The 56,567-nt window shown below is 69.4% G+C and carries 49 protein-coding genes and 1 CRISPR repeat array; of the genes, 18 read left to right on the plus strand and 31 right to left on the minus strand.

From position 1 onward, the window contains the following. The first annotated feature begins 2 nt into the window (after positions 1–2). From ABZ717_RS19535 to ABZ717_RS19550, 4 genes are all read left to right on the plus strand, one after another. Positions 3–728 (plus strand): DUF5753 domain-containing protein, encoded by a 726-nt coding sequence (locus ABZ717_RS19535; RefSeq protein WP_358512458.1) that lies wholly within the window; start codon positions 3–5, stop codon positions 726–728. Further along, a complete protein-coding gene (locus ABZ717_RS19540) occupies positions 728–904 on the plus strand; it encodes a DUF397 domain-containing protein (RefSeq protein WP_358512461.1) in 177 nt (58 codons plus the stop codon). Before ABZ717_RS19535 ends, ABZ717_RS19540 begins: the two co-directional genes overlap by 1 nt. Positions 905–1,002: 98 nt before the next feature. Continuing rightward, positions 1,003–1,580: direct repeats of the CRISPR family, unit length 28 nt; unit sequence GGTCCATCCCCGCGTGCGCGGGGAGCAG. 278 nt (positions 1,581–1,858) lie between these two features. Further along, complete coding sequence (locus tag ABZ717_RS19545; RefSeq protein ID WP_087100571.1) at positions 1,859–2,329, plus strand: MarR family winged helix-turn-helix transcriptional regulator; 471 nt, start codon at positions 1,859–1,861, stop codon at positions 2,327–2,329. Positions 2,330–2,438: 109 nt separating this feature from the next. After that, complete coding sequence (locus ABZ717_RS19550; RefSeq protein WP_358512464.1) at positions 2,439–3,251, plus strand: SDR family oxidoreductase; 813 nt, start codon at positions 2,439–2,441, stop codon at positions 3,249–3,251. A gap of 317 nt (positions 3,252–3,568) precedes the next feature. On the opposite strand, the gene ABZ717_RS19555 is transcribed toward ABZ717_RS19550, so the two are convergent. Beyond that, complete coding sequence (locus tag ABZ717_RS19555; protein WP_358512467.1) at positions 3,569–4,066, minus strand: DUF4188 domain-containing protein; 498 nt, start codon at positions 4,064–4,066, stop codon at positions 3,569–3,571. A 75-nt stretch (positions 4,067–4,141) separates the two neighbouring features. Here ABZ717_RS19555 and ABZ717_RS19560 point away from each other — a divergent pair, with 75 nt between their 5' ends. Then, on the plus strand, positions 4,142–4,753 hold the full coding sequence (locus ABZ717_RS19560; RefSeq protein ID WP_358512470.1) for a MerR family transcriptional regulator: 612 nt from the start codon (positions 4,142–4,144) through the stop codon (positions 4,751–4,753). A gap of 97 nt (positions 4,754–4,850) precedes the next feature. Here the strand turns inward: ABZ717_RS19560 and ABZ717_RS19565 are convergent, their stop codons facing one another. From ABZ717_RS19565 to ABZ717_RS19605, 9 genes are all read right to left on the minus strand, one after another. Beyond that, positions 4,851–6,371, minus strand: coding sequence for an amidohydrolase family protein (locus ABZ717_RS19565; protein WP_358512473.1), 1,521 nt, complete (start codon positions 6,369–6,371; stop codon positions 4,851–4,853). Further along, positions 6,368–7,048: an FMN-binding negative transcriptional regulator gene (locus ABZ717_RS19570; RefSeq protein WP_358512476.1), complete on the minus strand. Its 681-nt coding sequence runs from the start codon at positions 7,046–7,048 to the stop codon at positions 6,368–6,370. The genes ABZ717_RS19565 and ABZ717_RS19570 overlap by 4 nt, the downstream gene beginning before the upstream one ends. Continuing rightward, entirely contained in the window at positions 7,045–8,343 is a 1,299-nt protein-coding gene (locus tag ABZ717_RS19575; RefSeq protein WP_358512479.1) for a M20 family metallopeptidase, read from the minus strand. The genes ABZ717_RS19570 and ABZ717_RS19575 overlap by 4 nt, the downstream gene beginning before the upstream one ends. Further along, on the minus strand, positions 8,340–9,125 hold the full coding sequence (locus tag ABZ717_RS19580; RefSeq protein WP_358512482.1) for an ATP-binding cassette domain-containing protein: 786 nt from the start codon (positions 9,123–9,125) through the stop codon (positions 8,340–8,342). The genes ABZ717_RS19575 and ABZ717_RS19580 overlap by 4 nt, the downstream gene beginning before the upstream one ends. After that, entirely contained in the window at positions 9,122–10,960 is a 1,839-nt protein-coding gene (locus ABZ717_RS19585; protein WP_358512485.1) for a dipeptide/oligopeptide/nickel ABC transporter permease/ATP-binding protein, read from the minus strand. The genes ABZ717_RS19580 and ABZ717_RS19585 overlap by 4 nt, the downstream gene beginning before the upstream one ends. Positions 10,961–10,962: 2 nt before the next feature. Then, complete coding sequence (locus tag ABZ717_RS19590) at positions 10,963–11,949, minus strand: ABC transporter permease (RefSeq protein ID WP_358512488.1); 987 nt, start codon at positions 11,947–11,949, stop codon at positions 10,963–10,965. A gap of 34 nt (positions 11,950–11,983) precedes the next feature. Then, on the minus strand, positions 11,984–13,573 hold the full coding sequence (locus tag ABZ717_RS19595; RefSeq protein WP_358512491.1) for an ABC transporter substrate-binding protein: 1,590 nt from the start codon (positions 13,571–13,573) through the stop codon (positions 11,984–11,986). Positions 13,574–13,653: 80 nt separating this feature from the next. Then, complete coding sequence (locus ABZ717_RS19600; protein WP_358512494.1) at positions 13,654–15,264, minus strand: hydantoinase/oxoprolinase family protein; 1,611 nt, start codon at positions 15,262–15,264, stop codon at positions 13,654–13,656. A gap of 11 nt (positions 15,265–15,275) precedes the next feature. Then, a complete protein-coding gene (locus ABZ717_RS19605; protein ID WP_358512497.1) occupies positions 15,276–16,397 on the minus strand; it encodes a DUF917 domain-containing protein in 1,122 nt (373 codons plus the stop codon). A gap of 117 nt (positions 16,398–16,514) precedes the next feature. Between ABZ717_RS19605 and ABZ717_RS19610 the strand changes: the two genes are divergently transcribed. Then, the gene (locus ABZ717_RS19610) at positions 16,515–17,978 is read left to right on the plus strand and encodes a helix-turn-helix domain-containing protein (RefSeq protein ID WP_358512500.1); all 1,464 of its coding nucleotides are present in this window, start codon (positions 16,515–16,517) and stop codon (positions 17,976–17,978) included. Between the two features lie 231 nt (positions 17,979–18,209). On the opposite strand, the gene ABZ717_RS19615 is transcribed toward ABZ717_RS19610, so the two are convergent. The 4 genes from ABZ717_RS19615 to ABZ717_RS19630 form a co-directional block, all read right to left on the minus strand. Beyond that, positions 18,210–19,028, minus strand: coding sequence for a MaoC family dehydratase N-terminal domain-containing protein (locus ABZ717_RS19615; RefSeq protein ID WP_358512503.1), 819 nt, complete (start codon positions 19,026–19,028; stop codon positions 18,210–18,212). Continuing rightward, the gene (locus ABZ717_RS19620) at positions 19,028–20,311 is read right to left on the minus strand and encodes a CoA transferase (protein ID WP_358512506.1); all 1,284 of its coding nucleotides are present in this window, start codon (positions 20,309–20,311) and stop codon (positions 19,028–19,030) included. The genes ABZ717_RS19615 and ABZ717_RS19620 overlap by 1 nt, the downstream gene beginning before the upstream one ends. A gap of 78 nt (positions 20,312–20,389) precedes the next feature. Beyond that, positions 20,390–21,655, minus strand: coding sequence for a hydroxymethylglutaryl-CoA reductase, degradative (locus tag ABZ717_RS19625; RefSeq protein ID WP_358512509.1), 1,266 nt, complete (start codon positions 21,653–21,655; stop codon positions 20,390–20,392). A gap of 148 nt (positions 21,656–21,803) precedes the next feature. Further along, complete coding sequence (locus ABZ717_RS19630) at positions 21,804–23,705, minus strand: GAF domain-containing protein (protein WP_358512512.1); 1,902 nt, start codon at positions 23,703–23,705, stop codon at positions 21,804–21,806. 235 nt (positions 23,706–23,940) lie between these two features. Between ABZ717_RS19630 and ABZ717_RS19635 the strand changes: the two genes are divergently transcribed. Next, positions 23,941–25,335 (plus strand): MFS transporter, encoded by a 1,395-nt coding sequence (locus tag ABZ717_RS19635; protein ID WP_358512515.1) that lies wholly within the window; start codon positions 23,941–23,943, stop codon positions 25,333–25,335. A gap of 13 nt (positions 25,336–25,348) precedes the next feature. On the opposite strand, the gene ABZ717_RS19640 is transcribed toward ABZ717_RS19635, so the two are convergent. Together ABZ717_RS19640 and ABZ717_RS19645 are read right to left on the minus strand one after the other, a co-directional pair. After that, complete coding sequence (locus ABZ717_RS19640) at positions 25,349–26,068, minus strand: IclR family transcriptional regulator C-terminal domain-containing protein (protein WP_358512518.1); 720 nt, start codon at positions 26,066–26,068, stop codon at positions 25,349–25,351. Next, positions 26,062–27,219, minus strand: a complete 1,158-nt coding sequence (locus ABZ717_RS19645; RefSeq protein ID WP_358512521.1) for a CoA transferase — start codon at positions 27,217–27,219, stop codon at positions 26,062–26,064. The genes ABZ717_RS19640 and ABZ717_RS19645 overlap by 7 nt, the downstream gene beginning before the upstream one ends. A 71-nt stretch (positions 27,220–27,290) precedes the next feature. Here ABZ717_RS19645 and ABZ717_RS19650 point away from each other — a divergent pair, with 71 nt between their 5' ends. After that, entirely contained in the window at positions 27,291–27,524 is a 234-nt protein-coding gene (locus tag ABZ717_RS19650; RefSeq protein ID WP_358512524.1) for a hypothetical protein, read from the plus strand. Here ABZ717_RS19650 and ABZ717_RS19655 read toward each other — a convergent pair. After that, on the minus strand, positions 27,505–27,936 hold the full coding sequence (locus tag ABZ717_RS19655; protein ID WP_358512527.1) for an Lrp/AsnC family transcriptional regulator: 432 nt from the start codon (positions 27,934–27,936) through the stop codon (positions 27,505–27,507). The genes ABZ717_RS19650 and ABZ717_RS19655 overlap by 20 nt on opposite strands. Before the next feature lie 150 nt (positions 27,937–28,086). Between ABZ717_RS19655 and ABZ717_RS19660 the strand changes: the two genes are divergently transcribed. Next, on the plus strand, positions 28,087–29,115 hold the full coding sequence (locus tag ABZ717_RS19660) for an ornithine cyclodeaminase (protein WP_358512530.1): 1,029 nt from the start codon (positions 28,087–28,089) through the stop codon (positions 29,113–29,115). Between the two features lie 169 nt (positions 29,116–29,284). Here the strand turns inward: ABZ717_RS19660 and ABZ717_RS19665 are convergent, their stop codons facing one another. From ABZ717_RS19665 to ABZ717_RS19680, 4 genes are all read right to left on the minus strand, one after another. Then, positions 29,285–30,343 carry a methyltransferase gene (locus ABZ717_RS19665; protein ID WP_358512533.1) on the minus strand — a complete coding sequence of 353 codons (1,059 nt, stop codon included), beginning with the start codon at positions 30,341–30,343 and terminating at the stop codon, positions 29,285–29,287. Continuing rightward, a complete protein-coding gene (locus tag ABZ717_RS19670) occupies positions 30,340–31,005 on the minus strand; it encodes an HAD family hydrolase (RefSeq protein WP_358512536.1) in 666 nt (221 codons plus the stop codon). The genes ABZ717_RS19665 and ABZ717_RS19670 overlap by 4 nt, the downstream gene beginning before the upstream one ends. Further along, positions 31,002–31,922 (minus strand): pseudouridine-5'-phosphate glycosidase, encoded by a 921-nt coding sequence (locus ABZ717_RS19675; RefSeq protein ID WP_358512539.1) that lies wholly within the window; start codon positions 31,920–31,922, stop codon positions 31,002–31,004. Before ABZ717_RS19675 ends, ABZ717_RS19670 begins: the two co-directional genes overlap by 4 nt. A gap of 123 nt (positions 31,923–32,045) precedes the next feature. Further along, positions 32,046–33,542, minus strand: a complete 1,497-nt coding sequence (locus ABZ717_RS19680) for an MFS transporter (protein WP_358512542.1) — start codon at positions 33,540–33,542, stop codon at positions 32,046–32,048. A gap of 95 nt (positions 33,543–33,637) precedes the next feature. Between ABZ717_RS19680 and ABZ717_RS19685 the strand changes: the two genes are divergently transcribed. Then, positions 33,638–34,114 carry a MarR family transcriptional regulator gene (locus ABZ717_RS19685; protein WP_358512545.1) on the plus strand — a complete coding sequence of 159 codons (477 nt, stop codon included), beginning with the start codon at positions 33,638–33,640 and terminating at the stop codon, positions 34,112–34,114. Here the strand turns inward: ABZ717_RS19685 and ABZ717_RS19690 are convergent. Next, complete coding sequence (locus ABZ717_RS19690; protein ID WP_358512548.1) at positions 34,065–35,525, minus strand: hypothetical protein; 1,461 nt, start codon at positions 35,523–35,525, stop codon at positions 34,065–34,067. The genes ABZ717_RS19685 and ABZ717_RS19690 overlap by 50 nt on opposite strands. 228 nt (positions 35,526–35,753) lie before the next feature. Here ABZ717_RS19690 and ABZ717_RS19695 point away from each other — a divergent pair, with 228 nt between their 5' ends. After that, positions 35,754–36,821, plus strand: a complete 1,068-nt coding sequence (locus ABZ717_RS19695; RefSeq protein WP_358512551.1) for an aldo/keto reductase — start codon at positions 35,754–35,756, stop codon at positions 36,819–36,821. Positions 36,822–36,838: 17 nt separating this feature from the next. Further along, positions 36,839–38,206 carry an FAD-binding oxidoreductase gene (locus ABZ717_RS19700; RefSeq protein ID WP_358512554.1) on the plus strand — a complete coding sequence of 456 codons (1,368 nt, stop codon included), beginning with the start codon at positions 36,839–36,841 and terminating at the stop codon, positions 38,204–38,206. Positions 38,207–38,285: 79 nt separating this feature from the next. On the opposite strand, the gene ABZ717_RS19705 is transcribed toward ABZ717_RS19700, so the two are convergent. From ABZ717_RS19705 to ABZ717_RS19745, 9 genes are read right to left on the minus strand one after another with little or no spacing between them, the layout of a single operon-like run. Continuing rightward, on the minus strand, positions 38,286–38,519 hold the full coding sequence (locus ABZ717_RS19705; protein ID WP_358512557.1) for a non-oxidative hydroxyarylic acid decarboxylases subunit D: 234 nt from the start codon (positions 38,517–38,519) through the stop codon (positions 38,286–38,288). A 5-nt stretch (positions 38,520–38,524) separates the two neighbouring features. Next, positions 38,525–39,952 (minus strand): non-oxidative hydroxyarylic acid decarboxylases subunit C, encoded by a 1,428-nt coding sequence (locus tag ABZ717_RS19710; protein ID WP_358512560.1) that lies wholly within the window; start codon positions 39,950–39,952, stop codon positions 38,525–38,527. Positions 39,953–39,969: 17 nt separating this feature from the next. Further along, a complete protein-coding gene (locus tag ABZ717_RS19715) occupies positions 39,970–40,599 on the minus strand; it encodes a UbiX family flavin prenyltransferase (RefSeq protein WP_358512563.1) in 630 nt (209 codons plus the stop codon). Further along, positions 40,596–41,270, minus strand: a complete 675-nt coding sequence (locus ABZ717_RS19720; RefSeq protein ID WP_358512566.1) for an isochorismatase family protein — start codon at positions 41,268–41,270, stop codon at positions 40,596–40,598. Before ABZ717_RS19720 ends, ABZ717_RS19715 begins: the two co-directional genes overlap by 4 nt. 30 nt (positions 41,271–41,300) lie before the next feature. Next, the gene (locus tag ABZ717_RS19725; protein ID WP_358512569.1) at positions 41,301–42,086 is read right to left on the minus strand and encodes a 2,3-dihydro-2,3-dihydroxybenzoate dehydrogenase; all 786 of its coding nucleotides are present in this window, start codon (positions 42,084–42,086) and stop codon (positions 41,301–41,303) included. A 36-nt stretch (positions 42,087–42,122) separates the two neighbouring features. Beyond that, positions 42,123–43,361 (minus strand): 3-deoxy-7-phosphoheptulonate synthase, encoded by a 1,239-nt coding sequence (locus tag ABZ717_RS19730; protein WP_358512572.1) that lies wholly within the window; start codon positions 43,359–43,361, stop codon positions 42,123–42,125. Then, positions 43,354–45,276, minus strand: coding sequence for an anthranilate synthase family protein (locus ABZ717_RS19735; protein ID WP_358512575.1), 1,923 nt, complete (start codon positions 45,274–45,276; stop codon positions 43,354–43,356). The genes ABZ717_RS19730 and ABZ717_RS19735 overlap by 8 nt, the downstream gene beginning before the upstream one ends. 35 nt (positions 45,277–45,311) lie before the next feature. Continuing rightward, positions 45,312–46,124 carry an amidohydrolase family protein gene (locus ABZ717_RS19740; RefSeq protein WP_358512578.1) on the minus strand — a complete coding sequence of 271 codons (813 nt, stop codon included), beginning with the start codon at positions 46,122–46,124 and terminating at the stop codon, positions 45,312–45,314. Continuing rightward, positions 46,121–47,749 (minus strand): FAD-dependent monooxygenase, encoded by a 1,629-nt coding sequence (locus ABZ717_RS19745; protein ID WP_358512581.1) that lies wholly within the window; start codon positions 47,747–47,749, stop codon positions 46,121–46,123. The genes ABZ717_RS19740 and ABZ717_RS19745 overlap by 4 nt, the downstream gene beginning before the upstream one ends. 344 nt (positions 47,750–48,093) lie before the next feature. On the opposite strand from ABZ717_RS19745, the gene ABZ717_RS19750 reads away from it, so the two are divergent. From ABZ717_RS19750 to ABZ717_RS19775, 6 genes are all read left to right on the plus strand, one after another. Next, a complete protein-coding gene (locus ABZ717_RS19750) occupies positions 48,094–48,669 on the plus strand; it encodes a hypothetical protein (protein ID WP_358512584.1) in 576 nt (191 codons plus the stop codon). 173 nt (positions 48,670–48,842) lie between these two features. Next, positions 48,843–51,512, plus strand: coding sequence for an AAA family ATPase (locus ABZ717_RS19755; RefSeq protein ID WP_358512587.1), 2,670 nt, complete (start codon positions 48,843–48,845; stop codon positions 51,510–51,512). Positions 51,513–51,671: 159 nt separating this feature from the next. After that, on the plus strand, positions 51,672–52,979 hold the full coding sequence (locus tag ABZ717_RS19760; RefSeq protein ID WP_358512590.1) for an AMP-binding protein: 1,308 nt from the start codon (positions 51,672–51,674) through the stop codon (positions 52,977–52,979). Between the two features lie 170 nt (positions 52,980–53,149). Next, positions 53,150–54,454, plus strand: coding sequence for an aspartate kinase (locus ABZ717_RS19765; protein WP_358512593.1), 1,305 nt, complete (start codon positions 53,150–53,152; stop codon positions 54,452–54,454). A 19-nt stretch (positions 54,455–54,473) separates the two neighbouring features. Then, positions 54,474–55,298: a 2-amino-3,7-dideoxy-D-threo-hept-6-ulosonate synthase gene (locus ABZ717_RS19770; RefSeq protein WP_358512596.1), complete on the plus strand. Its 825-nt coding sequence runs from the start codon at positions 54,474–54,476 to the stop codon at positions 55,296–55,298. An 83-nt stretch (positions 55,299–55,381) separates the two neighbouring features. Then, positions 55,382–56,567, plus strand: a 1,186-nt coding sequence (locus tag ABZ717_RS19775) for a 3-dehydroquinate synthase II family protein (RefSeq protein ID WP_358512598.1), incomplete at its 3' end; no start/stop codon positions are given.

Consider the following 56,567-nt stretch of genomic DNA (forward strand, 5'->3'; position numbering starts at 1 on the left):
AGCTGGCGAAGGCTGCCGTAATCGCGCAAAGCACCGTCAGCGAGCTTGAAGGAGGGAGAAAAGGGACACGGAGGGATCAAGTAGAGCGGATCGATAATGCGCTTATCGCTCACGGTGCGCTGCTCAGCGCCTGGGACGCAGCATTCTCCCCGACAGGCATGATCGGGTACTTCCGTGAAGTCGCCGAAGACGAACAGATCGCTGTCGAGATTCGCGAGTACGCCCTCGGGCTTGTGCCTGGTCTTGTGCAAGTCGAGCAATACGCTCGAACCATCAGTGAACTCGCATCTCCGTACATACCACCCGAACAGATCGAACAGATTGTACAAGCACGACTGTATCGACAGCAGGTTCTAGAGCGAGACCATCCGCCGATGCTGATCGTTCTCTTGGATGAGTCTGTGCTCCTCCGTCGATTCTCCAAGTCAGAAGTGATGCCCGCTCAGATCGACCATCTGCTGTCGTTGAGTTATCGCCCCCGTATCACCATCCAGATCGTCCCTGAGGAGACCGAGGATCATGCGGGCTTGGGAGGGTCGTTTAGGCTGAGCACTGCCCCCGACAGCAGCCCCTTCGCCTATGTCGAGGGCCATAAGACGGGCATGACCCTCAGGGAACCCGAGATCGTGGCCAGCTACGAGCGGATCTTCGCTGACCTGCGAAGTTTCGCTTTGCCAGTACCGGCATCGCGTTCACGGATGGAAGAGATTCGAGGCAAACTCTCATGATGACCGCAGGTTGGAAGAAGTCCAGCTACAGCAACGGTGAGGGTGGCAACTGCGTGGAGGCACGCGGCTGTGGCAGGGACACGGATGTCCGAGACACACAGAACCGTGAGGCTGGATACTTGGGTTTCAAGGCCCAGGAGTGGGCTGCGTTCGTGAGCAGTCTGCGCGCGAACTAAGCCGAACAGAATCGGTCCCCGCCAGTCGTAGTGGCGGGGACCGATCATGTTTCAGGCTACTGACCAGCATTCTCATAGCCAAGCCACATGCCGTTCAGGGTTCAATCCCCGCGCGTGCGGGGAGCGGCTGACCGACGGCGGCTGCCATGTGTCGAATTGGGGTCCATCCCCGCGTGCGCGGGGAGCAGTCCGATCTCCAAACCCGGGACCTCGTAGCCGTGGGTCCATCCCCGCGTGCGCGGGGAGCAGTTCCTCCTGGCTCTTGGCCTGCTGGCCGGGCTGGGTCCATCCCCGCGTGCGCGGGGAGCAGGGGCCGTGCGCCCGGGCCTCTTACGGCCTCTGGGGTCCATCCCCGCGTGCGCGGGGAGCAGACTCTGAGTACCGCGCTAGGACGGTTGCAGCGGGGTCCATCCCCGCGTGCGCGGGGAGCAGAGCACCCCAGTCGTCGCGGGGTTCGCCGGCGCGGGTCCATCCCCGCGTGCGCGGGGAGCAGGGCGACGATGCGCTTGAGGCACGCTGGTTCCCGGGTCCATCCCCGCGTGCGCGGGGAGCAGCAGGCCGTGCACGGCCGCCGAGACCGCCCCTTGGGTCCATCCCCGCGTGCGCGGGGAGCAGGTCGCGTCGGTGACGGGTCTTCCGGCGCATTTCGGTCCATCCCCGCGTGCGCGGGGAGCAGTCTCGCTGACCTGCAGCTTCACCCGGAGAACAGGCTCGAATCTGCAACTAGTTGAGAGTTGGACATTGATCCACTTTCCGGACAAAACTCACAAGCGAGCCACTCAAGCAAGTGCCCCTGCGGCCAGCGATCGACCAAAGGAAACACCTCCTACACCCGCTCAACGATAGCGAGGCAAAGGGATCCAGGCATCCACGAGCCTTCCGGAATTTTAGTTCAAAACTCGAAGCATCGCATGGTTTATTTCGAGGCTCAAACCGAACGCTAGAATTCCGGCCATGGACGACGGACTCCTCGCACGTGCGGTGCGGGCCAACCACGAGCTGTTCCTGCTGACCAGTGACCGCATGGCCGCCACCTTCGCGGACCTGGAAATCACCTCCTCGACGGCCTCGCTCCTGCTGGAGATCGACCCGAAACAGGAACCGCCGACCATGAAGGCTCTGGCGGGTCGGCTCTACTGCAACGCCCCCAACCTCACCTTCCTCATCGACCAACTCGTCGCCCGCGGCATGGTCGAGCGCGTGCGGGCCACAAAGGACCGGCGCCAACGCGCGGCCGTGCTCACCGAGAAGGGTGCGCGCACACGCGCGACCCTGATGGACGTCGCGCTCGCCACCTCCCCCTTGCGGCATCTGACCACCGAGGAGCGAACAGCGGTGTCGTCCATCCTGGAGGGCGCCCTCACACGCGCCAAGGCCTCTCCTGCCGAGGACGATCCCCTGACCACGGTCGACAGCACCCGGTGACCCACTCCCCGCGAGTCGGTGCCGCCATATCCACACCCGAAAAGTATTTCGAGTATCGAAGCATCATGCTAGCGTCAGTGCTTCGACACTCGAACCACTGGAGGATTCCGTGCGAGACGGCTATCGCGGCATCACCGCACTCGTCACCGGCGCGTCGAAGGGGCTGGGGCGGGAGCTCGCGCTGGAGCTGGCCCGGCGGGGCGCTCGACCGGTCCTGCTGGCCCGCTCGGCGGATCGGCTGCGGGAACTCGCCGCGCAGATCAGCGAACAGCACGGCGGAGCCGACACCGAGGTGATCGTCGCCGACCTCGCCGCACCGCAGGGGCCGAAACAGGTCCTACGAGAACTGCACCAACGCGGCCTGAGCGTGGACCTGCTGGTCAACAACGCCGGTATCGGCAGTGCGGGCCCGTTCCTGGACCGCCCGCTCGAACCGCAGCTGCGTTCCGTCGACGTCAATATCGGCGGCCTGCTCACCCTCACCCACGCGATCGGCGCCGAACTGGTCGCCCACGGCTCCGGCGGCATCATCAACGTGTCCTCCACCGCGGCCTTCCAACCCATGCCCTACCAGGCCGGATACGCCGCGAGCAAGGCGTTCGTGCTCTCCTTCAGCGAATCGCTGGCCGAGGAACTGCGCGGTACCGGTGTCCACGTCATGGCCGCGCATCCCGGCGCGATCGCGACCGGTTTCTTCGACGGCACCTCCATGACGATCCCCCCGACCGCCGACGCACCGGTCTCCGTCGCGGCCGGCATCCTCGACGACTACGCCCGGCGGCGCGCGGTGTCCTACCCGGGCCGGAGCGTCTTCAGGGCCATGACCTGGGCTTCACGCCTGCTGCCGCGCACCGTCGCCGTGCGGGTGGCCGGTGCGTTCAACCGGCGGCTGCACCTGCACGAGGTCGTCGACCTCGTCTAGGTCATCTCCGGGAAGGACCACCACGACCGACCTCGAAAAACGGTGTGCCTCGTCGACGGATGGTCGTGAGGGGAACCTCTGGTGGGGAGAGTCCCTGAGCCGAGAAGGCGGGTGCTTCCCTCGGGCCGGCCCGGTGGTTTCGACGGTCGGCCCAAGAGAGGGGCCGGGCTCGAATCAGCGGAGCCGAGACCATGACGCGCCTTCCTCACGTGGCGCGGCCGGTCTGAGGGGGTGTACCCGTCGGCGCCGGCCGCACCGGTGGGCCCACCCATGTTCCCCCACACGCGCCCCCTCCCCCACGCGTCCCCCGGCCCCTGCTATCCGTCCTCGGGCAGGGTGAGGGCACCGTCGACAAGGCGCGCGCGGGCACGGTGGTGTCGCTTCTCCACCGGCAGGATCGTCGTCGCCCCGGGCAGTCCCATGGCCGGCGTTCCGACGTACATGCTCTCGGCCCGTTCGACGATGAAGGTCTCGTGCCAGATCCCGACGGCGTCGGGGTGCTTCCTCACCATCGCGTTGAACCTCGTCCACGCCGGGCGGTGGCTCAGCGAACCCGCGGAGGCGTAGTCGTAGAGCCTGTCGATCGAGGACCAGTACTGCACGACGTACGGTCCCTTGCCGTTGAACAGCAGCTCGTAGCCGAGCAGGCCCGAATCCGGGTCCTCGGAGAGCTCGGCCAGCATCGGCCGCATGGCCCGCAGGACCGGGAACCAGAGGTCGGGGCGCCACCACCGGTTGAGCGTCATGCCGATGTGGAAGACCACCAGTTCCCCGTCATGCCGATGAGTCACGCGACCCGACACGATCTTCGCCATGATCCCCTCCGATCATTGGATAGTTTCACTATCTAAATTAGCTTGTGCGACTATCCAAGGCAAGGAGGTTTCAGCATGCGCATGGCAGAGTTGTCCGCCGAGGCCGGCGTGCCCGTCCCCACGATCAAGTACTACCTGCGGGAAGGGCTGCTGCCCCAGGGCGTGCGGACATCGGCGACCCAGGCCCGCTACGGGGACGCGCACATCCGTCGGCTCAGGGTGATCCGTGCGTTGGTCGACGCCGGGGTGAGCGTGGCCGGCGTACGCAAGGTGCTCGCCACCCTCGACGAGCCACCGCACGAGGTGGCCGACCTGCTCGGCGCCGCGCACGCGGCGGTCGCTCCGCGGGGGGACGATGGGATCCCGCTCGCCGATGCCCGACGACTCGCCGAACGTCTCGGCTTCCGACCCGGGGCCTGCGAACCCGAGCGCCTCACGGATGTCGCACGAGCGCTCGATTCCCTGGACAGGGCCGGCTTCGTGATCCCCCCGGACGTCATGACCGCCTACCTGGAGGGCGTGCGGACCATCGCGAGGGCCGAGATCGCCGGCGTTCCGGTCGACACCCCCGAGGAGGCGGTCCGGTACGTGGTACTGGGCACGACCCTGGCCGAACCGCTCCTTCTCGCGCTGCGCCGCATGGCCGAACAGATCGCCGCCGTCGAGCGCTTCCCCTCCGACACCTGACCGGTCCGGAGGCCCGGTGCCGCGCCAGAACGGCCCAGGGGCCCTACGCCGCGAGGGTCGCGCCGCGTAGGGCCCATGAGGTTCGGGCCCGGGGCCCTCAGTGCGTCAACGTCGACCAGGTGAACCCGCCCCCCAGCAGGGTCGCCGCCACCGGCATCGTCCGCAACTCCTCCGTGGAGCACGACAGGGGATCCCGCTCCACCACCACCAGGTCCGCGGGTTCGCCCGCCACGACGCCGGTCCGTCCCCTGGTGCTCGCGGCCAGAGCCGACTCGACGCTGATCCGCTGCTCCGGATGCCATGGCTCCCGGCCCTCGCGGCTGCGCGAGACGGCCGCGGAGATCGCGATCCAAGGGTCCAGCGGAGAAACGGGGGCGTCGGACCCCAGCCGGAGCGTCGCGCCCGCACGCTGCAACGACGCGATGGCGAAGGCGCGCGCGGTGCGGCCGGGCCAGTGCAGGTCGGCCACGTCCCTGTCGTCCATGGCGTGTTCGGGCTGCACGCTCGCGATCAGGCCCAACTCGCCGAAGCGGGCGAAGTCCTGCTCCCGGACCAGCTGGGCGTGTTCGACGGCCCCGGTCATCGCGAGCTCCTCGAAGGCGTCCAACACCCCCGTGTTCGCGCGGTCACCGATGGCGTGGATCGCCGCGGCGATACCCGCTCCCTTGGCCCTGGCCATCAGTTCGCGCAGGGTGTCCAACGGAACGCTCTCCATCCCGCAGGCGTGGGGGTGGGCGCCGTCCATGCCGGGGTAGGGGTCCCAACACCACGCGGTCCGGGTGTTCAGGGAACCGTCGACCACGACCTTGAGCGGGCCCATGGTGATGAGCCCTCGTGGGTCGAGGGGTTCCCCGGTCCGCACACCCCGGGTGATCGCGTCCTCCAACCGTTGGGGCCATACCGACACCTCCACCCGCAGTGAGTCGACGCCCCGTGCCACCCGTTCGGGCCAGAGCCTGAGGTTGTCCGTGTTCTCGAACTCCACGATCCCGACCACGCCGCGGCGGGCCGCGGCTCGGGCGGCTTCGCGGTAGTCGTCGGTGGACAGGTCGGCCGGGGACTGGAGCCGGTCCAGTGCCCCGAACCACTCACCCTCCCGGACCAGGCCGGTCGGCTCCTCCGGGGCCAGCGTGAGCAGCCGGGCCGCGGCGGTGTTCAGCCAGGCGCAGTGCAGATCCTTGCTGACCAACACGACGGGGATCTCGGGCGCGACCTCGTTCAACGCCTCCAACGAGGGATTGTCCGGCCACGTGCCGTCCTGGAACCCGTAGCCGACGATCGGCGCGGGGTCCGCCGAACGCGAGGCGCGAGCCGTCGCGACCGCCCGCCGCACACGGTCCAGGCACTGGGCGGCGCTGGCCGTTCCGGACAGGTCGAGACGGCGCCGTTGGACCGTCCACTGTGCGAAGTGCACGTGGTGGTCCCACATGCCGGGCATCACGAAACGGCCCTCCACGTCGGTGGTCTCCGTGCCGTGACGGACACCGGAGGTCGCCGGGAGGACCGCTTCGATCTCGCCGCGATTCAGCCGGATGTCATAGGTGCCCTCGTGTCCGGGGATGGACGCGTTGACCAACGTCCTGTGTTCGCCTCGTGTCATGTTCGCGCCCTTCGTCATCGCCGTGTCCTCGCGTCGTCGGACGCGCCCGCGGGCCGCCCCTGGGGATGTTCCATACCGTTGACCCGTGCCATCCGGGCGGCCAACGCCGGGTTGTTGTAGGGCCCCGGCTCGACCAGGTGGCCGATGATCTTGTTGATGGATTCCTCGGATTTGTCCTGGTTCATCTTCTCCTTCGCCTCGACGCGGTCCACCCGTAGGCGAAACCCCACCGTCCCGGTGACGATCCGGTGTGCGTACTCGCTGTTCTCGGCGGTGGCGTGCAGCAGGTGCGGGTCCGGCAGAACCTGTTCGAAATGGGCGACGAGGCGGTCCAGCACCCGCAGATTCTCCTCATCGCCGAGGATCTCCGGGACTCCGTGCAGGTGGGCGACGGCGAAGTTCCAGGTGGGGACGTTGGGGCGGTAGCCGTACCAGGACGGCGAGACGTACCCGTGCGGTCCCTGGACGATGGCGAGCATCTCGTGGTGTCCGAGCCGATGCTTGGTCTCGTCGGGCCGCCCCACGTGGCTGAGCAGGACGATGCCCTCGGCCTCCTCGTCCAGCAGCACCGGGTAGTGCGAGGCCACGATCCCGTGGTCGGGCACCGAGGACACGAAGGTGCACCAGGGGTTCTCCCGGATGAGGTCCTTGATCGTGTCCGTGTCGTCGAGCGCGTAGTCGCGGTTGTCCCTCATCGGCTCGCCCCCGCCTCGTTCGCCGGGCTCGGGGCCCAGGCCCTTTCGAGTCCGTTCCAGGCCAGGTCGGCGAGGGTGGCGGCCTGAAGACCGAGCACCCCGTCGTCGAACCGCGCCCCTTCCGAGTGCATCGGCGCGGCCTCCTGGGGCGGCACGTCCTCGGGCAGCGCTCCGAGGAAGACCAGCGCTCCGGGAACCCTCTGGAGCACGTAGGAGAAGTCCTCCGACGCCATGGCCGGTTCCGCCAACGTCACCACGCGCTCGGGTCCGTGGACCTCCGACAGCCTGGCGACGACGGCCTCGGTCTCGTGGGCGTCGTTCACCGTGGCCGGGTAGGACGGGACGAACTCGACCGTGGCCGCACAGCCGTGGGCCTTGGCCAGGCCTCGAAGGAGCTCCGGGAGTTCGTCGCGCAGCAGCGCGAGCGTCCCCTCGGAGAAGTGGCGCATGTTGGCCTCCATGCTCACCGATCGGGCCAGCACGTTGCCCGCGCTCGAATCGCTGGCGAGGGGGCCGATGGTGATCACCGCCGGGTCGCCGGCCGGGATACGGCGCGCGGCGAAGCTCTGGACCGCCAGGATCGCCTGGGCGGCGACCGGAACCGGGTCCACGGCCAGGTGGGGGACGGCCGCGTGGCCGCCGGTGCCCTCGATACGGACGCGCAGGGCGCTGACCCCGGCCATGATCGGTCCGCTCCTGGTGACGAAGCGCCCGTAGGGGGTCTTGGCGTCCACGTGGATCGCGTAGGCCGCGACCGGTCGTTCGCCGGCGGCGTCGAGGACTCCCTCGTCGATCATGATCCTGCCGCCGCCGAAGCCCTCCTCCCCGGGCTGGAACATGAAGATCACCGTTCCGGGCAGCTCGTCCCGGCGTTCGTGGAGCAGTTTGACCGCGCCGACCAGCCCGGCCACGTGCAGGTCGTGCCCGCAGGCGTGCATGGCCCCGTTGGTGGCGGCGAAGTCCAGTCCCGTCGCCTCCTCGACGGGGAGCGCGTCCATGTCGCCGCGTAGCAGCACCACCGGCCCCCCGGCGTCACCGGCGGCGCCTCCGCGCAGGACGGCGACGACCGAACTCAGGGACGTGCCGGTGACGATCTCCAGGTCCAGCCCTTCCAGGGCGTCGAGCACGGCCCTTTGTGTCTCGGGCAGGCGCAGGCCCACCTCCGGTCGGGAGTGCAGGCTCCGGCGCAGCATGCGCAGTTCGGGCAGGAGTGTCTCGGCGGCGGGGGCGAAGGGGTTCCTCGTCACCGCCGATTCGGGGCCGCCGGTGTTCTCCGGTGCGGGGTGATGGGTCATGGTGTCACGTGCTCCTCGAAGGTCATACGTTCGCCCAGTACCGGGACAGCGCTGAGGAGCTGCCGGGTGTAGGGGTCCTCGGGATCGTCCAGTAGCGGTTCGGTGGGGCCGGACTCGACGATGACCCCGCCGCGCATGACGTGGATCTCGTCGCTCATGTAGCGGACCACGGCCAGGTTGTGCGAGATGAAGAGGATCGACAGTCCCAGGTCCTGTTGGAGTTCGCGCAGGAGGTTCAACACGGTGCCCTGCACGGAGACGTCCAGGGCCGATGTCACCTCGTCCGCGATCAGCACCCGTGGTTCCCCCGCCAGGGCCCGTGCGATGGTGATGCGCTGGCGCTGGCCTCCGGAGAACGCGCCGGGCGGGTCACCGGCGCGGTCCGGATGGATGCACACCCGCTCCAGCAGCTCGCGTACGCGGTGGTGCCGCTGCGCGCGAGTCCACTTGCGCCCCGTGGCCAGGGTGGCCTCGGCGATCGAATCGCCGACGGACATCCGGGGATCGAGGGCGGAGTACGGGTCCTGGAAGATCAGTTGGACGGCGCGGCGGGCCTGCCGGGCGCGCCTGCCCCGTCCGACCGCGCTGACCCCGTCGACCAGGACGTCTCCCCCGCTGATGGGGGCCAGGCCCACGACGGCGTTGGCGATCGATGACTTCCCCGAGCCCGACTCGCCCACCAGTCCGATGGTGCGCCCGGGCGCCAGACTCAACGACACGTCCATGACCACGGGCCGTGTTCCGTAGCGGATGCTCAGATTCTCCAACGCGAGAGCCGTCACAGCGGACTCTCCTCTCCTGCTCTGACGGCGCCGGACACCGCGCCCACCTCCGGTGTCCCGGCGTCCTGTTCTCCCGGGCCCGCTCGGTCGTCGATCACCGGCAGGGGCCGGGTGCGGTCGGAACGCATGTCGGGAAGGCAGGCGATGAGCCCTCGGGTGTAGGGGTGCCTCGCCTCCTCGCGAATACGTCGGGCGTCGAGGTTCTCGACCACCTCACCGTCCTTCATCACCACCACCCGGTCACAGAACCCCGAGACCAGGGCGACGTCGTGGGAGATGAGGACGATGGCGGTGTCGGTGGCCCGCTGGGCCCGGTGCAGCACGTCGAGCACCTGCTTTTGCACGGTGACGTCCAGGGCGGTCGTGGGTTCGTCCGCGATGATCAGCCGAGGGTCGGCGGTGAGCGCCATGCCGATCATGGCGCGTTGGCGCATACCTCCGGAGAACTCGTGCGGGTAGTCCTTCAACCGCCGGCGCGGTTCGGCGATACCGACGGCGTCGAGTCCCGACTCCGCCCGCTGTCGGGCCTCCTCACGGCTCATGCCGAGGTGGGTCCGCGAGACCTCGGTCAGTTGGCGCCCGATCCTCAGGGCGGGGTTCAGCGAGGTCAACGGGTCCTGGAAGACGATGCCCAGTTCCGTTCCCAGGCGTTTGCCCTCCTTTCGTGAGAGCGGCGTGCCCAGGTCGATGTCGTCGAAGCGGCGGGTGCGCGCCTTCACGATCGCCCTGTCGTCCGACAATCCGGCCAGGGCCATCGCGGTCAGGGACTTCCCGGAGCCGGACTCGCCCACGATGCCGACGATCTCTCCGGGTCTCACGGACAGGTTCACACCACGGACGCGTTCCACGAATCCGCCCTCGCCGTCGGGGAAGGAGACGCTCAGGTCGGTGACCTGCGCCAGCGCGGTCCCATCGCCGCCCGGGTCGACCCCGCCCACCGGCGGGGCGACGGCGTCGTCGTCGGATCGGGCCTTCCTCCCCGCTCCACCGGGGAACAAGGACGCCCGGCCGGCCGCCGCCACACCGCGCAGCCCCTTCCCGGGGCGGTCGGCGAGCGCCTCGGCGATCATGGTGAAGACGAGTCCGGCGAAGACGATGGCGACGCCGGGACCGATGGCGGCCATGGGGTTGGTGTAGATGTGCCCGATGCCCTCGTTGATCAGCCGCCCCCAGTCGTAGGCGGGGGCCTGTACGCCCAGCCCCAGGAAGGACAATCCGGCGAAGGAGAGAAGCGTGACGCTCGCGGACGCGGACACCTGCACCAGCAAGGGGTTGGCGATGTTGGGCAGGATGTGCCGGAAGAGGACCCCGAGGGGCCCCACCCCGACCACCCTGGCCGCACGCACGTAGTCCTGTCCGGAGACCGAGGAGGCCAGGTTGTAGACGAGCCTGGTCAGGTTGGGGATCCCGGCCAGGCCGATGGCGAGCATCGCCCCGGTGGCCGTGGCGCCCCAGATGACGGTGAAGAACAGGACCAGCAGCAGCCAGGGGAAGGCCAGCAGCATGTCCATGAGCCAGATGAGGATTCGTCTGGGGTACTTCGGCAGGATGCTCGCGGTCAGGCCGACGATCACACCGCCGGTGACGCCGATGGCGGTGGCCCCCAGTGTGAGCAGCAACGACATCCGGGTGGCCACCATGACCCGGGCGAAGATGTCGCGCCCCAGGTCGTCGGTGCCGAAGAGGAACTCCGCCCCGGCGGGCGTCCACCGGTCGGGCACCGACCGCGCCGTGGCGGCCTCCCCCCAGATTCCGGGGCCGGCGAAGGCGATCACCACGAGGACGGCGGTGCCCAGGATCGCGGTCAGACCCGCCGGGCCGACAAATCTCTTCATGCTCATCCCTCCGAGATCGAGGTGCGCGGATCGACGGTGATCAGGATGAGGTCCACCAGGAGGTTCACTCCCAGGACCATCAGGGCGAAGACGAGCACGACCCCTTGGATCATCGGATAGTCCTTGGTCTGCACGGCCGAGATCAGCGTGGTCCCCATACCGGGGACGGCGAAGACCGTCTCGATGATCACGGTCCCGGCGGTGAGCCCGGAGAGCAGCAGGCCTCCCACGGTCAACGTCGCGGTGACGATGTTCGGCAACGCGTGCCGGAAGAGGACGATGCGCTGAGGCAGTCGCTTGGCCTTCGCGGTGGTCATGTAGGTGGAGTCCAGGACCTTGATCATCTCCACCTGGACGATGCGGGCCAGGTACGCCATCGGTCCCAGGGACAGGCCGAGCACCGGCAGCACCAGGGAACCCGGGTCGCCCCAGCCCGCGGGTGGAAGGACCGCCAACCACACGCTGAACACGGCGATGAGGATGGCCGAGAGCAGGAAGTCGGGGATGGCGATGAGCACCCCGAGCCCACCGGAGATGACCGGGTTGGCGGACCCGCCCTTGGTGGAACGGGCGATGAGCGCCGCCCCCATGCCCAGGGGCAGGGCCCCCACGAGAGCCATCGTGAAGCCGAGCGTGGCCAGGACGAGGGTCGTGGGGAACCGCGAGGTGATCACCTCGGCGACGTCCTGCCTGGACTGGATGGACGTCCCCAGGTCGCCCCGGAACAAACCCCCCACGTAGTCGGTGAACTGCTGGGGCAGGGGTTTGTCGAGTCCGAGGTCGGCCCTGGTGTTCTCCACCAGCCCCACCGGCGCGGTGGGCCCCAGGGCGGCGCGTACCGCGTCCCCCGGCACCAGGTGCACCACGAAGAAGCTCGCCAGCACGACGATCAGCAGTGAGGCGACCAGGCGTCCGCTTCGGCGGATCGCGAAGGATCCGCGCGGGGAGAGCCGGTCGTTGAACCGCGCGATGGCGGCCACGGGGGCCATGGGCCGATGTGTTCTCGGTGCGGTGCCCATGGCGTTACTCGGTCATCCGGATGGAGGGCGCCTGGATGTAGGAGGTCTCCTCGAACACCGCGCCGTTCATGAAGGTGGACAGCAACGTTCCGGCCACGGGGAAGGTGTGGAAGTTCTCCACCAGCGCCTTCTCGGCGTCCTCCCAGTATCCGCAGGCCTCGTCCGGAGAGGCGGAGAAGGTCTTCTCGGCGATCTCGTCGTATTCGTCGCCGGCGGTGGCCATGAAGTTCAGGCCTCCTTCGTCGGGTGTGTCGCCTCCGTAGAAGGCGTCCTGGAGGGTGGGGTTACCGGAGGAGATCTGGATCCAGCCGGTGTCCCAGTCGAAGGTCTCGTAGAGGCGTTCGGACCACCCGGCGCCGTCCAGGGCCCGCAGGTCCGTCTGAACGCCGATCTCCAGCCAGTACTCGCGCAACAGTTCGGCGGCCGGGGCGTGCGTCTCGCTGCCGGCGTCGTAGACGAAGACGATCTCCAAGGGCTCTCCGTCGCGGTGGCGCAGGCCGTCGTCGCCGAGTTCCCAGCCCGCCTCGTCGAGCAGCTCACCGGCACGGTCCGGGTCGTGCCCGGGGGCGTCCCAGAGCGGCCCGTCCTCGGGGACGCAGAGGAAGGGCGACTCCGTGATCAGGGAGTCGAGTTCGACCGGGTGGCCGCCGCTGACGACCTCGGCCGCCTCATCGTGGTCGATGCCGGTCACCAACGCCTCGCGGACCAGTGGATCGTGGGTGGGACGGTCGTCCCGCTCGTTGAAGAGCATCTGACCGATGGGGTTGACGACCCCCGTGTAGTCGTATCCGGCGGCCTCGACGCGGGCACGGTCGGCCCCGGTGATCCGTGCCGCGTTGAGCTCCCCGGAGATCAACAGGTTGGTCCGGGTGGACTCATCGGTGATGACCTGGACCTCCAGTCCGTCGGGGATGCCCTCGGTCTGCGAGGTCAGCCCGCCCGGCCCCCAGTCGTAGTCCTCCCGTGTGGTGTAGAGGAAACGGTCGGGAAGGGCCTCGGTGAGTTCGTAGAGACCGGTGCCGTTGGAGACCCCTTGGAGGCTGTCGGGGTCCTCGATCCCCGCCGCGCACACCATCTCCACGGTTCCGACCTTGCTCAGGAGGAAGGGGTCCGGGCCCGGGGCGGTGACCTCCAGGGAGAGTCCGTCGCCCTCGGCCTCCAGGCCCACCGGAACGAGCGAGTCGGTGTGCACGGAGGTGTTGTCCGGGTTCGCGTGGTATTCGAGGTTCGCGGCGGCCACCTCGGCGTCGAAGTCCGTGCCGTCGTGACAGGTGACGCCCGGCTTCAGCTCCAGGGTGACCGATCCCCCGTCCTCGCCCTCCTGCCACGACTCGGCCAGCCAGGGCTCGAACTCGCCGTCCTCGTCGATGTAGACCATGGACTCGTAGGCGTAGGTGACGACCTGGCGTTCCTGGGGCTGGCTCCCGGTCATGGGGATGGTGTCGTTCACCTCCCCGGTCACCGCGGCGGTGAAGGTCCCCCCGGAGACGAGCTCCGCGTTCTCCTCACCACCCCCGGGCCCTCCGCAGGCGGTGAGACAGAGGGCTCCGGCGCTCAGCAGCGCGGTGGCTCCGATGATCTTTCTGGTACGCATAATCGGCACTTTCTCTTCAATGTTCCAGAGGCGCTGTTCCGACGAGACGGGTGGGTGCGAGCGGGCGTCCGCCTGGGAGATCAGGCCGGTGTCGGGTTTTTGGACCCCAGTCGGGCCAACGGCCCCGCGGCCTTGACCGAGACTCGAACGGTCTGTTGGGCGCTGTAGGAAATGGGGGTTTCGAGGATGTCGACGACCTCCACCCTCAGCGGGTCCGCGCCCGCTTCGATGGCGCGCTCGACGGCCGCTCGTGAGGCCTTGGCGACCGCTTCGTCGCGGTCCTCATAGGTCCCGATCTCCTGGGCCCGGCCACCCACCAGGGACATGGCGGCCCCGACCGCGTTGGCCACGTCCCCGTGTTCGGGCCGCAGGACGGTTCCGGCTCCGGGGAGTTCGGCCGGGACCAGGAACGCGCCGCCGCCGACGACCACCAGCGGCATGTCGAGCTTTCCGTGCGAGAGCCGCTCCACGGACTCCTGGAGCCACTCGTGGGCCCGGCCCAGTGCCGCCTCCAGTACGCGGCCCACGTCTTGGGGGACGTCGAGGCTCCATTCGTTGGCGATCGCCGTGTCGTGCCCGGCGTGTACGACCGCGTCCGTGAGGGTGGCGGTCTCCCCGCCGAAGGTGAGCGCGGCGGTCTGCAGCCGGTGGCCGACGGAGCCCGGGCCGACGCGTCCGGTCTCGGTGTCGACGTGGGTACCGCCGCCGACTCCGATGCTGAGCACGTCCGGCATGCGGAAGTTGGTGCGTACTCCCCCGATCTCTCGGGGCAGGGTCGACTCACGGGGGAACCCGCCCACGACCACGCCCAGGTCACTGGTGGTTCCGCCGACGTCGATGACGATGGCGTTCTCCGCTCCGGAGAGGAAGGCCGCCCCCCGGATGGAGTTGGCCGGGCCGGAACCGATGGTCAGCACCGGGAAGCGCGCCGCGAAGTCCAGGGCCATGAGGGTGCCGTCGTTCTGCGCGAAGTACACGGCGGCGTCGGTGAGGTCCTGTTCCTCCACCACGGTCAGCAGGGCGTCGGCCACCCCCCGGGCGATCCCGTAGAGCGCGGCGTTGAGGACGGTGGCGTTCTCGCGTTCGAGCAGGCCGATGGCGCCGATGTCCTGGCTGAGCGAGACGGGGGTGTCCTGGCCCAGGTGTTCGCGGACGATCTCCCCGACCCGCGCCTCCTGTTCCGGGAAGGACGGGCTGAAGATCCCGCACACGGCGACGGCGTCGACCGGTTGTTCGAGACCGGACAGGAAGTCCTTGACGGCTCGGGGATCCAGCGGCGAGATGGGCATGCCGTCCACCATGTGGCCGCCGGGCAGCACGGCCGAGCCCGCCAGGACACTGTCCCGCAGGTCCTGGGGCCAACCGGTCAAGGGCGGGAAGCCGGTGGCGGCCGGTGCTCCGAGGCGGATGACGGCCACTCGGCCCAGCCCCCGGCGGCCCACGATGGCGTTGGTCGCGTGGGTGGTGCCCATCATGACGCGGGCGACCTCGCCTCGTCGGTCCCCCAGGGTCTCCAGGACGGCGGCGATCGCGGCGCGGATGCCGCCGGTCACGTCGTCCGTGGTCGGCTGCTTGGTGTGGGCGATCACCCGGTTGGACGCGTCCAGGACGACGGCGTCGGTGTTGGTGCCGCCCACGTCCACTCCGAGCGACAGGTCGCCGTGGTCGGGGGAACGGGGTTCGGTACTCACGATTTCGGCCTTCACGCGTTCGCTCCCGACGTGCTCGGTTCTTCGTTCTGCTCCGTCGAGGGCCGAGGAGGGTGTCCCGCCTCGAACGGCACGTAGTCGATGTCGTAGCCGAAAGCGCGAGGCCCGGCGATGTCGAGTCCGCGTTCGGTGCGCCAGAGGGGGTCGCAGGCCCAGGCCAGCACCGACACCCGCTGGCCGAAGCGCAGGAGTTCGGTGGAGATCGCGTGGCCGGTCTCGCTGTCCACCAGGGTGACCAGGTCGGGCACGCTGACCAGGATCTCTCCGTCCTCCAGCACGACCAGGTTCTCGTTCTGCAACTCCACCCTGAGCAACCGGTCCCGCTCCGTCCCGGTACCGGAGATCGTCACCGAGCCGCGGACGAATCCGCCTTCGGTGCGGCGTGAGACGTCGATGATCTTCCCGTTGATCAGCACGTCGGCCCGCAGGGTCCGGGCGAGCGCCTGAACCGGCTCCCGCGCTTGGAGCATGGCGTGGCCGACCTCGATGGCCCGGCTGACCGTTCCCTCGATGACGGCTCCGGGGACGTCCCTCGCGTCGAGCAGCGAGGCGCCCAGGCACAGGGAACCGCTGGCCACGGAGAAGGCCCGGACGTGGCGCTCCAGCCATGTGGCGTCGATGGTGCGCATCACGATCACGTTCCCGACCACGTCCGAGAGGACGGTGGTGTCGCGGGGCACGCCCGCCACGTTCATGGCCACCATCGTGGCCTCGGGGAACGCCCGTCCCATGCCGTCGGCGTCGAGGACGTCGAGCCCCAACTGGGCCGCCCAGCCGACCGGGCCCACACCGTTGGTGCCGCCGATCTCCGTGGCCATCACCGCGGTGATCCTGCGGCCCGCGACCCGCTCCGCCTCGCGCAGCAGGGTCTCGGGCTGTTCCGCCGAGGGGAGCATCTCGATCCCCACCGTCGGGGCCCCGATGCCGGCCATCACGATGACCATGTCGTCGTCGGTCAGTTCCTCGACCGTGCGAAGCCGGACGGGACCGTGTTTGCTCAGTGCGTCAGCGACACCGAACTGCGAAGTGGTGACGGCCCCGCCACCGCCGGTTCCGAAGATGGCCGCCCCGGCTGCCAGGGCCGCGACATCGTCGGAGGATATGTTTCTTGTCATATTCGGAGCCTAGACAGACTCCGCTCAAAGACAATGTCGTCGCGGCACAGGAAAGTTGGGTAATTTGGGCTGATGGCACACATCGGCATTGAGCACATCCTTCGACAATCCTCCAGAATGGGCATCGAAGCGGTGGCGGGACCGCGGGAGGGGCGCAGGATCTCGCGCGTGGAGATCGCCGACATCGGTTCCATCGACTCCCTTCCGGCCGGGACCCTGGTGATCGCCGACGTGTCCGAGCCGCCCTCGGCCTACCGGATCGACATCGCGATCCGCCAGGCCAGCGCCCAGGAGCTGGCCGGGCTCGTCTTCCCCGCGGAACTGTCCCCGGCCCTGACCTCCCAGGACCTGGCCGAACGAGGGGGGATCCCGGTGCTCCGGGCCCCGGGGCAGAAGGCCTCCGACCTGGCCGTGGCGATAGACCGCATGGTCAACAGCGAGGCCTCCGACGTCCTGACGCGGACGCGGTTCGCGCTGGACAAGGTGCGAGAGGCCGCCGAGGGACCTTCGGAGGGCCGGGTGGAGGCGGTACTCACCGCGGCGGGACGAGCACTCGGCGGAAAGGTCGAACTGAGGACGGACCCCCAGGTCGGCTGGACGGAGGAAACGGCCGTGTTCGTCGGCGAGGCGCCACGCGGCAAGCTGGTCTTCGAACTCGACGACCAGGACGGCTACGCGGGGGACGACGCCGCGCGCCTGGCCCTGCCCGGTATCGCCTCCGTGGTGTCCAAGGTGCTGCTCAGGGAGGTGCAGCGCCGCTTCGCTCCCCGGCAGACCTCCGCCGAGCTCATCGCCCAACTGGTGGTGGCCGAGTCCTCCCGGGTCGACTCGCTGGCCGACCAGGCCTATCAGCTCGGCTTCCCCCTCCAGCTATCGCACGTGGTGGCCTGGCTCGAATTCACCGACCCCGGGGACACGAGCCAACTTCCACCGCGCGCCCTGCAGTCCGCGCTCGAACTCCACGCGCTCGAACTCTTCGAGCACCGCGACGAGCTTTGGCACATCGCCTTCATCCGCGATGACGCGTTGATCGTCTCCTCGGAGAACCCCGGCAGGGGCGACCAACAGCGCAGGCTCCGCGAGGTCGCGGCGGGCATCGCCGACCACGCCCGGATCCTGGCCGGCGGCCGCTGGGAGTCGACCGTGGGGTTGGGCGCCCCGCAGGTGGGAGCGTCCGGTCTGCGACAGTCCGCCTCCGAGGCGAGGATCGCCGCCGAGACGGCCGTGGCCTCCGGCCGGATCGGTCACATCGAGGTCACCGACGTCACCGGTCTCAGACGCGTCCTACTCGACTTCTACGCCTCCCCCACCAGCCGCAAGCTGCTGGAGGACCTGTTGCACCCGTTGGACTCCACGGACCCGCACCGGACCGAGACGGCGGTCAGGACGCTGTTGGCCTATCTGAGCCATCGGAACTCTCCGGCGAAGGCCGCTCGGGAGCTCCAGCTGCACCCCAACGCGGTCAGCTACCGGATCCGCAAGATCACGAAGGATCTTCAACTGGACCTCGACGATCCCGACACCCGCTTCGCCGTGGAACTCGCCTGCCGGGTCCGCCTCCTGAGCGCCGAGCGACGCTGAGGGGTGTTCGTTCCGCGTCGGTGCGCGGCCCGAGACATCGCCGAGACGATGCCCGGGCGGAACCACCCGTGTACCCGGGGATGGGGCCCTCCTTCCCACCGGTCCCGACCTCGGCCCTCGTTCGTGTCCGGGAGCGGACGGCCCACCTGACCGAACCCTGAACCGAGTCGACACGACGGCACCTGGGACACCCCCGCCACGGGGCTTCCCAGGTGCCGTTCGACCTTCCCCCTACCAGTGGACGGTGGCCTTGGCCGCGAGGTGCCCGTGGTCGTCCACCGCCACCACCCGGGCCTCGTCCTTGCCATCCGTCACACCCAACGTGATCTCGCGGTCCACGAAGAGCGGTGCGGTCGCGGTGAACGAGTAGCGGGCGGGTGTCCTTCCGGGGCCTCCACCATCCCCGTCGTGACCCATGACGGCGTCCAGCATCAGCAGCCGGGTGAGCGGACCGTGCACGAGCAGGTCCGCCAGTCCCTCTTCCCGCCGGGCCCAGTCCCGGTCGTAGTGCACGCGATGCGTGTTGAAGGTGATCGCCGAGAAGCGGAAGAGGCTCCGGGAGTCCGGTGTGTGCCGGTAGGACCGCTCCCCCACCTCCTCCACCTCGCGCGGTGGCGCCGGTGGGGCGCCCTCCCCCAGGAACACGTCGTGCCAGGTGCTCTCGATGGCCGGTTCTCCGTCCACGAAGTACCATCGCTCGATGTCGGCGAAGACGAGCCTTCCGTTCCTGCCGCTCTTCTCCGTGACGCGTCCGGCCCGCACCCGCTGTTCGACGGTGTCGCCCAGCCGGATCGGGCGGTGGAAGACGGTGTCCTCACCGGCGTACATCCTGCGTGGCAGATCGATCTCGGGCAGCACGTCGTCGCTCGGCGTGCCATCGGGGCGGAGCCCGTCCATGGTGGAGGAGAAGGGGAAGTACAGCCCCTCCCACCCCGGGGGCAGCGGATCGCCCAGAGAAAGCCCGGGGAGCCCGGGGGCGAAGGTGCCCCGGTAGTTCTCCGCCGGCGCGAGGTCCATGTGCTGGATACGCCTCACCTCACCGTCGCCCATCAGACGGTTCTGCTCTTCTTCAGCACGGCGATCTCCTCCGGGGAGTAACCGGCGACGACGGACAGCACCCGGTCGGTGTGCTCACCGAGCCGGTTGGCCGTCCTCTCCGTTTCGGCGGGGGTCTCGCTCAGCTTGATCGGCTGACCGAACATCCTCAGCCGACCCAGGTCTCCGTAGTCGGCCTCCACGATCATGTCCCGCTCGGCCGTACCGGGGTCCTCGACGACGCCGGCGACGGTGCGCAGCGCGGTCAGCGGAACGACGTCTCCGGCCAGTTCCTCCAGTTCGGCCTGGGTACGGCCCTGGAACCAGGAGTCGATCAGCGGTTTGACCTTCCTGTCGTAGACCTCCTCGTCGAAGCGTTTGCGCATGGTGTCGATCTCCGGGTCCTCGGCGGCCTCGGGCGTACCGAACAACTCGCAGGTGACCCGCCACAGCTTGTCCGTGTACCCGGCGAAGAACACCTGGCCGTCGGCGCAGTCGAAGAGTCCGTAGGGGCGCACCCACGCGTGCTCGTTGCCGGCCGGTTCGGCGACCTTGCCGTTGACGGTGTAATCGACCACGGCCGTCTCGGTGAGGGCGATGATGCTGTCCACCTGGGCGATGTCGACCTTCTGCCCGACCCCGCCACGCTCCACGTGCCGGATCGCGGCCAGGGTGCCGATGACGGCGAAGAGCGCGGCCGAGAGGTCTCCGATCGTGGTGCCCACCCGGACCGGGGCCGTTCCGGGGTACCCGTTCATGGACCACAGGCCACCGGCCGCCTGGGCCGTACTGTCGAAGGCCGGTCGACGGCTACGGGAACCCGTGTGCCCGTAGCCGGAGATGGCCGTGTACACGAGCGCCGGGTTGATCTCCTTGAGCACCTCGTAGCCCACACCGAGCTTCTCCATGGTGCCTGGCCGGAAGTTCTCCAGCAGCACGTCCGCCTTGGCCACGAGGTCCTTGAGGACCTTCTTGCCCTGCTCGCCCGAGAGGTCGATGGTCAGGCCGAGCTTGCCCCGGTTGTACTGGCCGTAGTAGCCGCTGAACTCCTCCGTGTCGGCGTCCTCGACCCCCTCATCGCCCTCGACGGCTCCCGAAGCGGTCAGGTACGGGGGGAAACCGCGGGAGACGTCGGGATCGTTGGGATTCTCGATCTTGATGACCGTGGCTCCCATGTCGGCGAGGATCTGGGCGGCGTAGGGCCCGGCCAGCACCCGCGACAGGTCCAGCACCACGATCCCGTCGAGCGCTCCGTCTCCACCGCCCAACTGACGGATGATCTCCTGCGTGTCGTTCATAGCGATCTCACTCCCTGTCGTCGGGCTGTGTGCGGGTCCGGGCCGAGGCTCGCCCTCAGTGGACGTCTCCCGCACGGGTCAGGCGGAGGTTCCCCGCAACTCATCCAGTACCTCGCGCGCGTACTCCTGCCGGATGCGTCCGGCCTCGACCAGTCGTGCGGCCACCTTCGAGACCTCCTGTCCCTCCGCGCCGGCGGTGGCCGCGAGGGTGCGGGCGTGCAGGGCCATGTGTCCGCGCTGGATCCCCTCCGCGGCCAGGGCCCGGCAGGCGGCCAGGTTCTGTACGAGCCCCACCGCGGCGATGACCTCGCCCAGTTCCACGGCGGAGTCGACCCCCAGGATCCTGATCGCGGCCCTGGCGGTGGGGTGCGCTCGTGTGGCGCCACCGACCAGACCCACGGCCAGGGGCACCTCCAGTGTGCCCACCAGGTTCCCGGCCGTGTTCCTCTCGAAGCGCGAGAGCGCCGTGTAGCGGCCGTCCCTGACCGCGTGGGAGTGGCATCCGGCCTCGACCGCGCGGGTGTCGTTCCCGGTGGCGAGCACGACGGCGGAGATGCCGTTCATGATGCCCTTGTTGTGCGTCGCGGCCCGGTAGGGGTCCGCGGAGGCGAAGTCACTGGCCAGAACGATGTCGTCGACCACCTGGGAGCCGCCCAGCAGTTCGGCGTCGAACTCACCGCGCACCCGCACGAGTCGTCGGTCGGCCTTGTTGCTGAGGATGCGCAGCAGCGACCTGCCACCGGAGAGCTCGGCCAGGCGGGGAGCCAGCGCCTCGGCCATCGTGTTGACGGCGTTGGCCCCCATCGCGTCGCGGACGTCCACGATCAGGTGCACGATGAGGTGGGTCCCCGAGGCCGTGGGGACCATGCGGACCTCCACGGAGCGGGCCCCGCCGCCCAACTCCACCAGGACGGGGTCCTGCTCGTTGGCCTGGGCGAGGATCTCCTCCTCGACCTCCAGGATCCTGAACCGGGCCTCCTCCGGGTTGGGCACGTCCACGAGCTGGACCTGGGAGATCATCACCGGACCGGAGGTGGAGGCCCTCAACCCGCCGAGTCCTCGGGCCATCCGGGCCGCGTTGGACGCCGCGGCCACCACGCTCGGCTCCTCGATGGCCATGGGGACGAGGTGGTCGCGGCCGTTGACGGTCAGGTTGGTCGCGATCCCCAACGGAACGCCGAAGACTCCGACGGCGTTCTCGATCATCTGGTCGGCCTGCTCGAAGACGAGGCCGCCCTGGGGCTCGAAGACCTCGGCGTCCACTCCGGAATCCTCGGTGACCCGGGTACGGCGCTCCTGAACACTGAGTTCCCGGAGCCCTGGGATACGACTGTTGACGGGCAAGAATCCACCTCCTGGCGCACGGCGCCCGACGGGTCGCCGGGCCTCCTTCTCACACTCAGTGGCGAGAATATGGTCGCCCCGTGCCGCGCAGCATGGTTCTGCAATACATGAAAAGCGCGAATCACTGTATCGAGAGTCTATGCCGACCTCATGCGGCTCCCCCGGTGAATCGCTCCCGCAGTTCGTCCATGCGCACCGCCAGGGAGATCCGGAAGTAGTTCTCGTCCTCCCGCCATCCGTCACCGAGGATCCGGTCCAGCCGTTCCAGTCGCTGGAGGATCGTGTTGACGTGGAAGTTGAGGGCGCGCGCGGTCCGGGTCGGACCGGCCCCGTGGTGGACGAAGGCCCTCAGGGTACGGAGCAGTTCCGTTCCCCGTTCGGCGTCGTACCGCTTGACCTCCCCCAGGGACCGGTGGAGGAAGTGCGTCATCCCGGGGGCGTCGGTGTCGAAGATGGCCGCGTAGGGGATGTAGTCGCTCGTTTCGGCGAGGACGTCGGAGACCCTGAGCGCCTCCAACAGGCGCACGGTCTTCTTCACGAGGGGGAACTGGACGCCCTGTTCCCCCTCGGGCGGGATCACGCCGAGCACCCCGCCCTCGATGTGTTGGGCGACCCCGCTTCGGATCTCCTCGGCCCTGCTCTCCAGCCCGGGCCTGCCCAGGACGACGACGAGCCCTTGGTGCTCCCCCGCCAGCGACGGTGTGGGGGCCAGCGACGCCGCGAGCCGCACGGCGCGACCGCGCTGCCCGGTCGGGACGGACAGCGCCAAGAGCGAGGTGAGGTCCACGGTCTCCATGCCCCGTTGCCTGCCCCGGGCGATGGCGTCCTGGCGCCGTTCCTCGTCCGCCGAGAGCAGGTCGGCGATGAGTTCGCTGTGCACGCGGTACTCCGTCTCGGCCACGGCCTCCTGTGAGAGCAGCAGCAACGCGCACACCTGCGCCGCTCGTTCGACGGTGCGGGCGTCCACGTCGGTGAGGGGGAAACCGCCCCGGCCGAGGAGGACCGTGCCCAGGTGCCGCTCCCCGGCCGCGAACACCACCACGCCCTCCACGGGCCCCTCGTCCACGAGCTGGACGAGGCGCCCCGACTCGGTGCTGCGGCGCAGCGCCCGGACCATCTCCTCGTCCTGGGGTATGTCGACCTCGGTCAACCCCTCCCCCGCCTCGGCCAGGGGATTGCCCGCCTGGTCGTACAGCGCCACGGGCCTGGCGAGCTCCTCGGACAGGGTGGTCGCCACCGTGCCGAAGTCACCGCCGGTCAGGACGGCCTCCACCAGCTTCCGGTGCACGCTGTGGGCCCTGTCCCGCTGGATCATGTGTTCGGTCAGTCGCGAGAGCGCCCGACGGGACTCGTCCTCGGCGCGTTGGAGGCTGCGCAGTGTCCGGGCGGTCTGCAGGACCACCGAACCGTGGTCGGCCAGCGCGGTCAGCAGCGCGGTGTCCTCGGGGGTGAACTCGTGTTCCTCTCGGGTGGCGACGAAGAGCACCCCGAGGGCCTCGTCGTCCGCCAGCATGGGAACGCCGAGCATGGAGACGATGCCCTCCGCCCGCACCGCCGTGTCGATCCCAGCCTCTCTGCGGTCCGCCTCGAAGTCCGCGTACCTGGGCACCGAGCCCCCGGACCCGCGTTCCACCACGAGGCTGGCCAGCCCCTTGCCCGGGGGCACCCGAAGCGCCTGGAAGTCCGACGAGACGGAGCCGATCGTATGGCGAACGAACAGTTCACGGGTCCGCGGGTCGTATTCGGACAGGTAGGTGAGGTCGCTGCCCATCATCTGGTGGGCGCGGTCGACGATCTTCTCCAGCAGCACGTCCCCGTCCCGCTCGGCGGCGAGTTCACGGGCGCTGGAGAACAGCGCACCCAACTCGTGCTCCCGGCGACGCAGGCGCGCCAGTTCACGTCTGTGCCTGGTGATCCTCTCGGAGAGGTCCCGCCCGGTGGGCTCGTCCAACCCGAGGTGGGACAGGGCCCGCAACGCCTCGTCCGCGTTCCCGTGATGGGTGTCGGTGATGGAGGTGACGAGCATCGACACGGCCTCGTCCCTGGACAAGGGCTGCTCTCCGCGAGACCGATCGGTCTGTGCCGGGTTCTCCACGAACACCTCCGCGGTGCCACATCAGGATGGGATGAAGACTCATAAATCGAGCCGATCAACGTAGGGAAGACACATATCACGGATGTGACAGCCGCCACTAATTTGGTTGGTGGCCCGATGGGGCTCAAGCGCCCTCGCCATCGCTCCGTGCGCCCTGCCCGGTCGCACGACAATCACAAGGGAGAGTGGTATGGCCGTCTCGCACGACATCGACCGCGCCGGTCTCGACTCGCGTCAACAGCGGCGCAGGGCCGTCATCGGCAGCTCCGTGGGTACCGTCATCGAGTGGTACGACTTCACGCTGTACGGCCTGGCCGCGGCGCTGGTCTTCGCCCCGCTCTTCTTCGGTGGGAGCGATCTGGCCGGTACCCTCGGTGCCTTCGCCACCTTCGCCGTGGGCTTCATGGCCCGTCCCCTGGGTGGTCTGCTGCTCTCCCACTACGGCGACAAGCTCGGACGCAAGGGAACGCTGCTGGTCACCCTGGTGATCATGGGCAGCGCCACGACGCTCATCGGTGTCCTGCCCACCTACGAGTCGATCGGCCTGTGGGCTCCGATCCTGCTGATCGTCCTCAGGATCTTCCAGGGAGCCGGGGCGGGCGCGGAGTTCGCCGGGGCCATGACCATGGCCAGCGAGTCCTCGGCGACGGGAAGACGTGCCTTCACCGCCGGTTTCCCGGGTGCCTCCGTCTACGTGGGGATGGCCCTGGCCACCAGCACCTTCGCCGTCCTGACCTGGCTGATGTCCGATGAGGTGTTCCTGGCCTGGGGCTGGCGCCTGCCGTTCCTGGCCAGCGTGGTGATCATCGCCATCGCGCTGTACTTCCGGTTCCGGGTGACGGAGACCGCGGCCTTCAAGGCCACCGAGGAGAACGACGACGTCAGCACCGCGCCCATCGTGGAGGCGGTGCGCGGACACTGGCGCTTCCTCCTGGCGGGCATGGCCCTCTTCGTCTTCACGCTCCCCTGGGTCTACATCGTGCAGACCTTCGCCGTCTCGTACACCACCGGGACCTTGAACGTGGACTCCACGCACACGCTGATCGGCCTGCTCGTGGCCATGCTGCTCACCATCCCGGCGACCCTGGCCGCGGGAGCCCTGGCGGACCGGATCGGTCGCAAGCCCCTCCTCATGGGGGCGGCCATCTTCGGTGTCGTCTTCGCCTTCCCCATGTTCATGCTTTACCAGACGGAGAACTCCCTCCTCGTGGCCCTGGGGCTCATCCTCGGTCTCGCGGTCATCCAGGGAGCCACCATCGGTGTCTCCGCGGCGATGATCGCCGAGATCTTCCCCACCCGTATGCGCTGGAGCGGGATCGCGCTCTCCCGAGAGCTCCCCGCGGCCGTCGCGGCGGGCACCGCACCCATGGTGGCCACCTGGCTGGTGGCGGTGGGTGGAGGAACCCCGTGGCTGGTGGCGGGCTACCTGGTCGTGCTGAGCCTCATCGGTGTGGTCGGCATCTGGTACCTGCCCGAGACGCTGGTCAAGGCGCCCACGGTCGAGGAGAACCCGCAGGAGGAGATCTCCCAGGGCGAGGTCGAGGAGACCCGGCTCGGCGGACAGCGCGTCCACGACCGCGGGTGACCCGTGTGGCCGCTCATCGGGGGATCCCCAGGCCGTGGTCGGCGAGCAGCAGGTTCGCCGACCCGGCGGCCCGCTCAAGGTGTTCTTCGATGCGTGCACGGGGGCCGGCAACGGACAGGGCGGCCACCACGTTGCCGGCCACCACGACCCCGACGGCCACGGCCGCCACGTCGGTGACGGACTCTCCGATGTTGGTCGCGTATCCGCGCCGTGTGGTCAGCGCGATCTCGACCTCGACCACTTCACCCGGGACATCCGTGTGGCCCGGCGCCTCGGTGACCTCGGCCCCCGGAGCGTCATAGGCGAGGAAGATCTTTCCGGAGCTGGAGGGCCACAGGCTCCTGCGTGTGCGCAGCACGGGGGAATAGGCGATGGGATGTCGGGAGGGCACGGTGTGCACGTAGGAGAGTTCCGATCCCACCGGAACGGCCAGTGTCACGGTCTCCCCGGTGCCGCGGGCCAGTTCGCGCATGACCGGTTCGACGAGTTCGACGACGGAGGTCGAGCGCGAGGCGAGCAGCGCGTGCGCGCCGAGCCCCAGGACGTACCTACCGCCCTCGGGAACCTCCACCAGGTAGCCCTCGTCGACGAGCCCTCGGACGAAGTCGTAGATGGAGGAGCGGGGTGAGCGCGACTCCTCCACCAACTCTTGGAGGCTCGCCCCGCGCTCGCTCCGAACGACGTGTTCGAGGATCCCCACCACCCGGCTGACGGTGCGATGCCTGCCTACCACCGCCGCGTCACCTCCTCACGGTCGGCGTCGATCGACGTGGCCGGCCGCACGGGCCGCAGGGGAGAGTCGGAGAAGGAGATGTTCGGCGTCGTCCGGAGATAGGAGTGCCCCAGGGGATGCCGAGTCCGCTGAACGGTCCCCCGCTCCCTCAGGTAGTCGTCCTCCACCAGGGATTCGAGGGTCCTGACCGGTTGCACGGGGACCCCCGCCGCCCCGCATTCGTCGAGGATCTCCCGTGTGGTCCGCTCGGCCGCGTAGTCGGCGATGATGGCCTGCACGTCCTCCATGCCCTCGTTCCGTTCCTGGTTGGTGGCGAACGGAACGTTCTCGGCGTCGCCCTCCACCCCGGCGATCCGGAGGAAGTCACTCCAATTGCGGTCCGAGTACGGAAGGACGCAGATCCAACCGTCCACGCATCGATGTGGTCTGCGGCCGGGCGCCAACGTCCTGTGCCAGCCCGCGGGGCCCCGAGGCGGGATGAAGGAGAAGTCGTTGAGCTGCTCGGCGAGGTTGAAGTCGACCATCACGTCCACCATGGGGACGTCCACCCATTGGCCCCGCCCGTGCGTGTCCCGATGGTGCAGCGCCGCCAGGACGGAGTAGACGATGGTCAGGGCACAGACCTTGTCCGCCATCACGTAGGGGGCGTAGCGCGGCCGGCCCTCGGACTTGGCGTAGATGTCGCACACCCCGGAAGCCGCCTGGACGGTGTCGTCGTAGGCGGGTGTATCGGCCATGGCCGAGTCACCGGCATAGCCCTGCGCGGTGCACAGGATCGCCCGCGGGTTGAGCGCTCGCACGGACTCCCAGTCCAGGCCGAATCTTCGGCGTCGAGCCGGCAGGTGGTTGGTCACGATGATGTCCGCCGACCCCAGGATCCCGCGAAGTTCCGCCAGGCCCTCCTCGGTGCCCGTGTCGATCGCGATGTTGTACTTGCCATCGCCCAGGGAGTGGGCCGCACCGCTCATCCCGGGTGCGACGCGTGCGCCGATGTGCCGCACCACGTCTCCGCGGGGAGGTTCCACCTTGACGACGGTCGCGCCCAGTTTGGCCAGCAGCCTGCCGGCCATCGGCGCCATCACCACGCTGGAGATCTCCGCGACCCGCACACCGGCCAGCGGTCCGGCCCCCGTCCCTGGATCCAGATCCACGTCGTCTCCCCCACCTTCGGCGCATCATCCGTATATCCGTTGCGTTAGCCGTATATGCAACTATCGATCCGGTGGGAGTCGCTGTCAAGGAGTCGTCGCAGGGCACTCGAACGTCGGGATCGGAGAACGCGCGGGTACCCGGCCCGGTCGCGGACGGCCGGCCGATCACCTTCGAGCCGCAGGCCCCGGAGCACGTCCGGGCCCTCGGCTTCGGCCCCGACCACCGCGCACGCGTCGGCGAAGGAATCGCGGCCCGTGACCGGTACACGGTCGGCGCGCCTGCGATCAGCGGACCACCGAACTGAGCAGCAGACTCGTCTCGCTGTTGACCACACCGTCGATCCCGCGCATCCGGCGCAGCAACTCGTCGAAGCCCTGGAGGTTCTCGCAGGAGATCTCCGCGACCAGGTCCCACCCGCCGTTGGTGGTGTGCAACGCCATGATCTCGGGGAATCCTCGCAACTCGGCGATCACGTGGTCGGTGGTCCGCCCCACCACTTCGATGAACGAGATCGCCCGCACCTCCCCCGTCTCGTGGTGGTCGCGCACCCGCACGCCGAACCCCACGATCACGCCCTGGGCCTTGAGCCTCTCGATCCTGTTGGTCACCGTGGCCCGCGAGACGCCCAGTTGCTCGGCGAGCGCGGCCACGGGCGCGCGCCCGTCCTTGCGCAGCGCGGAGATGAGACGACGATCGAGATCCGTGAGGCGAGCCATGAGCATAATGCTAGGTCTTACTTGTCGATCTGACACACCCGCCCGCTGAATTTGCGCATTTCTTCTCTTATATTCGCACATCGAGATCACTACTCTGAATCACATCCACAATCACCTCTCCACCCCCTCAACCTGCGCGAGGAGCCATGAATGACGCAGTTCGTCGACGTCGAGAACATGTCCAAATGGATCCAGCATGAAGGCGTCGAACGCATCATGTCCGGAATGATCGGTTATCTGGAGGAGGATTTCCAACGTTGGGAGCGATTCGACAAAGTCCCCCGAATCGCCAACCACACTCCCTTCGGCGTCATCGAACTGATGCCGGCCTCCGACCACGAGACCTACGCGTTCAAATACGTCAACGGCCACCCCTTCAACCCCGCCCGCGGATTCCAGACGGTCACCGCCTTCGGGGTCCTGGCCGACGTGGACAACGGCTATCCGACCTTCCTCGCCGAGATGACCCTGTTGACCGCGCTGCGTACCGCCGCGACCTCGGCCATGACCGCCAAGGCCCTGGCCCGCACGGACGCGCGGCGCATGGCCATGATCGGCGCCGGCTCCCAGGCGGAGTTCCAGGCACTGGCCTTCCGGGCCGCTCTGGGCATCGAGGACCTGCGCGTCTTCGACGTGGACCCCGCCGCCGTCGGGAAGCTGCGCCGCAACCTGGAGCCCCTGGGCTTCCGGGTGACCGAGACCTCCTCCACCGACGAGGCCGTGGCCGGAGCGGACATCATCACCACCTGCACGGCCGACAAGGCCCGGAACACGGTTCTGGGCTCCGAGCAGGTCCGACCCGGTGCGCACGTCAACGCGGTGGGCGGCGACTGCCCGGGCAAGACCGAACTGGACGCCGAGATCCTCCGTCGGGCACGGGTGTTCGTGGAGTACACCGAGCAGACCCGCGTCGAGGGGGAGATCCAGCAGATGGAGCCGGACTTCCCCGTCGTCGAGTTCTGGCGGGTGCTCACCGGCGCGGAGGGCGGACGCCGCGACGAGGAGGAGATCACCGTCTTCGACTCGGTCGGCTTCGCCATCGCCGACTTCTCCGCGCTGCGATTCCTGCGGGACTCCACCACCGGGACGGAACTGCAGACGTTCATCGACCTGGTGGCCGACCCGGAGGACCCCAAGGACCTCTTCTCCCTGGTGCACTCGCGCAAGCCCGTCGGGTGAGGCCCCGCCGTCGACGTCTTCGTCCCGTGGGGCGCCCACGAGTCGGCCCGCGTGGTCGGTTGCCGAGCGACCGCCCACGCGGACCGCACTGTTCTCGGGGGACGCCCCCGCCATCGGTCTCTTCTCGTCCCGGTACGTGTACGCGGTCGGCGCCCTCCCGGATCGGTGATCAGACGGGGTCGGCCTCGATCACGCGGAAATCGGTTCCGGCGACCCGGTCGGAGACCGTACGCAACCGGAGACCGGAGGCCTCCAGGAGCACGGTGAAGTCCGCGAGGGTACGTTCGACGCCTCCGGCGGTCAGAACCAGCATGTTCAGGTCGCTCAGCGCGCTCTCCAAGGCCATCTCCGCGCCGGGGTCCGCGCGTTCGGACAGGACCGGTTCGACCAGGAGCAGGCGACTTCCCTGGCCCATCGCGGAGCGGCAGTTGCGGAGGATCCGTACACAGGACTCCTCGCTCCAGTTGTGCACCACGCTCTTGAGCAGGTAGGCGTCCGCTCCCGGCGGCACTCCCTCGAAGAAGTCTCCCTCGACCACCTCGCAGCGACCGCTCAGTCCGCGTTCCTCGATGAGGGCGCGGGCCTGCTCGGCGACCTGAGGCGTTTCGAGTACCACCCCTCGCGCCCGGGGGTTCTCCGACAGGATGCGGCTGAGCAGGGTCCCGTCGCCGCCGCCGACGTCGACGATGGTCCGGTAGTCGCCGAAGCCGTGGGCGGCGGCGATGCGCGGGGCCTCGAACCGGGCGTTCTCGGCCATGGCACCGCCGAAGAGCGCGGCGTAGTCGGGGTGGGCGCCCACGTAGTCGTAGAAGGACGACCCGTGCACCTCGTCGAAGGCCGCCCGGCCGGTCTCGATGCTGTGGGTCAGGTGCAGCCATGAGTCCCAGAACTCTCCACCGGTGAAGAGTCTGGAGATCATACGCAGCGAGTGGTCCCGATCCTCGGTCAGGAAGCGCCCCAGGGGCGCCAGCCCGAAGCGTCCCGGCTCGGGCTCGGAGAGGAGTTCCAGGGTGACCAGCGCCCGCACGAGTCTGCGGAGCGAGGGGGTGTGCGTGCCGGTGGCCCCCGCCAGGTCGTCGATGTCGCGATGCTTGTCGCGAAGGAGGTCGGGCAGGCGCAGTTCGACCGCCGTCCTGATGATCTGCGAGCCCATGTACCCATAGGCCATCCGGACGACGGCGGCCCTTGAGGACGCCTCGGTCTCAGCGTGGTCGGCGGTGCGATTCATGGGTTCTCCCGGAGTAGGAGGTCGACGACCTCGGCGAAGGAGTCCGCGATGTCCCCGGCGCCGGAGGCCAGGAGTTCGGCTTCCTCGCCAACCCCGTAGGTCACCCCGATGGTGGCCATGCCCGCCGCCCGGCCCATGCGAATGTCACCGACGGTGTCTCCGACTACGGTGCACCGTTCCGGGTCGGTGTCGAGCAGCCCGGCGGCGTGCAGGGCCATCTCCGGGTCGGGTTTTCCCGTGGCCACCATGTCGTCGCCCACCAGGGCCTCGATCAGGTCGGCGATGTCCGTGGCGCGGACGGTCTTGCGTGCCCCGTCCAGGGTCTTGGACGTGGCCACCGCGGTCCGCGTGCCCCGCCCACGCAGCCGGTCCAGTCCTTCGCGGACGCCGGGGTAGAGGAGATCCCCTCGCCTTTCCCGCACGTAGGCGCCGAACCGCTCGCGGTACAGGGTCTTGGCCTTGACGATGTCGGGGTGCTCGGGTTCGAGGCCCATCAGTCGGGCCAGGTTCTGCTCCAAAGGCTTGCCGACGGTCGCGCGGATCTCGGCGTCGGGGAGTTCGTGCCCCATCTCCCGCAGGAGGTCGCCCGTGATCCGGGTGATGGCCGCGGGGCTGTCGACCAGTGTTCCGTCCAGGTCGAAGATGACCGCTCGTGCGCTCACGCTCCCGCCTCCTGCGCGCTCATGGCGACGGCCAGCTGCCCGGAGAGTCGGGCGTTGCTGACCAGGACGGCCTTGGTGGCCCTTCCACTGCGTCCGCCGGTCGCCTTCACCACGGCCTTCATGAGGAAGGGGCTGAGGGCGTTGCCGGTCACACCCGTCCGCTCCGCCTCGGCCAGCGCCTCGGTGACGGCGGTGTCGATCTCCTGGGGGTCGAGGGCTTCCTCCTCGGGGATCGGCGCGGTGAGCAGCACCGTTCCGTCCCCGTTGAGGTCCCAGTGCAGGCGGGCCGCGCGGGCGACCGTTTCCATGTCGTCCACCCTGGTGACGGGGATCCCCGATGAGCGGGCGTAGAAGGCGGGGAACTCGTCGTACCGGTATCCCAGGAGCGGGACCCCCGCGGTCTCCAGGTACTCGACCGTCAGCGGCAGGTCGAGGATGCTCTTGGCACCCGCGCAGACGACCACCACCCTGGTCCGGGTGAACTGGAGCAGGTCCGCGGAGATGTCGAATGTGCGCTGGGCGTCGCGGTGGACGCCTCCGATCCCCGCGGTCGAGAAGACCGGGATACCGGCGAGCCGGGCGATCACGATGGTCGAGGCCACGGTCGTGGCCCCGTGGGCGCCGCGGGCGAGCGCGAGGCCGAGGTCACGGCTGCTGACCTTGGCGATGTGGTCCGAGCGTCCGAAGAGGTCGATCTGCTTGTCGTCCATTCCGACGACGAACTCCCCGTCGATGATCCCGATGGTGGCGGGTACGGCACCGGCCTCCCGTACGGCCGACTCGATGGCCTGGGCGATCTCGACGTTGAGCGGGTAGTCGGGGCCGTGAGCGATGAGCGAGGACTCCAGGGCCACGACAGGACGCCCGTCGGCCTGCGCGGCACGGACCTCCTCGTTGACGTGAAGTGGAGGGGTCATGTCTTTGCTCCTTGCTTCTCACCTGTGGTGGGGGCACTGGGTTTCAGCGTGCCGCCCGGTCGCGGGCGGCACATCACGTGTTCGCGTGAGCCGCCCGCCCCCGTGGTGGGACCGGGCGCGCGGTCACGAATGCGCGGACGCGGAGTCGCCGATCTCCTCCGCCGTGGGCGGGGCCCCGGGCTCCGGTTGGGCTGCGCGGGGCAGCAGGGGGACCAGGATCAGGGCGATCAGGAAGGCCCCGGCGTTGTACCAGAGCGTCGTGGCGGCGGCGTCGGAGAACGCCTCGCCGCGGTTCGGTCCCGCGGGGTCTCCGGTGGCGAGCCAGAAGAAGAGCACGCCGACCACGGCCACACCCATGGCCGTGCCGAGCTGCATGACGGCGTTGGCGACGCCGGACCCGGCACCGGCGTTCTCCTCCCCCACGTCGGCCAGTACGACACTGGCCAGGATGGGAACGCACATGCCCATTCCCAGGCCGGTGACGAGTACCGGTAGCGCGACCTGCCACCAGGTCGCGGCCGGGCCGATGACGGACAGGACACCGATCAGGGCGAGCACGCCGAGCAACATGACCACCAGGCCCATACCGATCACGCGGCGCCCGTGGGTGGTGGCGTAGGCCTGAGCGACCCCGGACATCAGGGTGATGCCGACGGGCCAGCTGACCACGGCGACGGCGGTGAGCATCGGTGTCCAGCCCTGGCCGAGTTGGAGGTTGTAGGTCAGGACGAGGAAGAGTGAGGCCAGGCCGGAGAAGAGAACGAACATCACGACGGCCCCGGCCGTGAAGGAACGGTGGGTGAAAAGGGACGGCGGCACCAGCGCCGAACCCGTGGTGCGGTCCCTGTTCCTCTGGTGCAGGACGAACAGGATCATGAGTGGGACGGAGGCGACGAGCAGGCCCAGCGACAGCGCGTCCCAGCCGCGTTCACGCCCCTGGATGAGCGGGAACATGAGGGCGAACATCGCCAGGCTGACGAGGACGATGCCGATCGGGTCGAGACGGAGCGGGTCGGTGGCCCTGTTCTCGGGCATGAGCCACAGGGCCAGGGCGATGGCGAGCGCGCCCAGCGGGACGTTGACGTAGAAGATGGCGCGCCAGCCCAGGCCGAAGATGTCGGCCTCGGCGAGGACCGCGCCCAGGAGCGGGCCGCTGACGTTGGCCAGGCTGAGTGTGATGCCGTAGAAGACGAAGGCCTTCGCCCGGTCCTTGTGGTCGAACAGCACGATGATGATCGACATCACCTGGGGAACCATCAGGGCCGCGGTGAGGCCCTGGGCGAGCCGGCCGGCGATGAGCACCTCGGCCGTGGGCGCGGCGCCGCACACCACCGAGGCCACCGTGAAGCCGGCCATCCCGATGAGGAACATCCGCTTGCGGCCGAGGATGTCGCCGAGGCGCCCGCCGGTGATCAGGGCCAGCGCGAAGGTCAGGGAGTAGCCCGCCAGGATCCACTGGGCCGCCGAGTACTCGGCGCCGAGGCTGCTCTGGAGACGGGGCAGGACGATGTTGACGATGGTCGCGTCGGCGAGGTCCATGAACAGGGCGAGGAGGACCACCCCCAGGACCACCCACCTCTTGCCGCTTCGGGCCATGGGTGGGGTGTGCACTTCCGTCATGGTGGACTCCGCTGCAGGAAGGTAGGATCAGAAATAAGGCAACTTAGAGAATGACTAATTTAGTGTCTCTCTATCTTGGAGAGACTATGGGAAGGGTGAGCGCAGTGTCAACGCCCCAGGACGACACCAAGGCCCTCTATGAGGAACTCCGTGTGGGAGCCTCCCTGTCCGTGCGGTTCCACTCGGCCCTCGCGGCGTACGCGGGCATCAACATCACCGACATCACCTGCCTGGGCGCCCTCGACAAGAACGGTCCGATGAGCCCCGGCGAGCTGGCCGGGCACGTGGGGCTGTCGCGCGGCGGAGCCATCACCGCCGTCGTCGACCGCTTGGAGAGGGCGGGGTTCGTCCGGCGCGGCCGCGACGCGACGGATCGCAGGAAGGTCGTTGTCGAACTCGTCCGCGACGGCGCGTACGCCGGGCTGACCGCGACCTTCGACGCCCTCGGGCACTCCTACACCGAGACCATCGAGCAATACTCCAAGGAGGAGCGCGACCTGCTCCTGGAGTTCAACCGGCGGATCAACGCCCGGCTCCAGGAACGGATCGGCGAGCTCCAGGAGCGCGCATGACCACCACGTTCCCCTCGGTGCCGTACCCCAGGACGTCCTGGGCGTACTGCTCGTCGTCGAAGGTCACCATGACCCAGTCGGCACCGGGTTCGGAGGAGACGGGGAACGCCTGGGGATGTGGTCCCCCCGAGACGTAGGGCGCGTCGATCTCCCCCAGCCTCCGCAGGTCCATGTCATAGACCTTGTACACGCGTTGGGCGTCGTCGGTGGCCAACGCCCACCACCCGCCGCCCACGCGCCGCAGCACGCAACCCTCCGTGCGCCGGGAGGCCGTGTCCACGGCGGCGATCGTCATGGGCGCGGACAGATCCGCCCCGGGTTCGGACACGGCGAGGACGGGACGGAACTCCAGTTCGGGCGCCAACCGGACGACGTCGGCGTAGAGCACGTGCCAGCGCCCGTCGATCCTGGCCAGCGACGGCTCCCAAGCGCTCAGGGTGGACGGCGCGGCCAACCGTGTGTTCGGGATGACGTGCACCCCCGTGAGCAGATCCGCGTCGGTACGCGCGCACCGTACGTGCACCCCCGGGGTGGGGAGGTCTCCCCCGCACACCACCAGGGAGAAGTGGCCAGAGGCCTCGTCGTAGACCACGTGCCCTGCGTTGTCCCCGGTCACGATGCCGTCATGGGCGAAGAACAACTTGGCGGTCTGCCGCATCCGGTCCGGCGCGTCGGGGTCGAACTCCCACACCGCCCAGTGCGCCTCCTGCGCGAAGCCCATCCCGGCGCACCCGGCGGTGAGGAAGAACCGGCCGTCGCGTATGTAGGGGCGCCCGTCGGCGTGGGTGATCAGCTGTGGATCGCGCAGGCCCACCTGACCGAAGTAGCCCGCGCGCACCCGTCGCAGCCCGGCGCCCGACACTCCGAAGGCGTACTCCCACCGCCCCAGGAGCCCCGGGTCCCGTAGGTCCACCAGGGTGCGCACGTCGGCGCCCCCGCCCAGCAGCGGGTCGCCCCACTCCGCTCCCTCGTCACGGACCAGCGCGGTCACGACGTTGCCGGTGACGGTGACGGCCAGCTGGTGAGGCAGGACCGGACGGACCGGCGCGTCCGCCGCGACGGTCGTTGTGCCATCCACGGTCACCTCCAGCCGGACCTGTCCGACCCCGGCGTCGTAGACGACCACGACCCCGTCCTCCGAGCCCTCCTCACCGCTGCGAAGCCCCGCCGTCACCGTGCCCCCCGCCGCCGCGGCTCCCCCGATCGGGTCGGCGCCGACGTCCACGAGAACGGTCGCGAAGGGGGCGACCGGCGCGTGCCCGGTGAGCACCGTTCGCCCGGCACCGCCGTTCAAGACCTCGGGATCGTCGGTGTCGAACACGACGAACCCCGGCGCGATGAGGTCGAAGGGGCGGAAGCGGTGGCTGATCTCGAAGCGCAGGTCGCTCAGGGGCGTCCGGATGGAACTCATACTCGTCCTCTCCATGGCGGTCCGGACACGTCCGCGCCCGGGCTCCGAGCCTCACACCCCACTGATCCGACGAACATCCCGAAACCTCGCCAGAGCCTCCCGGTCCGATGCGCCGCGTACCCGTCCCGCCGCCGGGGACCACGCGAAATGACGTGAACACGTGAGGTGCGCGGGCGGGATGCTCTGCGACGGTGATCGCGCCCGACCGACGAGGAGAAGTGAGGAATCATGCGCCTGCGACCCTTGGGCAACACCGGAATCAGGGTGAGTCCGTTCTGCCTGGGCACGATGATGCTCGGGCCTTGGGGAGGAACCGACGACGAGGACGCCGCGCCCATCATCCACCGGGCCCTGGACGCCGGCATCAACTTCGTGGACACGGCCGACGTGTACGGCAACGGAGCGACCGAGGAGATCGTCGGTCGCGCGTTGAAGGGACGCCGCGACGACGTGGTACTGGTCGGCAAGGGCCACTACCCCATGTCCGAGGACGCGAACTCGTGGGGGAACTCGCGACGGTGGATCACCCGCGCCGTGGAGGACAGTCTGCGCCGCCTGGGTACCGACCACCTGGACCTGTACCTGCTGCACCGGCCCGACCCCCACACCGATATCGACGAGACCCTCGGGGTCCTCAGCGACCTGGTGCGCGCGGGCAAGATCCGGAGCACGGGCACCTCGACCTTCCCCTCGGAACAGATCGTGGAGGCCCATTGGGCCTCCGAGCGACGGGGCCACGTCCGGCTCCGCACCGAGCAGTCGCCCTACTCGATCCTGAACCGCTCCGCCGAGGCCTCGCTCTTCCCGACCTGCGAGAAGTACGGCATGGGGGTGATGGTGTGGAGCCCACTCAGCGAGGGGTGGCTGACCGGACGCTTCCAAGGCGAGATCGATCTCGGTCGGGGTCGTCAGGCGGCGCACAGGCTCAACTTCGATCCGGCCCTGCCCGGAAACGTCCGCAAGCGCGAGGCCGTCGCCGAACTGCTGGAGCTGGCGGAGGAGAGCGGTCTGTCCCTGGTCCACATGGCGATCGCCTTCGCCGGGACCCACCCGGGGGTCACCTCCGTGATCTTGGGCCCGCGCACTCCGGAGCAACTGGAGGACCTGCTGGCGGCGGCCGAGACCACGCTGGACGACGACGTCCTGGATCGGATCGACGCGATCGTCCCGCCGGGCACGGTACTCAACCCGGCCGACTCCCACCAGCGACTGCCGTCCCTGCGCGATCCCCGATTGCGCCGCCGGGCACACCACCTCGAACCCCTGGTCGAGACTCCGGGTCCGGCCACCTCATGACGGGTTCGCGGGATCCGGTGGCTTCCCGGGCCCCCGCCCCCTCCGCGCTGCGGTCGGGCTTCGCGGGCGAGGTGCACGAGGTCGCACCGGGCGAGGCGCCCTTCTGGCTGCCCTGGCGGCGCAACGTCGTCCCGAAACCCGGTGTGGTCGCCGACCCCGTCTCAACGGGGGACGTGGTCCGCGCGGTGGCCCACGCGCGCGATCGGGGACTCGACCTGGCCGCCCAGTGCGGCGGTCACGGAGCGGTCCGTGCACTGCCCCATAAGGGTCTACTGCTGCGTACCGGTGCTCTGGCCGAGGTGGAGATCGACCCGCGCCGTCGGACCGCGCGTGCGGGCGGCGGCACCCGGTGGGGCGAGGTGGTCACGGCCGCGGCCGAGTACGGCCTGGCACCGGTGTCGGGAACGTCGCCGGACGTCGGGGTCGCGGGCTACACCCTCGGTGGCGGACTCGGCTGGCTGACCCGGCGTCACGGGTTCGCGGCCGACAACCTGCTGTCGGCCGAGGTGGTCACCGCCGACGCCCGGGCCCTGCGGGTCTCGGCGGACACCCACGAGGACCTCTTCTGGGCCTTACGGGGTGGCGGCGGAAATTTCGGTGTGGTGACCGAACTGGAGATGCGTTTGCATCCGATCGGACGGATCAGCGGCGGCGTGCTGTTCTTCCCCTTCGAACGCGCGCACGCGATCCTGGACGCCTACCGAAGCCTGGCGCACCGGGAACCCGAGGACGTGGTCACGGCCGTGGTCCTGGTTCGGCCGCCCGACTCCGAGGAGGTGCCCGAGCCGTTGCGCGGACGCCCCGTGGTGGCCCTGCGCGTCTGTGTCCTTTCCCAGGCGCGGGACGCCGCCCGCCACGTGGACCGCCTGTTGTCCGCGGCCGGGCCTCCGCTGCTGGGCGGGTTGGGTCCCCTGCGATTCCCCGAGCTGACCGCGCTCTCCGACCCGCAACCGCTTCCCCAGGTGTCCGAAGAGCACACCGACCTGTTCGACGCCCTCCCCGACGCGGTCGTGGACGAGCTCGTGTCCGTGTGCGAACACCCGGACTCGCCCGTCTCCGTCGTGGAGGTGCGCAACTGGACCGGGGCTCCCGGACGTCCGCCGGCGGACGCCGGGCCGGCCGGCCATCGGAACACGCCCTTCTCGGTGATCGCCATCGCCCCCGACCTGAACGAACGGACCTTGGAAGGTGCCCGCTCGGCGATGGCCCGGCTGGCCGCACGCCTGGCTCCACACGCCACCGGTTCGGTGTTCCTGAACTTCCTCAGTGACCCTGGTCGGGTGGCGGCCGCCTACCCGCCCGAGCACCTGGGGCGGCTACGGGAGCTGAAACGGCGCTTCGATCCCGACAACGTGTTCCACCTCAACCACAACATTCGTCCCTGAGCCGGAGGACGAGCGAGGAGGGTGTGCCCACAGGGCGCACCCTCCTCGCTCGTCACATCGATCCTGGGGCCGACACCGCTCAGCGGGGTTCGCCGCGCAGGGGTGGTACGGGCGGCAGCTCCACCGCGTCGCGGATGTCCTCCGGGGTGATCCGGAACTCCTCGGGAAACGACTCCCGGTCGGACTGGCGCGGAGGTTCGGTGGTGCGCCAGGTGTAGTGGCAGATCGAGCACAGAACCACCTCCCACACCCCGGGCACCGGAGACACCGCGACGGTGGCGGCCCCCTCGTCACCACAACGGGGACAGATCATGGTCCTCACCTCTCCTTGGTCCGTTCACGGAGCCACCGCAGCCAACGGTCCGTGTCAGGGTGGTCCCGCACCGGGTGGGCGTGCCGCCCTCGGACGTCGGGGGCGACGGGCGCGGTGGCGTCGATGACGACCTTGCCGCTGACGCCGACCGGCGACGATGACGGGTCCAACGGCAGAATGGACATGTTGGACAGGTGCACCATGTCCTCATCCGGGTTGACCTTGGTGGACAACGCCCACATCACCTGCGGGAGGTCGAAGGGATCGACGTCCTCGTCGACAACGATCACCACCTTGCAGTAGCCGAGACCATGTCTGCTCGTCATCGCTCGCAGCCCCACAGCCCGGGCGAACCCGCCCTGACGGGGCCGCACCGACACGATGGCCACCAGCCCATGGGTGTACATGGCGTTGACCGCGACGACCTCCGGAAAGTCCTCCTTGAGCTGCTGGTATAGGGGAACACAGGTGGCCGGCCCCATCAGATAGTCGATCTCCGTCCAGGCTCGCCCCAGGTGCAGGTGTTCGAACACCGGGTCGTCGCGGTACGAGATGCGGTCGATCCGGATCACGGCCATCGCCCGACCGCCGGAGTAGTGGCCGGTGAACTCGCCGAAGGGTCCCTCGAACTCACGCACACGACCCTCGATCACCCCCTCCAGTAGCACCTCCGTCCCCCATGGCACGTCCAGGCCGGTCAGCGGTCCCTTGGCCAGGGTGAGCGGCGAACCCCGCAGGGCCCCCGCCATCTCGTACTCGGACTGGTCGTAGGCGATCGGAGCCGAAGCCACGATGGACACGACCGGGTCGTTGCCCACCGCGATCGCGACGGGCACGTCCTCTCCCCGTTCCTCGCCGATTCTCAGGTGGTGGGCGATGTCATGGATCGTCCCGGGCTGGAGGCCGAGTTTGTTCGGGCCCTTGACCTGGAGTCGGTAGATGCCGACGTTCTGGCGTCCGGTGTCCTCCCAGTGGTCGGGGTCGCGGCTGATGACGGAGGCCTTGTCCAGGAAGAAGCCGCCGTCCCCCTCGTTGACCCGGAACAGGGGGAGCACGCGGAACAGGTCCACGTCCGGGCCCTCCTGGACGTTCTCCAGGAAGGGAGGGTCCCCACGGTGCACCGGTGCGACGGGGTGGTCGTCCCATCGACGGGTGAACTCCTGGATCTGCTCGCGTACCGGGGTGTCCCGGTCCATGCCCATCGCGATGGCGTGGTTGGGCCACGAACCGTGGGCGTTGAGCACGATCCGGGCGTTGGTGAACCCGTTCACCGACGTGAAGTACAGGGCGGGCGCCTTGTCCCCGAGTCGGGCGGCGGCGTTGGCGGCGGCGGCCAGATCGGGTTCGCAGTCGACGGGTTCGCCGATCCGTACGAGCTGGCCTTCACGGTCCAGCGCGTCGAGGAAGCCCCGGAGGTCTTCGATGGCGGTCATGGTCGTCCTTTCCGCTGTCAGGGGGTGGTGGAAACGGCCCGGTCCCGGGGAGCTCGGTCGAGTCGGGCCCGGCGCATCCCCTCCCATCGGTCGGCGGGGACGGTGATCTGGAACTGGTCGAGTACGCGCGCCACCACGTGGTCCACGATGTCCCCCACCGTGCCGGGGTGGTTGTAGAAGGCCGGTGTGGGAGGCAGGACCACGGCCCCCATCCGGGTGAGTGCGAGCATGTTGTCGAGGTGGATCTCGTTGAGCGGGGTCTCCCGTGCCACGAGCACCAGACGGCGCCGCTCCTTGAGGACCACGTCGGCCGCCCTCGGTATGAGGCCGTCCGCGTACCCGGTGCGGATACCGGCGAGCGTCTTCATGCTGCACGGCACGACGACCATGCCCTCGGTGAGGAAGGAGCCGCTGGAGATCGGTGCCCCCTGGTCCTCGGGCGAGTACACGAGGTCGGCCAACTCCGTCAGGCGGGCCACCCCGTGGCCGCACTCCAATTCGACGGTGGCACGTGCCCAGCGGCTGACCACCAGGTGCGTCTCCACCTCGGGGATCGCCGCCAGCACCTCCAGTAGGCGCACACCGAACGGGGCGCCGGTGGCGCCGGTCATGGCGACGACCAGGCGGCGCCGTGCCCCGCCGGTCACCGTTCGCCCGCCGTCGTCTGGAGGACCGCCGCGTCGAGGTCGGTGAGGACCCGATCGGTGGGGAGCACCGCCGCGCAGCGAAGGGCTCCGTAGTCCAGGGCCATCCGGTGCTCCTTCTCCGAGAAGTCGGCGACCGCGTCGGAGACCAGGAAGGGTTCGACATCGCGGGCGAAGGCGTCGGAGGCGGTCATCAGACAGCCCACATGGGCGTAGACCCCGCAGATGATGAGCTGGTCCCGGCCGGCGGCGCGCAGGCGCGCGTCCAGGTCGGAGCGGACGAAGGCGCTGTAGCGCCACTTGGTGAGCAGGGTGTCGCCGTCCCGGAGCGCGAGTTCGGGGATGAGCGCGCGGGGTGTGCCGGGTCCGGTCCCCTCCGCGCTCATGCCGGGCCCCCAGAAGTCGTGCAGCAGGCCCCTCTCCTCGGAGGTCATGGAGCCGGGCTGCGCGGTGTAGAACACCGGTATCCCCCAGCGGTCCGCCGCCTCTCGGAGCCGGACGCAATTGGCGACGAGTTCCGTGACGGGTGAGCCTCCCGCGCGGAAGAAGTCCACGAAGTAGTTCTGCATGTCGTGGATGAGCAGGGCGGCGCGCCGGGGGTCCGGACTCCAGGACACCGTGTTGGTCGGTGGGTCGTCCGGCATCGGGTAGTGCAGCCCGCGTCGGATGGTCATGGTCCTCCGTAGGTCGTCGGGTGTGGGGTATCAGGCGCCCAGCGCGGCGCCGCCGTCCACGTGCAGGTTCTGCATGGTGATGTGCCTGGCTCGGTCCGACACCAGGAAGAGGACGGCGTCGGCCACGTCCTCGGGCCGGGCGATTCGGCCCAGGGGGATGCCGATCCGGTGGTTCTCCAGCGAACCGTGGAGCGTCGCCCGTCGATCCTGTTCGGTCCGCCACATCGACCTGAGCATCGGGGTGTCGGTCGACCCGGGGCCGATCACGTTGCAGCGGATGCCGTACTCGGCCAGTTCCAGGCCCAGGCAGCGGGTGAACATCGCGGAAGCCGCCTTGGACGCGGCGTAGGCGCCCATCCGCGCCCGAGGGACCTGGGCGGCGTTGGAGGCGACGGTGACGATGGAGCCGCGGCCCCGGGGGATCATCCGTTCGGCGACCGCGCGTGAGACGTGGAAGACACCGTGGGTGTTGACGTCGAACACCGCCCGCCACTCGCCCGTGTCCAGTTTGACCAGGTCGTCGGTGTTGAGTATCCCCGCGACGTTGATCAGGGCGTCCAGGGGCCCGTGTTCGCCCTCGGAGCGTTCCACGAGGCGTTCGACCGCGGGGGCGTCGGTGACGTCCACCGCGCGGGGATGGACGGCACCCCGGGCCCCGTCCAGCTCCGCGGCGAGGTGCCGCACGCCCTCACCGTCGATGTCGCAGGCGAGCACGCGGGCCCCCTGTTCGGCGAGTGAGCGGACGACCGCGGCGCCGATACCGCGCGCGGCGCCGGTCACCAGCGCCGTCTGCCCGTGGAGTTCCGGGTATCCCATGTCTTCTCCGTCCTTCCTCTCGGTGGTGGGCGAGGTTCACGCACATGCGGTGAGGAACAGGTGCGCTTGTTCGGGGTTGAGCCGTGGGTCGCACAGGCTCGTGTAGCGTTTGCCGACCTCGGCGGGGTCGCCGACCGGCCCGCCCACGCACTCGGTGACGTCCGCCGCCGTGACCTCCAGGTGGAAGCCGCCCGGGTGCAGGCGATATCGGCGCAGGATCCCGAGGAAACTCCTGGCCTCGGCCACGATGTCGGAGAGGTGGCGGGTCTTGTGTCCTTCGTCGGTGCGCACGGTGTTGCCGTGCATGGGGTCGCACACCCACACGACCGGATGTCCGCTGTCGCGTACGGCCTCGATGATCCCCGGCAGGGCCGCGCCGATCCGGTCGTGACCCATGCGCGTGATCAGGACGAGGCGGCCGGGTCTGCGGTCGGGGTCCAGGACCCGACACAGCCGGACGACCTGCTCCGGGGTGGCGGAGGGGCCGATCTTGCACGCCACCGGGTTGGCGATGGCGGCGAGGAGCGCGGTGTGGGCGGATCCGGGGTCCCTGGTCCTCTCCCCCAGCCACGGTAGGTGCGTGGATCCGAGCAGGAGGCGACCGTCCACACCGTCCCGACGCAGGTGGGGAACCTCGTAGTCGAGGACGAGGGCCTCGTGGCTCACCCACGGACCCGCGTCGGTGTACCCCGTCGCCCGCCCCCGGTCGCGATGGCGTCGCACCTCCCGGACGACGACCTCGCTCGCCGTCCGGGCGTCGAGCATGCGCAGCGGGTCCGGGCGGCGTGCTCGGGGCGTGGGTTCCTCCGAGTTGACGAGGTGGCCCCGGAAGACGGGGAGTTCGATACCGTCGACGGTCTCGACCCCGTAGGAGCGGGGTTTGGCGAACTGGCCTCCCATCCGCCCGACCTGCACCACGTTCAGCCCGAATAATCGGCGCATGTGCCCGCCGAGGCCGGACAGGACCGCGATCTTGACCCGGGCGTGTTCGGCCGTGCACTCGCCCAGGTCCTCGGCGCAATCACCGGCCTGGAGCAGGGAGGCCCGCCCTTGTGCCACCTGGGCCAGGTCGGCCCTGAGGCGGTCGGTCTCGGCGATGTCGACCAAGGGCGGCAGCCGGGAGATCCGTTCCCTGGTCGAGGGCAGTGACTCGTGGTCGGCCCAGTCCGGTTGCTGGGCCGCCGGCAGCCGCGACCACGGTCCCCCGAACGGGGCGGTCGCGGCGTCCGCGGTGGCGATACCGGTGCCGGAGCTCCGGTGGAGACGGTCATGCACGGGGACCCCCCACGGGCGGTGTCAGGGAACGGACCGAGGCGGCGACGAGTTCCGGCCCACGGTGGGTGAGCAGGGACTCCGGATGGAACTGCATGGAGGTGAAGTGGGACCCGCGCAGGGCGTGGACCTCACCGTTGGGGTCGCGGCTCACACGGACCGGGCCGCCGGGGCCCGCGACGCGTCCGACAGGGGACACCGCGACGTAGGTGTTGTAGAAGGCGACCGTGGTCCTGTCCCCGAAGAAGTCGATGTCGCGCCGGGTGCCCTGGGCGGGCACCGCGCGTCGGCGCAGGCGCAGTCCCAGTTCGGCGGCGAGCACCTGGTGCGACAGGCACACTGCGAGGAAGGGACGCCCCTCCTCCAGGAGGAGACGGTTCAGGCGGCCCAGGGCGGCCACGCGCGGGTCGGAGGTGTCCCTGGGATCCCCGGGGCCGGGGCCCAGGACGACCAACCCGCCCTCGCCGAGGGCCCCCTCGGCCTCGTGGTAGGGAACGACCTCGACCCGCCCGCCCAGGGCACGGAGCTGGTGGGCGAGCATGCCGGTGAAGGAGTCCTCGGCGTTGACCACCAGGACCCTCTGGTCGAGCAGCGGCGCGGGTGAGGGGAGCGCCTCCCCTTCCCCTCCGGCCAGCCAGAAGTCGGACAGCCCGGTGTTGCGTTCCCGGAGGGCCTCTCGCACCCGGGCGTGCCCGGTGATCGTCTCGGGAGCGCGTACCCCCGGCCGGTCGCCCCCTCCCGTCGCGCCCAGCAGTCCGGCCGCCTTGGCATGGGTCTCCGCCGTTTCCCTGGACGGGACGGAGTCACGCACCAGTGTCGCGCCCACCCTCAGGCTCATGCGGCCCGCGGGCGATATCTGCGCGGTGCGGATCATGATGGCCGAGTCCAGCGTGAGTTCGCCGGAGTCGGTGCCCAGGAGGGCGATGGCGCCGCTGTAGTACCCGCGTCCGGAGGACTCGCGTCGAGCGACGACGCGGCAGGCGTTCTCCAGTGGACTGCCGATGACCGTGGGCGCGAACATGGTCCGTTCCAACACGCGGCGGGGGTCGAGCGAGGTCGGCCCGCAGATGTCGTACTCGGTGTGCGCGAGGCGGGCCATCGAACGCAACCGGGGACCGTGGACGCGACCGCCCTCATGACAGACCTCGGCCATCATCTTCAGTTCCTCGTCCACGACCATGTACAGCTCGTCGATCTCCTTACGGTCCGTGACGAAGTCGAGGAGGCCTTCCAGGGCCGGCCCCTCCTCGGGGTAGTGATAGGTCCCGCTGATCGGGTTCATCACCGCTGTTCCCCGGTGGAGGCTCACATGACGCTCGGGGGTGGCTCCGACGAAGGTCCTCTCACCGGTGTGGACGACGAAGGTCCAGTACGCGCTGTTCTCCCGGTGCAGGAGCCGGTGGAAGAGGCCGAGGGCGAACCGGATGCGGTCCTCCCGGACCCGGGTGGTGAAGGTCCTGCTGATGACGAAGTTGGATCCGGCCCCCGAACCGATCTCGTCCGCGACCACCTCCTCGACCGTCCTCTCGTACTCCGCGTCGGAGACGTCGAAGGAGCCCTCGCCTTCGAGCTCCACGGGAAGGTCGGCGAGAACCTTCAGGTCGTCGTCGCAGACCACGCCCTGTTCGTCGACGTTCAACGCCAGGATCGGCTCACCGTCGTCCTGGGCCGTGAAGCCGCGTTCGGTGATCTGCCGGTAGGGCAGGAGTACCAGGGAGTGTTGCCGGGTCCCCTCCTTCGGATCGGGGAGGGGTAACCGCCCCAGGAGGTCGTACTCGCGCACCACGCCCTCGAAGGCCTCCACGCGGCGGGAGCCACCGTGGACGTCCCTGGCCACCAGGGCGAACGGGCCGGGGGAGGAGGACAGCGCGCGGTCGAGGATGGTTCTGCCGATACGCTCTTCTGATCCGGATGTCATGTCCACCAGTCTTCGGACGCCACCTTCGCGCGTCATCACGAGATCTCGGATACCTGGGCCGGCCCCGGGGCGGCGGGACCGGTCCGGGCCGCGTCGATCCGGCGCAGCGCGTTGCCCCTGAGGACGCTCGCGTAGACCTTCGGCGCCAGGTCGAGCGCATCGAGCTTGGCCAGCTCCACCCCGGTGTCCTGAAGCGGGGACTCCGACCCGAACAGCACCCGGTCGGGGCCCAGGACCCGGATCGCCTCCGCGACCGCGCACGTGTACCCGCCCGAGGTCTCGACGAGGATGTTGGGGAGCGGGGCGACCAGCGAGATGCCGTACAGGTCGATGTTGCCCACACCCGTGTGTCCCATCACGAAGACCACGTCGGGGTGCTCCGCGGCCAACCGGACCAGGTCCGCGACCCGGGCCCCGGCGCGTTCGAAACACACGACGTACACGCTGTGGCCCCACCGCGCCGCGGTTCTGATCAGGTCGGCGAAGCCGGGGTCGTCCAGCGGTGGGCCGTGCACGGCGGGCGAGATCTCCAGCCCTCGGAAGCGGTGGGCCGACTCCCTGTAGGCGTCGGCCCCGCCGTGCGGGTTGCCGAAGTAGAAGGGCACCAGCCTCCCACCACTCCGCTCCGCCATGGCCAGGACGAAGTCGTTGTCGAGGTCGGCGGTGGTGCCGCCCCCCTCGACGAGTTGACGGGACAGCTCGAAGAGCGAGAGCGCTCCCCCGGCGCACGCGACGGCGGTCTCGACCCCGTGGGCGTCCATGGAGCGCAGGATCCGGTCGCGTGCCGAGGGTAGAGGGGGGAGGCGGACGTGGAAGTCGACGACCGGGAGGTCGGGGTCACGGCTCATGCGCGGCTCCCGTCATCCGACCCGACGGCGGACGCGCCGCGCACCGTGTCCAGGACGGTCCCCCAGTCCTCCGGCGGAGTGGCACCCCGCCAGGCCACGTGTTGGTCCGGCCGGACCAACACGAGGTCGTAGCCCCACACCGAGCGCGCCCACGGGTCGTTCACGGGCAGGTGGAGCAGTGGCATCCCCCGCTTCTCGGCGGCTTCCACCGCCGCGATGCCGGCTCCGTCCGCGCCGAAGTCGACCAGTGTGAACTCCGCGCCCAGCAGATCGAAGAGGGGTGTTCCGTCCTGGAGGCGGACATGCGGGGGCCGACCGCCCGGCCAGGTGGTCGGGGTGGTGCCGCGCCAGGACCACGGGGGTTCGGTGCCCGCACCCGGGATCACGAGCGGCGAGGAACCGTACCGGTAGTCGAAGTGGATCGCCAGGTTCTCGATCTGGTGTTCCTCCTCCCGAAGGAAACCGGCGAGCGTCTGGCGGGAGGCGCCGGAGGCGGCCAGCCGGGGGAAGCGCCCCCACACCTCCAGGAGGTTGGCGCACATCTCCAGGTTGAACAGCGCGACGGGTCTCCGCTCGGCCTCGTAGCCGTCCAACAGCCCCGGGCCGCCCCAGCCACGGACGAACGCCCCGAGTTTCCAGCCCAGGTCCACGGCGTCGCCGATGCCCGTGTTCGCTCCGTGTCCGCCCGTGGGGTAGAACTGGTGGGCCGAGTCGCCCGCGAGGAGGATCCTCCCCTGGCGGTACCGGGCCGCCACGGCCATGTTCCCCTTCCACGTCGCCGTGTGGACGACCTCGTCCACGTCCAGCTCCACACCGAGGCGGCGGCGCATGATCGTCACCGCGTCGTCCTCCTCGTGCTCGGCGACCGGGAAGAAGGCCGTCCAGGTGTCCTGCTCGTCACGGGATACCAGCGTGATCCCCGTGGCGACGATGTTGAGGAAGTACCGGCCGTGACGGCGCAGCATGGGGTCGGAACTGCGGAAATAGACGTCGCGGTGATCCCCGCTGGGCCCATGGGCCTCCGTCGGGATTCCCGCCTCAAGGCGGACCGTGCTGCCGGCGCCGTCGCAGCCCACGACGTACCCGGCCCGCAATGCGTACTCGCCTCCGCCGTCGCGCAGGTGCACTGTGACGTGGTCCTCTCCCTGGTCGAGGCCCAACACGGCGGTGCCGGTGCGCAGGTCGACCAATGGGTGGGCGGCCGCCCGATCGCGCAGGATCTCCTCAAGGATGTTCCCGGGCAACCGCTGGTAGGCCTCCAGCCCTGAGGTTCCGTCGTTGGTCGCCTCTCCCCTGCGGTCGAGTTCGCTGACGGAGGCGTACTCCCAGGCCGCCACCGGAGCTTCGGAGAAGTCGGCGCTCCAGTGGAAGCGGAAGGCGTGTCCGGCCCCCACCCCCTTCGCCCGAATCTCGTCCACGACTCCCAGGCGTCGGAGCAGTTCCATGCTGCGTCCGTTGAGGAAGTCCATCTTCGGGTAGGGCGAGCGCCCGGTGTGGCGTTCCACCAAGGTGCTCGCCACCCCCTGACGTGCGAGCTCCAGCGCCAGCGTGGTCCCCACCGGCCCCGCTCCCACGATGAGGATCTCGGTCTCCGGCGTCCCACTGGTGTCGTGTCCGGTGCCCACAGCGGGCTCCTCTCTCACGGCATTGGATGTCCGGATACTTTCGGAAACCCCACCGAACACACATCACGCATTTCCGTGATCAGCCGCAAGCCCGAGGATTCAATGGCACCCTGACCGATTGTGGACGGAATATAGGAGAACCGAAGCCGATGCCCTAGTGTGATCAACCGTTTGAACCGGACCCGAGAACAAGAATGGAACCGACCGAGTACATGAACTCCGAGCGGAAGCACATCGAAACACAGAGTCCCGGAGTAGTCACCGTCTGGTCCGATATCGGATGCCCGTGGGCGAGCCTGGCCCTACACGTCCTGCACGCCCGAGCCAGGGAAAGGGGCGTGGGATTGATCGTCGATCACAGGGCCTTCCCGCTGGAGCTGTTCAACCGGATACCGACACCGCGGTCGATCGTGGAGTCGGAGGTAGTGGCCATCGCGGGCGTCGTGCCCGCCCTCGGCTGGAGACTGTGGCCGGGCCCGGAGTCCACCTACCCGGTGACCACGCTCCCCGCCATGGAGGCGGTGCAGGCCGCGAAGGCACCTGACGTCGGTGGGCTCTCCGGCAGCGACGAGCTGGACGGCGCGTTGCGCAGGGCCTTCTACGAGCAGGGCCGGTGCGTGAGTATCCACCCGGTGATCCTGGAGGTCGCGGAGGAATGCCCGCGGGTGGACGCCGAGGCCCTGGAGCGGGCGCTGGCGACCGGACGGGGGCGTGCCGAGGTCTACTCGCAGTGGCGAACGGCGAGCGGCCCGAACGTCCAGGGCAGCCCGCACCTGTTCGCCCAGGGTTGGGCCGAGCACAATCCGGGCGTGCGCTACCACTGGACGGCGCCGCCCCCGGAGGGCGGCTTCCCTCGCTTCGAGAACTACGATCCCATGTGGGCCGATGTCCTTATCGACACCCTGCCGACCAAGGAATAGGACACGCACCGAAGGCGGGACGAACACCAGGGATATTTCTCATTACGAGAATAGAAAAATTCCACCTGCCCGCACCCGAACAGCGCAATTAACCAATGGAAATCATGACCGCACCCTAATCCGCCAGACAGTGACCCTGACCTGGAAAAAAGAAGGATCCGGGGGATTATTTCATGGAGAACTTGGTCGGTCACACCCGTGAGGTGGGACATCTGCTCGACCATCTGAAACGGGTGGAGAAAGGAACCGGACACCACACCGTCATCGAGAGCCCTCCCGGAATGGGAAGGACGACGCTGCTGAACCGCTTGGCGGAGGAGGCCGAGTCGAAGGGGATGCGGGTCCTGTCCGGCCGGGCCACACGTTTGGACCGGTGCGTGCAGTGGAGCACACTGATGCGCCTGTTCCAGCACCCCCTCGGGCAGGGGATCTCGTTCCTGACGGATCACGGAACGGGGCACGTGTTCGATCTCGCGCTCCGCATGGGCAACCGCCTGACCGAGTACGCGGGACGGCAGCCGGTGCTCGTCACCTTGGACGACGCGCATTGGAGCGATGAGATGACCGCGCTCCTCCTGCCGATGCTGGTCGAGCACACCCGGGGGCTACCCATCTTGTGGCTCATCGGATGCGGCCCCCTGCGCAACGGCGGACCGGTGTCGCAGGCGCTGGAACTCCTCACCGAGGAGCAGGGACACCTGCTGCGCCTGGGGCCGCTCCTCGACGAGGAGGTCACGTCCCTGTACCAGGAGACCGTGGGCGAACCACCCCGAGGCCACCTGCGCCTATTGGAGAAGTGCCGAGGCGTCCCCTCACTCGTCGTATGGATGGTGAACGCTCTTCGCGAGTCCAGGAGTGCCGACCCGACGAGGCTCTGCGAGGTGGCCGACCTTCCCGAGGCCTTCCACCGTCGAGTGGTGTCCCGGCTGGACAAACTCGACCCACGGATCAACCTCGTACTCCAGGTGAACGCGGTCCTGGACCGCCCCTTCACGCTCCACGAGGCCGCCCGTCTCCTCGACTCCACACCCACCAACCTCCTTCCCGTGATCGATGAGGCCCTGGCCAACGACATCCTGAAGGCCAGGGAGGGACGGTTGGAGTCCACCGACGACCTCACCCGAGAGTCGGTGTACCTGACGATGAGCCCGCACACCCGGCACGCGTTCCACCGGGAGGCGGCCACCATGCTCCAGGAGCGACCCTCGGGCACCACGGCCCAGATCATCCGCCACCTGGTCGTCTGCTCCGAGAGCGACCGGGAACTGACCGACAATCTCTGCCACGCCCTAGAGAGCGGCGACATGAGCGCCGACATGCTGGCGGAGACCACACACCTGCTCCTCGCGAGCGGGAGAACGGCCCGGGCCCGCTCGGTCGTGCTGGCCGTCCTGGAGAGAATCTCCTGCCCGTTCCTGCTCTACACGGCACTGGCGGGTTTCCAGGAGACCTCCAGCCAGCACAGTTCCTTCGTGGACGTGAGTCCACACGTCGAGCGCGCGCTGCGCGCCGTGGAGCCGGGCTCCGAGGCCCGGGCCGGGCTCCTCGCCATCCGGGCGGGCTGCCTCCTGGAGCAGGGACGACCCGATCAGGCCCTCGACTCGGTGGAGGAGGCGGTCACCCTGGGACTGGCCACCCGGCAGACGACCGCCATCGTCAGCGCCGAGGTGGTCCGCCTGCGCATCGCCTTCGGCCGCGGCGACCTCGATTTCGCCCGGGACCACGCGGGCGAGGTCCTCCAGCGCATCCCGGGGTCGGCGGCCGCCACCAAGGCGCATCGCACGACCCGGCTGATCCTGGCCGTGGCCCTGGCCTCACAGGACCGGTTCGTGGAGGCCTCGTCCACCATCGACATGGCCCTTTGGGAGGAGGTGGCGGCGGACGCGTCGGCCGCGCCGTTCTGGGAGGCCCACCGCGCTCTGCTGCTCCTATGGCGCGGCGAACTGGACCGCGCCGAGCAGGCCTGCCTTCGGGTGGACTGCGGAGTGGACCCGAGTGGGAACCTCGCCAGGGACGTGCGCTCCATCCTGGGCCACATCCACCTGTTGCGAGGTGAGGAGCACGTCGCACGGCAGTACTTCCACCGCATCCTGGCCGAGGACCGCTCCCTGAGCTGCCCCCGCCAGCAGGAGGCGACGCTGGGCCTGGCTCGGTCCACCGGTGGTCTCCCCTCCGCGGAGATCTACGGCTCCTTGGAGGGCAACGCGACGCTTCTCCTCCGCAGCCCCGAGTCCGCCGCCCACCTGGTACGTCTGGCGCTGAAGGCGAACCGGCCGGAGCAGGCGGAACGGGTCGTGCACACGAGCACCCGGCTCGCCCGGGAAAACCCCGGAATCGCCTCCCTCCTGGGCGCCGCACGGCACGCGTCCGGGTTGTTCATGAACGACCCGGGACTGCTCCACGCGGCGGTGGAGGCCTACGAGGAAAGCCCGCGCCCGATCCCCCGCGCGCTGGCCCTTGAGGACGCGGGGCGAGCGGCGGCCCACAAGGGCGACACGGCACGGTCCCGCCCCCTGCTCTCCAAGGCGCACGAGATCTACGAGAGATACGGTGCCCGGGGGCCCGCCGACCGGGCCGCCCGTGCCCTGCGCGACCTGACCAGGCGCTCCGATGGCACACCGGCCACCGGGACCCCGGCCCCCGACCGGGCCTGGAACGAGCTGAGCGACTCCGAACGCCGCGTCGCCCTCCTCGTGACCGACGGGCTGACCAACCGCGAGGTGGCCGATCGCCTCTTCCTGTCCCCGCACACCGTGGACAGCCACCTGCGCAGCAGCTTCCGCAAGCTGGAGGTCCGCAATCGGGTGGAACTGGCGCGTTTGATGATCTCCCACATCTCCTGAGTCGACGATCTCCTCCCCCGACGCGACCATTCACGTGTCCACGTGATGTCGGCAGCCGCCCCCGCGCATGAGGATTGCGCTGTGTCGGCGGCTGCCGGGCGAGGGACCTCACCCGCTCGGTTCCGGCCGGCCGGAACGCGAGAGCGCCGAGGAGGCCCCGTGACCGTCAAAGCACCGTTCGAGATCCACTGGAACAGTCCCGAAGAACTCGCCGCCCTTCAGAGCAAGCGGCTGCCTCAGGTCCTGGAGTGGGCCTCCGCGTCGCCCTTCTACCAAGAGCGGATCTTCGCCTCGGGTGCCCCGCCCACCTCCGTGGATCTGCCCTCCCTTCCCCTGACCACCAAGCAGGACCTGCGTGAGCAGCGGCCCTTCGGCATGCTCGCGGTGCCCCGGCGCCGCGTCGCCACCTATCACGAGTCCAGCGGGAGCGCCGGTCAGGCGACACCGTCCTTCTACACCGAGCAGGACTGGGAGGACCTGGTCGAGCGGTACGCCCGCAAATGGGTGGCCATCACCGCCGAGGACACCTTCCTGGTCCGCACGCCCTACGCACTGATGCTCACCGGCCACCTGGCCCACGCGGCCGCGCGCTCCCGCGGAGCCACCGTCGTCCCCGGCGACAACCGCTCACTCGCCACTCCCCTCTCCCGCATCGTCGAGGTGATCCGGGACCTGAGGGTGAGCCTGACCTGGTCCATGGCGACCGAGACGCTGTTGTGGGCGGCGGCCGCGCGGGCGACCGGACTGGACCCGACCTCCGACTTTCCCGAACTGCGCGCGCTGTTCGTCGGTGGGGACTCGCTGACCCCCCAACGGCGGAGGCGCATCGGCGAGATCTGGGGGGTGCCCGTGGTGGAGGAGTTCGGCTCCACCGAGACCGGTAGCCTCGCCGGGCAGTGCCCTGCCGGGAGCATGCACCTGTGGGCGGATCGGGTCCTCTTCGAGGTACTCGACCCCGTGACCGGCGCGTCGTCACCGCAGGGTCGCGGGCGTCTGGTGGTGACCCCTCTCTACCGGGAGGCCATGCCCCTGCTCCGCTACGACCTCGAAGACGACGTCGAGGTGTCCTACACGGACTGCGCGTGCGGGTGGCCGCTGCCCACCGTGCGGGTCCTGGGCCGCTCCGCCTGGGAGTACAGGGCGGGCGGCAGGCCCGTCACCCAGCACGAGCTGGAGGCTGCGGTGTTCGGCCTGCCCGCGCGATACGGCGTGCTGTTCTGGCGGGCCCGGGCCGGAAGGGACGGCCTGACCATGGAGTTCGAGGTCGCGCCCGAACACCGGGCGGATGCCGTGGCCCGGCTGCGCACGGCGGTCCAGGAGGCGCTGGGGATCGTGCCGGACCTGCGCCCCGTGGTGCCGGGATCACTGGTCCCGCACAGTCTCCTGACCGCTTCCCAGGACGTGGTCAAGCCGCGGAGCCTCTTCGCCGAGCACGAGGACTGGGATCGCGCCGTCCTCTACCACTGATTCCTCACGGGTCGATATCCGAAGATAAACGCATCGATAACCCCTGGGTCGATGCTGAGGAGTGTCGGACCGACCGCTCGCGAGGTCCGGCCGACCCCAACCGAGTAGTGAAAGGCATGGGCGCATGCGCTGCGCACGGATCGAAGGCGGTGGCAGTGGTGACATCAACCGTGACCGCCCTTGAGGCTCCTCTTCCCACGAAGTCATCACGGACCCGATCAGGAAGCATCGAGGTCTGGAAGTTCGGCGGCAGCTCCCTGGCCTCCCCGGAGCAGGTGCGGGCGGTGGCCGAGCGGGTCGGCCGAGCACGTCGGCAGGGACGCTCCCTGGTCGTGGTGGTCTCCGCCAGAGGCGACACCACGGACGAGCTCCTGGACACCGCGGCCTCGGTGGGCTCCACCGCCCCCGGCCGCGAGATGGACCAGTTGCTGGCCACCGGTGAGAGTGCCAGTGCCGCGCTGACCGCCATGGCCCTCCAGGCCCGCGGGGTGGCGGCGACCTCCCTGTCCGGCCTCCGTGGGGGCATCCGGACCTCGGGCCGCCCCGGCGAGGGGAGCGTGACCGCCATCGACACCGAGTACGTGCTACGCGCGCTGGACTCCGGGCACGTGGCGGTGGTGGCGGGTTTCCAGGGGGTCGGCCCCGACGGCGACATCACCACCCTGGGCCGCGGCGGCTCCGACACCACCGCGGTGGCGCTCGCGGCCGCGTTCGGATCGGCGAGCTGCGACATCCACACCGACGTCGACGGGGTTCGCACCGCCGACCCCCGCGTCTGCCCGAACACCCGCCTCATCCCCGAGATCCACGCGTCGACCATGGCCGAGATGGCCTTCGCCGGGGCCCGGGTCATGCACTCCCGGGCCGTGGAGACGGCGGCGCTGCACGGCGTGGAGATCCGGGTCAGGAACGCGTCCGAACAGCACGGAGGCACGCGGATCGTGCCTGAGGGGGACAAGGACATGGTCGAGACCGTTCCAGCGGTCCGGGCCGTCGCCCACGAACTGGGGGCCGTCCGAGCACGGCTCCGGATCGTCGGGGCCGACGGTGCCCTCACCGTCGAGCTGTTCCGCGCACTCGCCGCGGCGCCGGTCCCCGTGGACATGGTCTGGGCGGACCACCGCGACGACGGCACCTTTCACTCCGGGATCACCCTTCGGGGGTCGGACGCCGAGCGACTGCGCCGCGTCCTGGCCGAGACGGTCGGCCGTGATGGTGTCCACCTGGGGATCGGGCCCGCCGTCGGCAAGGTCTCCCTCGTCGGTTCCGGCCTGCTCAGCCGCCCCGAGTACACAGCACGCGCGCTCTCCGCCCTGGCCTGCGCGGAGATACCCGTGGGATCGCTGGCCACCTCGCAGTCAAGGATCTGCGCCACCGTCCCCGAGCCCGAGACCCACCGGGCGGTCCGTGTCCTGCACGGCGCGTTCGACCTGGACGCACGCCTGGGACACCGGCCCCCCGGAACCACGTCCTGACCAGAAAGGCACACCGGCCATGCCCGACAACACCCCCTTCGCCCGCCGACTACGTCTCCAACGCATCTTCCGCCACGACGAACAACGCCTCCTGGTCGTCCCACTGGACCACTCCGTCACCAATGGTCCCGTCACCGGAGGCAACCGCCTCAACCTGCTGGTGGGGCAGCTCGCCACCAACCAGGTGGACGCGGTCGTCGTGCACAAGGGCGCCCTGCGCCACCTTGATTCGGACTGGTTCACCCGGACCTCGCTCATCGTGCACCTGAGCGCGAGCACCATGCACGCCGACGACCCGGACGCCAAGTACCTGGTGGCCGGGGTGGAGGAAGCCGTCCGCCTGGGAGCGGACGCGGTCAGCGTCCACGTCAACCTGGGCTCCCGTGAGGAGCGGCGCCAGATCGCGGACCTGGCCCTGGTGTCCGAGAGCTGCGACCGCTGGAACCTGCCCTTGCTGGCCATGGTCTACCCGCGGGGCCCCAAGGTCGCCGACCCCCAGGATCCGGTGCTGATCTCCCACGCGGTGTCGCTCGCCTCGGACCTGGGCGCCGACCTGGTCAAGACCGAGTATTCCGGTTCGGTCGAGAGCATGCGCGAGATCGTCGCCTCCGCCTCGATCCCGGTCGTCCCCGTCGGCGGCCCCAAGCACGAGGACGTCGAAGAGGTACTGCGCTACGTCGACGACGTCATGGCCTGCGGCGCCGCCGGGATCGCCATGGGACGCAACATCTTCCAAGCCCCGGACCCGGGGTCGATGGCCGAGGCCGTCGCCCGGCGTGTCCACAACCGTTTCGACCTGGCCCAGGGCTCTATGGAGGGCCCCTCTCGGGCCCTCACCGACTGACCCCACCGCGATCGCCCACGATCCCCGCCCCGTCACTCATCCCCCTCCACCCCAAAAGAGCACGACCCTTGAGGAGTTGTCCCGTGAAGCTGACCTGGCTCGACATCCGCGGCACCGGAGAGACCACCGCCGCCGTGGTCCAAGAGGCCCTGCACCACAGGGTCGACGGACTCGTCTCCGACGACCCGGCGGGCTTCGCCGACCTACCGCCGACCGTGACCAAGGTGCTGCTCTCGCTGAATAGTCCGTTGCCGGAGGACTTCGGCGGAGCCGACGTGGTCATCGTCGACCCCGAACGGCACGGCACCCCGGCGGAGCTGTCCCTGCTCCACCCCGAGGTGGAGTTCGGCCGGTTCGTCGAGATCATCGACGCGGAGACCCTGGAGAAGGCCTGCCAGTCCGCTCGAACCGAGCCCTGGAGTGTCCTGCTGTTCCGAGACCCGACCAAGATCCCCTTGGAGATCGTCATCGCCGCGGCCGCGGGCGCCTCGGGCAGCATCATCACGATCGCGCGGGACATCGAGGAGGCGGAGATCATCTTCGGTGTCCTCGAACTGGGTTCGGACGGGGTCATGATGGCACCGCGCGCGGTGGGCGACGCCGCCGCGCTCCGGGCCTCCGCCGAGACCGAGACCCCCGACCTGGAGCTGGCGGAACTGGAGATCACCGGCACGGAGCACATCGGTATGGGTGAGCGCGCGTGCGTGGACACCTGCACCCACTTCCGCGAGGACGAGGGAATCCTCGTCGGATCGCACTCCAAGGGGATGATCCTGTGTGTGAGTGAGACCCACCCCCTGCCCTACATGCCGACCCGCCCCTTCCGGGTCAACGCGGGCGCGATCCACTCCTACACGCTGTCCAAGGACAGCCGCACCAACTACCTGAGCGAGCTCAAGGCGGGCAGCAAGGTGATGGCCGTGGACGTCGAGGGCCGCACCCGCCTGGTGACGGTCGGCCGGGTCAAGATCGAGTCGCGTCCGCTGATCTCGGTCAACGCGGTGTCCACCGACGGGCGGTCGGTGAACCTGATCCTCCAGGACGACTGGCACGTGCGTGTGCTGGGTCCGGGTGGAGCGGTGCTCAACAGCACCGAACTCAAGCCCGGGGATCGGGTGATGGGATACCTTCCGGTCCAGGACCGCCACGTCGGCTACCCGATCGACGAGTTCTGCCGAGGCCTGCTGTACCCGGTGCCCGACCCCCGCTACCCCTTCCTCGGGGTACACCTGACCCGCCACGTCCACGGTGAGGTCATGGCCGGCCCCA

Origin of the sequence: Nocardiopsis sp. NPDC006832 (assembly GCF_040635885.1) — a bacterium.
Taxonomy (GTDB): domain Bacteria; phylum Actinomycetota; class Actinomycetes; order Streptosporangiales; family Streptosporangiaceae; genus Nocardiopsis.

Coding starts and splice junctions, on each gene's coding strand:
- ABZ717_RS19755 (WP_358512587.1), top strand. CDS start 48,843: ATGGAGAACTTGGTCGGTCACACCCGTGAGGTGGGACATCTGCTCGAC.
- ABZ717_RS19555 (WP_358512467.1), bottom strand. CDS start 4,066: ATGGCGAAGATCGTGTCGGGTCGCGTGACTCATCGGCATGACGGGGAA.
- ABZ717_RS19615 (WP_358512503.1), bottom strand. CDS start 19,028: ATGGGCGACGGTGAGGTGAGGCGTATCCAGCACATGGACCTCGCGCCG.
- ABZ717_RS19705 (WP_358512557.1), bottom strand. CDS start 38,519: ATGATCTGTCCCCGTTGTGGTGACGAGGGGGCCGCCACCGTCGCGGTG.
- ABZ717_RS19595 (WP_358512491.1), bottom strand. CDS start 13,573: ATGCGTACCAGAAAGATCATCGGAGCCACCGCGCTGCTGAGCGCCGGA.
- ABZ717_RS19665 (WP_358512533.1), bottom strand. CDS start 30,343: ATGAATCGCACCGCCGACCACGCTGAGACCGAGGCGTCCTCAAGGGCC.
- ABZ717_RS19680 (WP_358512542.1), bottom strand. CDS start 33,542: ATGACGGAAGTGCACACCCCACCCATGGCCCGAAGCGGCAAGAGGTGG.
- ABZ717_RS19675 (WP_358512539.1), bottom strand. CDS start 31,922: ATGACCCCTCCACTTCACGTCAACGAGGAGGTCCGTGCCGCGCAGGCC.
- ABZ717_RS19710 (WP_358512560.1), bottom strand. CDS start 39,952: ATGACCGCCATCGAAGACCTCCGGGGCTTCCTCGACGCGCTGGACCGT.
- ABZ717_RS19695 (WP_358512551.1), top strand. CDS start 35,754: ATGCGCCTGCGACCCTTGGGCAACACCGGAATCAGGGTGAGTCCGTTC.
- ABZ717_RS19690 (WP_358512548.1), bottom strand. CDS start 35,525: ATGAGTTCCATCCGGACGCCCCTGAGCGACCTGCGCTTCGAGATCAGC.
- ABZ717_RS19560 (WP_358512470.1), top strand. CDS start 4,142: ATGCGCATGGCAGAGTTGTCCGCCGAGGCCGGCGTGCCCGTCCCCACG.
- ABZ717_RS19590 (WP_358512488.1), bottom strand. CDS start 11,949: ATGGCCCCCGTGGCCGCCATCGCGCGGTTCAACGACCGGCTCTCCCCG.
- ABZ717_RS19570 (WP_358512476.1), bottom strand. CDS start 7,048: ATGAGGGACAACCGCGACTACGCGCTCGACGACACGGACACGATCAAG.
- ABZ717_RS19545 (WP_087100571.1), top strand. CDS start 1,859: ATGGACGACGGACTCCTCGCACGTGCGGTGCGGGCCAACCACGAGCTG.
- ABZ717_RS19610 (WP_358512500.1), top strand. CDS start 16,515: ATGGGCATCGAAGCGGTGGCGGGACCGCGGGAGGGGCGCAGGATCTCG.
- ABZ717_RS19770 (WP_358512596.1), top strand. CDS start 54,474: ATGCCCGACAACACCCCCTTCGCCCGCCGACTACGTCTCCAACGCATC.
- ABZ717_RS19585 (WP_358512485.1), bottom strand. CDS start 10,960: ATGAAGAGATTTGTCGGCCCGGCGGGTCTGACCGCGATCCTGGGCACC.
- ABZ717_RS19740 (WP_358512578.1), bottom strand. CDS start 46,124: ATGAGCCGTGACCCCGACCTCCCGGTCGTCGACTTCCACGTCCGCCTC.
- ABZ717_RS19540 (WP_358512461.1), top strand. CDS start 728: ATGACCGCAGGTTGGAAGAAGTCCAGCTACAGCAACGGTGAGGGTGGC.
- ABZ717_RS19655 (WP_358512527.1), bottom strand. CDS start 27,936: ATGGCTCGCCTCACGGATCTCGATCGTCGTCTCATCTCCGCGCTGCGC.
- ABZ717_RS19620 (WP_358512506.1), bottom strand. CDS start 20,311: ATGAACGACACGCAGGAGATCATCCGTCAGTTGGGCGGTGGAGACGGA.
- ABZ717_RS19720 (WP_358512566.1), bottom strand. CDS start 41,270: ATGACCATCCGACGCGGGCTGCACTACCCGATGCCGGACGACCCACCG.
- ABZ717_RS19725 (WP_358512569.1), bottom strand. CDS start 42,086: ATGGGATACCCGGAACTCCACGGGCAGACGGCGCTGGTGACCGGCGCC.
- ABZ717_RS19565 (WP_358512473.1), bottom strand. CDS start 6,371: ATGACGAAGGGCGCGAACATGACACGAGGCGAACACAGGACGTTGGTC.
- ABZ717_RS19735 (WP_358512575.1), bottom strand. CDS start 45,276: ATGACATCCGGATCAGAAGAGCGTATCGGCAGAACCATCCTCGACCGC.
- ABZ717_RS19635 (WP_358512515.1), top strand. CDS start 23,941: ATGGCCGTCTCGCACGACATCGACCGCGCCGGTCTCGACTCGCGTCAA.
- ABZ717_RS19660 (WP_358512530.1), top strand. CDS start 28,087: ATGACGCAGTTCGTCGACGTCGAGAACATGTCCAAATGGATCCAGCAT.
- ABZ717_RS19575 (WP_358512479.1), bottom strand. CDS start 8,343: ATGACCCATCACCCCGCACCGGAGAACACCGGCGGCCCCGAATCGGCG.
- ABZ717_RS19605 (WP_358512497.1), bottom strand. CDS start 16,397: ATGACAAGAAACATATCCTCCGACGATGTCGCGGCCCTGGCAGCCGGG.